This window comes from Gammaproteobacteria bacterium (assembly GCA_036381015.1).
GTDB lineage: Bacteria > Pseudomonadota > Gammaproteobacteria > Steroidobacterales > Rariloculaceae > ZC4RG20.
The window spans coordinates 1-53,755 of record DASVDR010000038.1; the positions used below are offsets into that span (position 1 = coordinate 1).

General features: G+C 68.7%; 53 protein-coding genes, 4 tRNA genes, 2 rRNA genes and 1 riboswitch. Of the genes, 34 read left to right on the forward strand and 25 right to left on the reverse strand.

Features of this window, described 5'->3' with window-relative positions; genetic code table 11:
* From VF329_13385 to VF329_13400, 4 genes are all read right to left on the reverse strand, one after another.
* A partial coding sequence (locus VF329_13385; GenBank protein HEX7082001.1) for a GTP-binding protein occupies positions 1–162 on the reverse strand: 162 nt, incomplete at its 3' end.
* 118 nt (positions 163–280) lie between these two features.
* Positions 281–355 (reverse strand) — tRNA-Thr (locus VF329_13390).
* 63 nt (positions 356–418) lie between these two features.
* Positions 419–492: transfer RNA gene (locus VF329_13395), tRNA-Gly, on the reverse strand.
* Positions 493–540: 48 nt separating this feature from the next.
* Positions 541–626 (reverse strand) — tRNA-Tyr (locus VF329_13400).
* A gap of 408 nt (positions 627–1,034) precedes the next feature.
* On the opposite strand from VF329_13400, the gene VF329_13405 reads away from it, so the two are divergent.
* Positions 1,035–1,343, forward strand: a complete 309-nt coding sequence (locus VF329_13405) for a PilZ domain-containing protein (protein HEX7082002.1) — start codon at positions 1,035–1,037, stop codon at positions 1,341–1,343.
* 24 nt (positions 1,344–1,367) lie between these two features.
* Here VF329_13405 and gloB read toward each other — a convergent pair whose 3' ends face one another.
* Positions 1,368–2,138 (reverse strand): hydroxyacylglutathione hydrolase, encoded by a 771-nt coding sequence (gloB, locus tag VF329_13410; GenBank protein ID HEX7082003.1) that lies wholly within the window; start codon positions 2,136–2,138, stop codon positions 1,368–1,370.
* A gap of 133 nt (positions 2,139–2,271) precedes the next feature.
* On the opposite strand from gloB, the gene thrS reads away from it, so the two are divergent.
* The 4 genes from thrS (at position 2,272) to VF329_13430 (ending at position 7,199) form a co-directional block, all read left to right on the forward strand.
* On the forward strand, positions 2,272–4,185 hold the full coding sequence (gene thrS, locus VF329_13415; protein ID HEX7082004.1) for a threonine--tRNA ligase: 1,914 nt from the start codon (positions 2,272–2,274) through the stop codon (positions 4,183–4,185).
* A 158-nt stretch (positions 4,186–4,343) separates the two neighbouring features.
* Positions 4,344–5,201, forward strand: a complete 858-nt coding sequence (locus VF329_13420; protein HEX7082005.1) for a fumarylacetoacetate hydrolase family protein — start codon at positions 4,344–4,346, stop codon at positions 5,199–5,201.
* A complete protein-coding gene (locus VF329_13425; GenBank protein HEX7082006.1) occupies positions 5,185–5,799 on the forward strand; it encodes an SRPBCC family protein in 615 nt (204 codons plus the stop codon). Before VF329_13420 ends, VF329_13425 begins: the two co-directional genes overlap by 17 nt.
* A gap of 119 nt (positions 5,800–5,918) precedes the next feature.
* Positions 5,919–7,199, forward strand: coding sequence for a protein kinase (locus tag VF329_13430; GenBank protein HEX7082007.1), 1,281 nt, complete (start codon positions 5,919–5,921; stop codon positions 7,197–7,199).
* Here VF329_13430 and ttcA read toward each other — a convergent pair.
* Complete coding sequence (ttcA, locus tag VF329_13435) at positions 7,172–8,122, reverse strand: tRNA 2-thiocytidine(32) synthetase TtcA (GenBank protein HEX7082008.1); 951 nt, start codon at positions 8,120–8,122, stop codon at positions 7,172–7,174. The two genes, VF329_13430 and ttcA, sit on opposite strands and share 28 nt — an antisense overlap.
* Before the next feature lie 369 nt (positions 8,123–8,491).
* On the opposite strand from ttcA, the gene VF329_13440 reads away from it, so the two are divergent.
* From VF329_13440 to VF329_13455, 4 genes are all read left to right on the forward strand, one after another.
* Positions 8,492–10,378, forward strand: coding sequence for an ATP-binding protein (locus tag VF329_13440; protein ID HEX7082009.1), 1,887 nt, complete (start codon positions 8,492–8,494; stop codon positions 10,376–10,378).
* 14 nt (positions 10,379–10,392) lie between these two features.
* Positions 10,393–11,490: a response regulator gene (locus VF329_13445; GenBank protein HEX7082010.1), complete on the forward strand. Its 1,098-nt coding sequence runs from the start codon at positions 10,393–10,395 to the stop codon at positions 11,488–11,490.
* Positions 11,487–12,722 (forward strand): TonB family protein, encoded by a 1,236-nt coding sequence (locus VF329_13450; protein HEX7082011.1) that lies wholly within the window; start codon positions 11,487–11,489, stop codon positions 12,720–12,722. Before VF329_13445 ends, VF329_13450 begins: the two co-directional genes overlap by 4 nt.
* Positions 12,723–13,013: 291 nt before the next feature.
* Entirely contained in the window at positions 13,014–14,120 is a 1,107-nt protein-coding gene (locus VF329_13455; GenBank protein HEX7082012.1) for an energy transducer TonB, read from the forward strand.
* Here the strand turns inward: VF329_13455 and VF329_13460 are convergent.
* Complete coding sequence (locus VF329_13460) at positions 14,114–14,386, reverse strand: hypothetical protein (GenBank protein ID HEX7082013.1); 273 nt, start codon at positions 14,384–14,386, stop codon at positions 14,114–14,116. The genes VF329_13455 and VF329_13460 overlap by 7 nt on opposite strands.
* Positions 14,387–14,481: 95 nt before the next feature.
* Between VF329_13460 and VF329_13465 the strand changes: the two genes are divergently transcribed.
* Positions 14,482–14,742, forward strand: coding sequence for a DUF4404 family protein (locus VF329_13465; protein HEX7082014.1), 261 nt, complete (start codon positions 14,482–14,484; stop codon positions 14,740–14,742).
* A gap of 99 nt (positions 14,743–14,841) precedes the next feature.
* Entirely contained in the window at positions 14,842–15,765 is a 924-nt protein-coding gene (locus tag VF329_13470) for a hydrogen peroxide-inducible genes activator (protein HEX7082015.1), read from the forward strand.
* On the opposite strand, the gene VF329_13475 is transcribed toward VF329_13470, so the two are convergent.
* Positions 15,710–16,552 carry a choice-of-anchor H family protein gene (locus VF329_13475; protein ID HEX7082016.1) on the reverse strand — a complete coding sequence of 281 codons (843 nt, stop codon included), beginning with the start codon at positions 16,550–16,552 and terminating at the stop codon, positions 15,710–15,712. The genes VF329_13470 and VF329_13475 overlap by 56 nt on opposite strands.
* Positions 16,553–16,675: 123 nt before the next feature.
* Here VF329_13475 and VF329_13480 point away from each other — a divergent pair, with 123 nt between their 5' ends.
* Positions 16,676–18,685, forward strand: a complete 2,010-nt coding sequence (locus VF329_13480) for a transglycosylase SLT domain-containing protein (protein HEX7082017.1) — start codon at positions 16,676–16,678, stop codon at positions 18,683–18,685.
* Between the two features lie 3 nt (positions 18,686–18,688).
* On the opposite strand, the gene VF329_13485 is transcribed toward VF329_13480, so the two are convergent.
* Positions 18,689–20,167 (reverse strand): PAS domain S-box protein, encoded by a 1,479-nt coding sequence (locus VF329_13485; protein ID HEX7082018.1) that lies wholly within the window; start codon positions 20,165–20,167, stop codon positions 18,689–18,691.
* Positions 20,157–21,602: an MATE family efflux transporter gene (locus VF329_13490; GenBank protein HEX7082019.1), complete on the reverse strand. Its 1,446-nt coding sequence runs from the start codon at positions 21,600–21,602 to the stop codon at positions 20,157–20,159. The genes VF329_13485 and VF329_13490 overlap by 11 nt, the downstream gene beginning before the upstream one ends.
* A 155-nt stretch (positions 21,603–21,757) precedes the next feature.
* On the opposite strand from VF329_13490, the gene VF329_13495 reads away from it, so the two are divergent.
* The 14 genes from VF329_13495 (at position 21,758) to VF329_13560 (ending at position 33,051) form a co-directional block, all read left to right on the forward strand.
* Positions 21,758–22,915 carry a cobalamin-independent methionine synthase II family protein gene (locus tag VF329_13495; protein HEX7082020.1) on the forward strand — a complete coding sequence of 386 codons (1,158 nt, stop codon included), beginning with the start codon at positions 21,758–21,760 and terminating at the stop codon, positions 22,913–22,915.
* The gene (locus VF329_13500) at positions 22,912–24,345 is read left to right on the forward strand and encodes a M20 family metallopeptidase (protein ID HEX7082021.1); all 1,434 of its coding nucleotides are present in this window, start codon (positions 22,912–22,914) and stop codon (positions 24,343–24,345) included. The genes VF329_13495 and VF329_13500 overlap by 4 nt, the downstream gene beginning before the upstream one ends.
* Positions 24,346–24,616: 271 nt before the next feature.
* Positions 24,617–25,777: a tyrosine-type recombinase/integrase gene (locus tag VF329_13505; protein ID HEX7082022.1), complete on the forward strand. Its 1,161-nt coding sequence runs from the start codon at positions 24,617–24,619 to the stop codon at positions 25,775–25,777.
* Positions 25,774–26,493, forward strand: a complete 720-nt coding sequence (locus tag VF329_13510; GenBank protein HEX7082023.1) for a hypothetical protein — start codon at positions 25,774–25,776, stop codon at positions 26,491–26,493. The genes VF329_13505 and VF329_13510 overlap by 4 nt, the downstream gene beginning before the upstream one ends.
* 68 nt (positions 26,494–26,561) lie before the next feature.
* Positions 26,562–26,774 (forward strand): helix-turn-helix domain-containing protein, encoded by a 213-nt coding sequence (locus VF329_13515; protein ID HEX7082024.1) that lies wholly within the window; start codon positions 26,562–26,564, stop codon positions 26,772–26,774.
* Positions 26,775–27,101: 327 nt separating this feature from the next.
* Positions 27,102–27,548 carry a hypothetical protein gene (locus VF329_13520; protein ID HEX7082025.1) on the forward strand — a complete coding sequence of 149 codons (447 nt, stop codon included), beginning with the start codon at positions 27,102–27,104 and terminating at the stop codon, positions 27,546–27,548.
* Between the two features lie 406 nt (positions 27,549–27,954).
* Positions 27,955–28,266, forward strand: coding sequence for a hypothetical protein (locus tag VF329_13525; GenBank protein ID HEX7082026.1), 312 nt, complete (start codon positions 27,955–27,957; stop codon positions 28,264–28,266).
* A gap of 122 nt (positions 28,267–28,388) precedes the next feature.
* On the forward strand, positions 28,389–28,523 hold the full coding sequence (locus tag VF329_13530; protein ID HEX7082027.1) for a hypothetical protein: 135 nt from the start codon (positions 28,389–28,391) through the stop codon (positions 28,521–28,523).
* A gap of 214 nt (positions 28,524–28,737) precedes the next feature.
* Complete coding sequence (locus VF329_13535; GenBank protein ID HEX7082028.1) at positions 28,738–28,983, forward strand: helix-turn-helix domain-containing protein; 246 nt, start codon at positions 28,738–28,740, stop codon at positions 28,981–28,983.
* Positions 28,984–29,053: 70 nt separating this feature from the next.
* A complete protein-coding gene (locus VF329_13540) occupies positions 29,054–29,407 on the forward strand; it encodes a hypothetical protein (protein ID HEX7082029.1) in 354 nt (117 codons plus the stop codon).
* Positions 29,407–29,928: a hypothetical protein gene (locus tag VF329_13545; GenBank protein ID HEX7082030.1), complete on the forward strand. Its 522-nt coding sequence runs from the start codon at positions 29,407–29,409 to the stop codon at positions 29,926–29,928. Before VF329_13540 ends, VF329_13545 begins: the two co-directional genes overlap by 1 nt.
* 41 nt (positions 29,929–29,969) lie before the next feature.
* Complete coding sequence (locus VF329_13550) at positions 29,970–31,415, forward strand: S49 family peptidase (GenBank protein ID HEX7082031.1); 1,446 nt, start codon at positions 29,970–29,972, stop codon at positions 31,413–31,415.
* Positions 31,416–31,733: 318 nt separating this feature from the next.
* A complete protein-coding gene (locus VF329_13555) occupies positions 31,734–32,180 on the forward strand; it encodes a DUF1441 family protein (protein HEX7082032.1) in 447 nt (148 codons plus the stop codon).
* 481 nt (positions 32,181–32,661) lie between these two features.
* Entirely contained in the window at positions 32,662–33,051 is a 390-nt protein-coding gene (locus VF329_13560; GenBank protein ID HEX7082033.1) for a hypothetical protein, read from the forward strand.
* Between the two features lie 508 nt (positions 33,052–33,559).
* On the opposite strand, the gene VF329_13565 is transcribed toward VF329_13560, so the two are convergent.
* The 12 genes from VF329_13565 to VF329_13620 form a co-directional block, all read right to left on the reverse strand.
* Positions 33,560–33,862: a hypothetical protein gene (locus VF329_13565; GenBank protein HEX7082034.1), complete on the reverse strand. Its 303-nt coding sequence runs from the start codon at positions 33,860–33,862 to the stop codon at positions 33,560–33,562.
* A gap of 167 nt (positions 33,863–34,029) precedes the next feature.
* Positions 34,030–34,512 (reverse strand): hypothetical protein, encoded by a 483-nt coding sequence (locus VF329_13570; GenBank protein HEX7082035.1) that lies wholly within the window; start codon positions 34,510–34,512, stop codon positions 34,030–34,032.
* A 158-nt stretch (positions 34,513–34,670) separates the two neighbouring features.
* Positions 34,671–34,826 (reverse strand): hypothetical protein, encoded by a 156-nt coding sequence (locus VF329_13575; protein ID HEX7082036.1) that lies wholly within the window; start codon positions 34,824–34,826, stop codon positions 34,671–34,673.
* A gap of 1,258 nt (positions 34,827–36,084) precedes the next feature.
* A complete protein-coding gene (locus tag VF329_13580) occupies positions 36,085–36,276 on the reverse strand; it encodes a hypothetical protein (GenBank protein ID HEX7082037.1) in 192 nt (63 codons plus the stop codon).
* Positions 36,277–36,479: 203 nt separating this feature from the next.
* Positions 36,480–36,812, reverse strand: coding sequence for a hypothetical protein (locus tag VF329_13585; GenBank protein HEX7082038.1), 333 nt, complete (start codon positions 36,810–36,812; stop codon positions 36,480–36,482).
* A gap of 121 nt (positions 36,813–36,933) precedes the next feature.
* Positions 36,934–37,009 (reverse strand) — tRNA-Thr (locus VF329_13590).
* A gap of 269 nt (positions 37,010–37,278) precedes the next feature.
* A complete protein-coding gene (locus VF329_13595; GenBank protein HEX7082039.1) occupies positions 37,279–38,037 on the reverse strand; it encodes a hypothetical protein in 759 nt (252 codons plus the stop codon).
* A 172-nt stretch (positions 38,038–38,209) separates the two neighbouring features.
* Positions 38,210–39,121, reverse strand: a complete 912-nt coding sequence (locus VF329_13600; protein ID HEX7082040.1) for a hypothetical protein — start codon at positions 39,119–39,121, stop codon at positions 38,210–38,212.
* A gap of 2 nt (positions 39,122–39,123) precedes the next feature.
* On the reverse strand, positions 39,124–39,933 hold the full coding sequence (locus tag VF329_13605; protein ID HEX7082041.1) for a type III pantothenate kinase: 810 nt from the start codon (positions 39,931–39,933) through the stop codon (positions 39,124–39,126).
* Positions 39,930–40,901 carry a biotin--[acetyl-CoA-carboxylase] ligase gene (locus VF329_13610; GenBank protein ID HEX7082042.1) on the reverse strand — a complete coding sequence of 324 codons (972 nt, stop codon included), beginning with the start codon at positions 40,899–40,901 and terminating at the stop codon, positions 39,930–39,932. The genes VF329_13605 and VF329_13610 overlap by 4 nt, the downstream gene beginning before the upstream one ends.
* 48 nt (positions 40,902–40,949) lie before the next feature.
* Positions 40,950–41,588, reverse strand: coding sequence for a glycerol-3-phosphate 1-O-acyltransferase PlsY (gene plsY / locus VF329_13615; protein HEX7082043.1), 639 nt, complete (start codon positions 41,586–41,588; stop codon positions 40,950–40,952).
* Between the two features lie 73 nt (positions 41,589–41,661).
* Positions 41,662–43,563: a PDZ domain-containing protein gene (locus tag VF329_13620; protein HEX7082044.1), complete on the reverse strand. Its 1,902-nt coding sequence runs from the start codon at positions 43,561–43,563 to the stop codon at positions 41,662–41,664.
* An 83-nt stretch (positions 43,564–43,646) separates the two neighbouring features.
* Positions 43,647–43,834, forward strand: a riboswitch (cobalamin riboswitch).
* A gap of 127 nt (positions 43,835–43,961) precedes the next feature.
* Here VF329_13620 and VF329_13625 point away from each other — a divergent pair.
* From VF329_13625 to VF329_13645, 5 genes are all read left to right on the forward strand, one after another.
* On the forward strand, positions 43,962–44,915 hold the full coding sequence (locus VF329_13625; protein ID HEX7082045.1) for an ABC transporter substrate-binding protein: 954 nt from the start codon (positions 43,962–43,964) through the stop codon (positions 44,913–44,915).
* Positions 44,905–45,966, forward strand: coding sequence for an iron ABC transporter permease (locus tag VF329_13630; GenBank protein HEX7082046.1), 1,062 nt, complete (start codon positions 44,905–44,907; stop codon positions 45,964–45,966). Before VF329_13625 ends, VF329_13630 begins: the two co-directional genes overlap by 11 nt.
* On the forward strand, positions 45,963–46,733 hold the full coding sequence (locus tag VF329_13635) for an ABC transporter ATP-binding protein (GenBank protein ID HEX7082047.1): 771 nt from the start codon (positions 45,963–45,965) through the stop codon (positions 46,731–46,733). Before VF329_13630 ends, VF329_13635 begins: the two co-directional genes overlap by 4 nt.
* A 180-nt stretch (positions 46,734–46,913) precedes the next feature.
* The gene (locus VF329_13640; protein HEX7082048.1) at positions 46,914–47,546 is read left to right on the forward strand and encodes a CDP-alcohol phosphatidyltransferase family protein; all 633 of its coding nucleotides are present in this window, start codon (positions 46,914–46,916) and stop codon (positions 47,544–47,546) included.
* Positions 47,543–48,211 carry an HAD-IB family hydrolase gene (locus VF329_13645; GenBank protein ID HEX7082049.1) on the forward strand — a complete coding sequence of 223 codons (669 nt, stop codon included), beginning with the start codon at positions 47,543–47,545 and terminating at the stop codon, positions 48,209–48,211. The genes VF329_13640 and VF329_13645 overlap by 4 nt, the downstream gene beginning before the upstream one ends.
* Positions 48,212–48,346: 135 nt before the next feature.
* Here the strand turns inward: VF329_13645 and VF329_13650 are convergent, their stop codons facing one another.
* The gene (locus tag VF329_13650) at positions 48,347–48,541 is read right to left on the reverse strand and encodes a hypothetical protein (GenBank protein ID HEX7082050.1); all 195 of its coding nucleotides are present in this window, start codon (positions 48,539–48,541) and stop codon (positions 48,347–48,349) included.
* Positions 48,542–48,684: 143 nt separating this feature from the next.
* Between VF329_13650 and VF329_13655 the strand changes: the two genes are divergently transcribed.
* From VF329_13655 to VF329_13665, 3 genes are read left to right on the forward strand one after another with little or no spacing between them, the layout of a single operon-like run.
* A complete protein-coding gene (locus tag VF329_13655) occupies positions 48,685–49,374 on the forward strand; it encodes an ABC transporter ATP-binding protein (protein ID HEX7082051.1) in 690 nt (229 codons plus the stop codon).
* Positions 49,371–51,854 carry an FtsX-like permease family protein gene (locus VF329_13660; GenBank protein HEX7082052.1) on the forward strand — a complete coding sequence of 828 codons (2,484 nt, stop codon included), beginning with the start codon at positions 49,371–49,373 and terminating at the stop codon, positions 51,852–51,854. The genes VF329_13655 and VF329_13660 overlap by 4 nt, the downstream gene beginning before the upstream one ends.
* A 4-nt stretch (positions 51,855–51,858) precedes the next feature.
* Complete coding sequence (locus VF329_13665) at positions 51,859–53,184, forward strand: lipocalin-like domain-containing protein (GenBank protein HEX7082053.1); 1,326 nt, start codon at positions 51,859–51,861, stop codon at positions 53,182–53,184.
* Positions 53,185–53,235: 51 nt separating this feature from the next.
* Here the strand turns inward: VF329_13665 and rrf are convergent.
* Both rrf and VF329_13675 read right to left on the reverse strand, forming a co-directional pair.
* Positions 53,236–53,350 (reverse strand): 5S ribosomal RNA (gene rrf / locus VF329_13670).
* A gap of 139 nt (positions 53,351–53,489) precedes the next feature.
* Positions 53,490–53,755: ribosomal RNA gene (locus VF329_13675) — 23S ribosomal RNA — on the reverse strand; the annotation flags it as partial.

The following is a 53,755-nucleotide window of genomic DNA, read 5'->3' on the forward strand; positions in this document are numbered from 1 at the left end:
CGGCGCCTTGTCGATCTCGTCGAACTTCTTCACCTCGCCGCCAAACTTCGCCGCCATCACCGTCGTCAACGCCGCCGTCAACGTCGTCTTCCCATGGTCGACGTGACCGATCGTCCCTACGTTCACGTGGGGCTTCTTACGCTCAAACTTTGACTTCGACATCGGAACGCTCCTGCTCAGCCCTTCGCCGGTGCAACGGCCCGCCGCAAGCGAGCCTCGCTAGCATCTATATGGTTAATGAGTGATCGACCACCGCGAAGCCGCGACGCTCCCGCGAGCATGGAGCCCACAACCGGATTTGAACCGGTGACCTCTTCCTTACCAAGGAAGTGCTCTACCACTGAGCTATGTGGGCGGGAAGCGCGTCGCGAGAAACCCCTGCAACTCCGTACCTCAACGCCTGCCCGTTCTTTTCCGGTGGAGCGGGTGATGGGAATCGAACCCACATCATCAGCTTGGAAGGCTGAGGTTCTGCCATTGAACTACACCCGCCTTCTCGCCGCCCGCGCCGCCCGTGACGAGCGGCCGTCCCGCCTCACGTGGTGGAGGGGGTAGGATTCGAACCTACGAAGGCGTAAGCCAGCAGATTTACAGTCTGCCCCCGTTGGCCGCTTGGGTACCCCTCCGCGGACATAAGCGGGGTATTTTCTGGCCTCCCTGGGGGAGTGTCAACCGAGGGTAAACGGCCTCGCCGCGGCCGGCTGGCGCGCGCCGCGTCCCGGCTCGCGAGAGCCGTCTCCTCCTCCGAATCGCGCATAAGGATACCCTTAGAACGGGGGCCTCCGCCATCCGGCCTCGGCCGCGGCGCGCTCGCCTTGCGACATAATCGGGTGCCGTCGCTCCCGGGCCGTGCTCGCGGTCGGCCGCGGGCTACGGCCCGGCGCCCGGCGGGGCGCTCCTCGGGCGGGAAGCCCGTCGCCCCTGCGTCGGATCGGTCGACGGGCGGAGCAAGCCTCCGCGGCCCCGGCTTGATTTTGTCCCTCCGGCCGGCATGCTTGAGCCATCACGCAGGATCAGCGGACGAGGCGCTGCGAATGGAACGTCGTCTACTGGCGAGGAGCAAGGTTTCGACCACGGTCTACCTGACGGCACCGGGCGGCCGCATGCAGCGTTGTCGGGCGAGGAATCTTTCGGCCATGGGAGTGTTTCTCGAGAGCCGGTCGCTTGCCCTGCCGGCGGGGACCGTGGTCAATCTCGTCTTCGCCGTGAAGATCGGCGACGTCATCCGCCTGCATCGCCGCAAGGCCGTCGTCGCGCACGTCAGCGAGTGGGGCGCCGGCTTGATGATGCAATCGCGGGGTAGAGCCCGGCCGGCCGAGACCTCCCGCCGCGCGACCCGCTAGCGCTCCCGCGGCGCCCGCGGTCCGTCAGAAGCGATCCTTCAGCGCGCGGGTCCGCGCGAACACCTCGACGTCGTCGCCGTCCGGCAGGCCGATCGTCTGCCGGAGGTTCCTGCTGTGCGGCCGCAGGAACGGGTTCGTCGCCTTCTCGAGCCCGAGCGTCGTCGGAACCGTGGGCTCGCCGCGGGCGCGCGCCCGGTCCACGTCCCGGGCGCGCGCGGCAAGCGCGTCGTTGGCCGGCTCCACCGAGAGCGCGAAGCGGGCGTTCGCCTGCGTGTACTCGTGCGCACAGTAGATGCGCGTGTCGTCGGGCCACTCGAGAATCTTCCGAAGCGACGACCACATCTGCGACGGGCTGCCTTCGAAGAGGCGCCCGCAGCCCATCGCGAACAGCGTGTCGCCGACGAACGCGATGCCGTCGTCCGGAAATCGATAGACAATGTGCCCCCGCGTGTGGCCGGGCGTCTCGTGAACCACGACCCGGTGCGACCCGAGCCGGAGCTCGTCGCCTTCGCCGACGCCGACGTCGATGCCCGGGATGCGCGCCGCATCGGCTCGCGGGCCGACGATCCGGCACGAGGTCGCGCGCTTCAGCTCGAGATTGCCCCCGGCATGATCGCCGTGATGGTGCGTGTTCAGGATGTGGGTCAACGTCCAGCCGTTTTTCTCGAGCGCGGCAAGAATCGGGCGCACCTCGGGAGTGTCGATCGCGGCCGTGACGCCCGCCTCGCGGTCGTGAACCAGAAAGCCGTAGTTGTCCGTGAGGCACGGGAACATCTGCACTTCGATCTCGCTCATCGTTCGCTCTCCGATTCGCATCGCGGCGGCTTGCGGCTGCTTGGACCCGCCCGCGGGCGGGTCCGCCGCCGTGAGCCTTATCGTACAATGCGCTTCTTTGCCGCCGGCAACCCATTCTTCGACCCGCAACCGCATGCCTCTGATCACACTTCCGGACGGATCCACGAAGCGCTTCGACGCGCCGGTCGACGGTCTCGCCGTCGCGCGCAGCATCGGCGCCCGGCTCGAGAAGGACGCCGTGGCGATGCGTGTCGACGGCGTTCTCAAGGATTTGACGACGGTCATCGACGCCGATGCTCGCGTCGAGATCGTCACGCGCGGCTCCGCGGACGGCCTCGAGCTGCTCCGGCACGACGCCGCGCACGTGATGGCGGAGGCGGTCAAGGAGCTCTACCCCGAGACGCAGGTGACGATCGGGCCGGCCATCGAGGACGGCTTCTACTACGACTTCGCCCGCAGCGAGCCCTTCACGCCCGAGGATCTCGAGCGCATCGAGGCCCGGATGCACGAGATCGTGAAGCGGGACGAGCCGATCGTGCGCGAAGTTTGGGACCGCGAGCGCGCGGTCGAGCTGTTCCGCGGCCTCGGCGAGCACTACAAGGCCGAGATCATCGCGGGGATCCCGGCCGACGAGCCGATCAGCCTCTACCGGCAGGGCGAGTTCATCGACTTGTGCCGCGGGCCGCACCTCCCGTCGACCGGCCGTCTCGGGCATGCGTTCAAGCTGACGAAGCTCGCCGGGGCCTACTGGCGCGGCGACTCGCGCAACGAGATGCTGCAGCGCGTCTACGGCACGGCGTGGTCCGAGCCGAAGGAGCTCGAGGCCTACATCCGGCGGCTCGAGGAAGCCGAGCGCCGAGACCACCGCCGGCTCGGCCGGCAGATGGACCTGTTCCATTTTCAGGACGAGGCGGTCGGCGCCGTCTTCTGGCATCCGAAAGGCTGGACGCTGTTCCAGACGCTGGTCCAGTTCCTGCGCCGGCGGCAGATCGCGGCAGGGTACCGGGAGGTGAACACGCCCGAGCTGATGGACCTCGGGCTCTGGCAGGCTTCCGGGCACTGGGAAGCCTTCGGCGAGAACATGTTCACTAGCCGGATCGAGGACGACCGGATGCTCGCGGTCAAGCCGATGAACTGCCCCGGGCACGTCCAGATCTTCAAGAGCGAGCTGCGCAGCTACCGCGAGCTGCCGCTGAGGCTCGCCGAGTTCGGCAAGGTGCACCGCTACGAGCCGTCCGGCGCACTGCACGGGCTGCTGCGCGTGCGCGCGTTCACGCAGGACGACGCGCACGTGTTCTGCGCGGAGAAGGACATCACGCCGGAGACGGGCGCCGCCTCGAACCTGCTGCTCGGCATCTACCGCGACTTGGGCTTCGACGACGTCGTGATCAAGTTCGCCGACCGGCCCGAGCAGCGCGTCGGCGACGACGCGGTCTGGGACCGCGCGGAGGCGGCCCTGAAGACCGCGATGGCGGAGCTCGGGATCGACTACGTCTACAACAAGGGCGAAGGCGCGTTCTACGGCCCGAAGATCGAGTTCGCGCTGCGCGACGCGATCGGCCGCGAGTGGCAGTGCGGCACGATCCAGGTCGATCTGAACATGCCGCGCCGCCTCGGCGCCGCGTACGTCGGCGACGACGGCGAGAAGCACGTCCCGGTGATGCTGCACCGCGCGATCTTCGGCTCGCTCGAGCGCTTCATCGGCATCCTGCTCGAGCACTACGCGGGCGCGCTGCCGCTGTGGCTCGCGCCGCTTCAGATCGTCGTCGCCACGATCACGTCCGACGGCGACGACTACGCGCGCGCGATCGTCGACCGCATGCGCGCGGCCGGGCTGCGCGCGGAGGCGGATCTGCGCAACGAGAAGATCAACTACAAGGTGCGCGAGCACAGCCTCGCGAAAGTGCCCGTCCTGATCGCCGTCGGCCGCAAGGAGGTCGCGGACGGCACCGTGTCGCTTCGGCGCCTCGGCGAGCAGGGGCAGCGCGTGCTCGGCCTCGACGCCGCACTCGGGCTCCTCGAGCGGGAAGCCGCGCCGCCGCTCTGACGGCGGAGCTCGTTCGCCGGAACGGACGCCGCGCGCCGTCCCGCTCCGCGCGTGCGCGCCGAGCGGTGAGCCGAAGCCGTCCCGTGCACTGCAGCGTCCCGGTTCGTACAATGCGGCAGCGAAGGAACGGCGCTCGATAGGCGCCGAGGGCCGGCCGGATGCGATTGATCAGCTTCGAGATCGAGGGCCGCGAGAGCTTCGGCATCGTCGTCGGCGACGGCGTCGTCGACGCGGGCGCGAGGCTTGCGGGAGAGTTTACCGGGCTCAGGGACGTGCTCGCCGCCGGAGCGTTGAACCTGCTGCGCGGAATGGAAGGTCTCGGCCCCGACCTCGCGCTCGGCGACGTGCGATACCGGCCCGTGATTCCTGACCCGGCGGCGAAGTTCCTGTGCGTCGGCGTGAATTACATGCCGCACATCCGCGAGATGGGCCGCGAGAAGCCCGATTACCCGGTCGTCTTCGTGCGCTTCGCCGACAGCCTCGTCGGTCACCTCGAGCCGATGGTTCGGCCGAGCGTCTCGGCCTGCTACGACTACGAAGGCGAGCTCGCGGTCGTGATCGGCAAGCGCGCGCGCCACGTGCCGCGCGATCGCGCCCTCGAGCACGTCGCCGGTTACGGCTGCTTCAACGACGGCAGCGTGCGCGATTTCCAGCGGCACGGCCTGCAGTGGACGCCGGGCAAGAACTTTCACGCGAGCGGCGCGTTCGGTCCGTGGCTCGTGACCGCCGACGAGCAGGACGACCCGGCGAAGCTGCACCTGACGACACGGTTGAACGGCGAGGTCGTGCAGGACGAGAGCGTCGCCGAGCTCTGCTTCGACGTGGCGCAGCTCATCGAGTATTGCTCCACGTTCGCCCGGCTCGAGCCGGGCGACGTGATCGTGACCGGTACTCCGGGCGGCGTCGGCGCCGGGCGCAAGCCGCCCCTGTGGATGAAGGCCGGGGACACGGTGGAAGTTTCGATCCGGGGAATCGGCACGCTGCGCAACCCGATCGTCGATGAGCGGCAGGACTAGCGGCAGGACCGGCCGCGTCCGCGGACTCGCCGCCTTCGTCGCGCTGCTCGCCGTCGGCCACGCGCGCGCGGCGGAGCCCGATCTCGCCTGGATCGACCGCACCGCGCTCGAGGCCGGCGAGGTCCTCGTGACCGCCGGCAAGGCAGGCGGGTCGGTCACGGTGTCGACGGCCTCGCTGATCGACGCGCCCGCGCAGGCGATCTGGTCGGTGCTTCGGGAATGCGAGGTGGCGCCGGAGTACGTCCCGAACATCGTCAGCTGCGAGCGCCTCGAGGAAGTGGACGGCGGGCGCGCCGAGCTCTTCGTGCAGGAGATCAAGCCGATCTTTTTCGTGCCGCGCTTCGAGCACGTGTTCCGCCTCGACTACTACCCGTACGAGCGCATCGACGTGCGGGAGGTGAGCGGCCCCCTCGAGCGGATGGAAGGCAGCTGGTGGTTTCTGCCCGAGCCGGATGGTCGGATTCTTCTCGTCCATCATCTCGAGGTCGATCCGGGCTTTCCGATCCCGCGTTTCCTGCTTCGGGCGACGCTGCGGCGCAACCTCGTGAGCATCATGGAGGCCGTCCGGGAACGCTCGGAAGCGCGCGCGGCGAGGTAACGCGCGGCGCAGCGCGGAGCGGAACGCGCGACGCGCGGGGGCGGAACGCCGGCCTGCCGCCCGGTGCCTGTGATTCCGGTCACTTCCGGCCGCGGCGGCATCTGCTACCGTGCGCGCGAGTGAACGATCCCGACACCATCTCGCCCCGCATCCTGATTCTCGAGACCGACCGCAAGACCGCCGCGGCCGTGCGCCGCTATGCGGTCAAGGGCTGGGCCGGCGCATCGGTGCAATCGAACAGCGCGACGCTCGCCGACGTCGCGCGCGCCCCCGGCTCGCTGCGGTCCTTCGACGTGGTCCTCGCCGGCTGCGATTTCTCCGAGGACGGCAGCACGGCGAATCCGGTGTTCCGCGCGCTCCGCGCGATCTCGGCCGACCCGGAGAATCCGGCCGTGATCCTGCTGACCCACGGCGGCAGCGAGTACACCGCCGTGCAGGCGATCAAGGCCGGCGCCTTCGATTACATCCCGCGCATGCTGTTCGGCCGGGAGCAGATGATCGCCGCCGTGCAGAATGCCCTCGCGCGGCGCCAGTCCCGCGGCGCGGGCGACGTCACGAGCGTCGTGCAGCTCTTCGGATACGACGTGCGCCGCTGCCTCTCGCGCCGAGACAACGTCTCCGTCCACGTGGCCTACAGCGCCGAGCGCGCCGCCGAGGTCGTGCTGAAGGTGCTGCATCGGGATCGAGGCTCGCTGTCGCGCGACGTGAACTTCGAGCGCTTCGTCGAGGAGTTCAAGCTCCTGTACGACATCGAGGATCCGGGCGTGGCCGAGATTTACGACTTTCGCGTCACGAGCCAGTACTGCTACATCGCGATGGAGTACTTCCGGGCCGGCCACCTCGGCGGGCGGATCGGCCGGGCGCTCGACGTCCGCGACGCGCTTCGGTACGGCCGCGAGATCGCGAAGGCGCTCGCGGTCGTCCACGCGGCCGGAATCGTGCACCGCGACCTGAAGCCCGGCAACGTGATGCTGCGCGACGACGGCTCCGTCGCATTGATCGACTTCGGGATTTCGCAATCCGCGCACCGGCCGGCGGGGCTCGGTCGACAGCCGGCGATCAGCGGCACGCCCTACTACATGAGCCCCGAGCAGGCGCGCGGCGAGCCGACGGACGAGCGGACGGACCTCTACGCGCTCGGCGTCATCCTCTACCAGCTCCTGACCGGCGAGAAGCCGTACGTCGGCGCGTCGGCGGAGGAGATCCTGGAGCGCCACTGCAGCGCTCCGATTCCCCGGCTGCCTCCGGAGCTCGGCCACGTTCAGCCGGTGCTCGACCGGCTGCTCGCGAAGAACGCGGACCAGCGCCTGCCGACGGCGCGCGAGGTGATCGAAGCGATCGAGGCGGCGCGGGAAGCGCCGCCGGCGACGCTCTACGCCGTATCGGCGCGCTCCGCCTGATCCCCGTCGGCGGTAAGACCCTCGAAATCGAACAGCGCGCGGTCGGCGAGGTGCGACGGCGCGACGTTCTGCAGGCTGCGAAACAGACGGGCGGTCCGCCCCGGATCGGCGCGCTCCCACTCGGCGAGCATCTGCTTGATCCTCACGCGCTCGAGATTGGCCTGCGAGCCGCACAGGTTGCACGGGATGATCGGAAACTTGCGCGCCCGGGCGTACCGGGCGATCTCCCGCTCGGCGCAGTAGGCCAGCGGGCGGATGATCACGTGGCGCCCGTCGTCGCTCAGCAGCTTCGGCGGCATCGCCTTCAGCCGCCCGCCGTGGAACATGTTCAAAAACAGCGTCTCGACGATGTCGTCGCGATGATGCCCGAGCGCGATCTTCGTGGCGCCGACCTCGTCGGCAACCCGGTAGAGAATCCCGCGGCGCAACCTCGAGCACAGACCGCACATCGTCTTACCGTTCTCGATCACGCGCTTCACGACGGAGTACGTGTCCTCCTCGACGATGCGGTATTCGACGCCGAGCCCTTCGAGGTAGCTCGGCAGCACGTGCGCCGGGAAGCCGGGCTGCTTCTGGTCGAGGTTCACGGCGATCAGGCCGAACCGGACCGGGGCGCGGCGCGCGAGGCTCATCAGCATGTCGAGGAGCGTGAAGGAGTCCTTGCCGCCGGAGAGGCAGACCATCACGCGGTCGCCGTCCTCGATCATCCGATAGTCGACGATCGCGCGTCCGACTTCGCCGCGCAGCCGCGCCTGAAGCTTCTTGAACCGCCCAGTGCTTCGCGCGGCACCCGCCGGTCCGGTCCGCTCGTCGGCCGGGCGGGGCACGGCGCCTTCGGCCGAACGAGGCACGCCGCCGTCCGCCGGCGCACCCGGGCCTTCCGGCCGGCCGGACATCGAAACGTCGCGCGCCGCGGCGCTCACGCCGACGCCCTCCGCGCTGAATCCACGTCGCTCAAAGCTGCGCCCTCCGAGAAAGCGAAAAGGCCGGCGCTCGCCGGGGACGGGCGGGCGAGCGGGCCGCTCCCGCCTCGCCGGCCGCGCCCGCCGGCGGGGTCGGCCATGATAGCGAATCCGCGGACACACCGGCAGCGCGGCCCCGATTCCGGGCCGGACGCCGCCGGGCGCGCGGGGCCGCTGCGCACCGCCGGTAATGCCGAAAGCCCGTGCCGGCCACGCGACATAAGACCCGTCGCTCGCGACCGACTCCCGGGCTCTGTGAAGCCTATCACTGCAACGAAAGGCGGCATTGCCTAGGGTTGGAGCTCTCTCCGATTACGTCAACCGGGCGAAATGAAGCGAACGGCTATCGCGGTAGTCCTGGCTGTCGCCGCGCTGGCGATGCTGGCGTCGCTCGTGATGCGTTCACGCTCGCTGCCGCTCGAGGTGCACCTGTCGCAGAACACGATCGCGACCGACGTCGAGCGCATCCGCGAGGATTTCGCGACGCTGATCGCGACGCTCGAGTCCGGCTGGCGTGAGACCCAATATCCCGGCGAGGCGGCCGACGCATTGCTCCGGCGCATTGCCGCCAGCCCCGCGCCGATTCAGGCGATGCTCGAGCGGATCCCGGGCAGCACGAGCCAGCGCAACCGGCTCGCGAACACGTTCGCGGGCTTCGCGCAGAGCATCGAGGAATCCCGGAAGCTGACTCTCGAGATCCTCGACGAGCAGAGCACTTACGTCGAGAACGTCGTGTTCGTCAGGGACGAAGGCCCGCGCGTCATCCAGCGCATGCGCGAGCTCGGGCTCGATCGCGAAGCCGCCGACCTGTTCCAGCTCGTCGTCGGCACGCTCGACTTCGTCTCGCCCGACGGGGCCGTTCCAGCCGCCGAGATCACGCGGCTCGCCGCGGCGCTCGACCGCGATCAGCGGGTCGACGCGAACGTGCCGGAAGAGGTCGAGCGGCTGACGCGCGCGATCGGCGCGATCGTGGACGGCAAGGATACGCTCCGAAGCAAGCTCGATCAGCTCGCGGCGAGCCCTCTGCCGCAGAGGACGTCGCTGCTCGCGCTTGCCGCTCGCGACGTTTACCAGAGCGCGGTCGCGAGCGTCGAGCAGGCGCGGCTGATGCTTTCGATCTACTCGGTGGCGCTGCTCGTCGCCGTCGGCTTCGTCGCGTACCGGCTCCAGGGAAGCTATCGGCAGCTGAACCGCACGAACACCGAGCTCGCGGTGCTGAACGAATCGCTCGAGCAGCGCGTGGCCGAGCGGACGGAGGAGCTCGCCGGGACGCTCAGGGACCTGAAGGAATCTCAGGTGCAGCTCGTGCAGGCGGAGAAGATGTCGTCGCTCGGCCAGCTCGTCGCGGGCATCAGCCACGAGATCAATACTCCGCTCCTGTATCTCGCGAACAACGCCGTGCTGATCCAAGAGCGCCTGCAGGTCCTCGAGAAGTTCGTGCGCCGCTGCGGCCGCGCGTTCTCGATCGACGCTTCGCAGTTCGAGGATCGCGCCGAATTTCAGGCGAAGTTCATTCGCGCGCTGAAGGACGTGAAGCAGATGCTCCAGCAAGAGGACCTCTCGGCGAGCATCCAGGAAGCGCAGGATCTCGCGCAGGACAGCATCGAGGGGCTCGAGGACCTGACCGAGATGGCGCAGAGCCTCAAGGATTTCAGCCGCCTCGACCGCGCGCCGGTCGCAAGCTTCGACGTGAACGGCGGGCTCGACAAGACGCTGCTGATCGCGCGCAACGCGATCAAGCACAAGGCCGAGGTGCGCAAGTATTACGGCGACGTGCCCGAGATCGAGTGCTCGCCGTCGCAGATCAACCAGGTGTTCCTGAACCTCATCACGAACGCCGCGCAGGCGATCGAGGACCACGGCGAGATCGTGATCACGACGAAGCGCCACGGGGCGGACCGGGTCGCGATCAGCATCGCGGACAACGGCTGCGGCATCCCGCCGGAGATCATGGACAAGATCCGCGACCCGTTCTTCACGACGAAGGAAGTCGGCACGGGCACCGGCCTCGGGCTTTCGATCGTCGACGAGATCGTCCGCAGCCACGACGGCGAGCTCAAGATCGAGTCGGAGGTCGGGCGCGGCTCGGTCTTCACGGTCATTCTTCCGATCAAGCACGGCCGGTCTGCCGGCGCGAGCGGCGGCGACTTCGACGCGGCGGGTCTCGAAGAGCCCGCCGGTGACCCGGAGACGGATGCCTTCGCGGAAGCGGTCTGAGCGCGAGACGAGCCATGGAGATGCAAGCACATTCCGGTCAGCGCCCCAGGCTGCTGTTCGTCGACGACGAGCAGCGCGTCCTGAATTCGATGCGCATCATGTTCAGGCGGCAGTTCGACCTCTTCCTCGCGTCGCACGGCGCCGAAGCGTTGAACATCGTCAAGGATCAAGACATCGACGTCATCGTCGCGGACCATCGGATGCCGCAGATGACCGGCGTCGAGGTGCTCACGAAGGTCCGCAAGCTCTCGCCGCGCACGGTCCGCATCCTGCTCACGGGCTACGCCGATCTCGATGCCGTCGAGGGCTCGATCAACGACGGCGAGGTCTTCCGTTTTCTGACCAAGCCTTGCGCGCCGAAGCAGCTGCGCGACACCGTCGAGCTCGCGGCGAAGCTCGCGCGCTCCGCGCCCGCGGTGGCGAGCGAGGAAGCCGAGTCGCTCGACGACGAGGACGTGCTCGAGATCATTCTCGAGAACGATACCGCGCGGGAGGTCGACCGCTCGGCCCAGGCGGCGGCGGAGCCGGCCAAGGCGTTCACGTCCACGACCGTGATCGAGCGGCCGAAGCCTTCGCCCCCCGCGCCCACGGCAAATGCGCCCGAGAAGAAGGCGAACATCGCGACGGGCCTCGGCGTGATCGTGTTCTCGAACGACGACGAGATGGTCGATACGGTGCAGAAGGCGGTGCGCGGCCGCCTGCCGGTACATCGGGCCACGAACGTCGTGCAGGTCGTGAAGATCCTGAACGAGCACAAGCCCGGCGTGCTGATCACCGACATCTCCGACGACAAGGCCACGATCCAGGCGATGACGGCGCGGCTGAAGCAGCACTTACCCGAGCTCGTGACGATCGCCGTCTCGCCCCATCGCGACGTGCTCGACATGGTCTGGCTGATCAACCACGGCCAGATCTTCCGCTTCCTGCGCAAGCCTCTGTCGCCCGGCCGCTGCGCGGTCAGCCTTCAGGCCGCCCTCCAGCACCATCGCATGCTGCTGAAGAATCCGGACCTCGTTAAGCGGCACGAGGTCGAAGCGACGCAAGACGGAGGGCTCGTGGACGGAATGCTCGCGAAGCTGAAGAACGTGAAGCGCCTGTGGGCTCAAGCATGAGCGCGACCGGCAGAGCGGACGACTCGACGCGCCAGAGCGACGCGCTCCTCTGGCTCGGCGGCGCGCTCGTCGTCGGGATGGGCGCCGTCTGGCTGCTGCTCGCGAAGCCGTGGGCCGGCGACGCCGCGGCGCCGGTCGAGGAGTCCGCGGCGGACGTCGCGAACCGGACGACGGCCGTGCGCCAGGCGACGGCACCCGCCTCGCAGCCGGGAGCGCGCACCGGTCTCGAAAGCTCGCTGGAGCGCAACCCCCTGCGGATGGCGGAGCTCGCGTTCGACGCGGGGATGCTCGTCGAGCCCGCGGAGTACAGCGCGTGGACGCTGTACCAGCGCGCGCTGCAGGAGGATCCGACGAGCACCGCCGCCCGCGACGGGCTCGAGAAGGTCGCCGAGGAGCTGCTGCGCCGCGCGGGCACGGCCGTCGAGCAGGGCCGCTTCGACGACGCCCGCGCCGCGGTCGAGCGCATTCGCGGCGCCTTTCCGGATCACGCCGGCGCGGCCGAGCTCGCGTCCCGAATCGAGGAGCTCACTCGGCCGGAGCCGGAACGGCCGCCGGTCCAGGCGCGATCCGTCGAATCCGCGCCGGCCGAGCGCCCGAGAGCCGAAGCGCCGGCTCCCGAGCCGGAGCCCGAATCCGATCCCGCCGTCGCGACGCACGACGCGTTCACGGCGGCGCTCGCGGCGAACCGGCTGCTCACGCCCGCGCAGGCGAGCGCCAAGTACTACGTCAACCTGCTCGCGTCGATCGCCCCGGACCACGAGCTGACCCGTCAAGCACGCACGCAGCTCTTCAACGAATTTCTCGCACGCGCGAGCGAAGCGATCGCATCCGCCGACGCCGAAGCCGCGACGACCTGGATCGACGAAGCCGACCTTCTCGCGGTGGATGCGGCCGCGGTCGCGGGAGCCCGGGACCGCCTGCGGACGCGCCTGATCGAGATCGAGTCGGCCCGCCGAGTGCCGGCGTCCGCGCTCGAGGTCGTGAGCTACACGGCGCCCGAGTATCCGGTCCGCGCCCTCGAGCGGGGCCTCGACGGCTGGGTCGACATCGAATTCACCGTCGCAGAAGACGGCACGACGCGCGACATCGTGATCACGGACGCGTCGCACACGAGCTTCTTCCGCCGGGAGGCGGTCGAGGCGGTCGAGCAATGGCGCTTCGCGCCGCGCGTGTTCATGGGAGAAACCATCGAGCAGCGCGCCTACACGCGCATCCGCTTCGACTTCGAATAGCGCGGCGCGAGCGAGCAGCGCTGCTGCTCCCTTTTCCCGCCGACGAAGGACGGGACGGCGCGGCCTCTCTCCAACGGCGCCGCCCTTCGAGCGCGCGAGCGGCGGGGCATTCACCGACGAGGGCCGCCGTCACCGTTTCGACATAATTTCGAGCCGCAACGCCGGCGAACGCGTCGAGCCCGCGTCTGACGGGCCCGAAGGCCGGCCACCGGCGCGTTCCGCTCGAACGATCGTCGCGATGCACACCGCTCTGCTACAGTTGGGAAAACAATACGAACGGAAGCGACCTCGATGAAGGCCCGCCACTCGTCGCCGATTTCCGCCCTGCTCCTGATCGGCTTCGCATCGCCCGCGCTCGCTCAGCCGCCATGCGATTGCACGACCATCGTCGACAGCTGCAGCGCCGAGGTCGCGGTCCGTGACGACACGATCGAGGTCACGAGCGATCGTCCGCAGTGCTCGCGCGTCGACTACTTCATCGACGGCCGACCCTTCGTTTCGCTCGTCGTCGACGGCATCGCGCGCGAGGATCGCGCGTTCGCGAGCGCGGAGCCGCGCGTGCTCGTGCAAAGCTGTCAGGTGTGCCGGGACAACCGTCCGCCGGACTCGATCTCCGCGGCACCGAGCCCCGCGCCGCAGCCGGCAAACGGGCCTCTCGAGCCGCTGATCCAAGTGCAGCCGCAGTACCCGCCCGGCGCGGCAGCGCTCGGGATCGGCGGATACGTCGAGGTCGAGATCACGGTCGGGCCGGAAGGCGTCGTCGAGAACGCTGCGATCGTGGCGAGCGAGCCGTTCGAGACGTTCGACGAGGCCGTGCTTCGCGCCGTCACGCGGTGGCGCTACCCGGCCGAGCCCGGGCGTCCTCCGATCACGCTCACGCAAACCATCGAGTTCCGCCCGTCGCTCGATCGCGCGCCGCCGCCTCCCGCCGTCGAGCCGCGGGCCGAGCGCGCGGCCGCGCTCGGTCCGCGCAACGCCTGCGTCCGCGAAAGCTCGCGCTTCAACTACGGCGAGTACGTGGAGATCGGCCTGATCAACGCGTGCGACACGCCGATCATGGTGTTCGCCTGCGCCGAGGGCTTCGGGCGATGGGCGGGGCAATGGACCTGCACGACGTCCGAGCAGCAGCGCAACCTGCTCGTCGGCCCCGGAGACCCGAGGGCGGGCGAGACGATGACGATCGCCGACGAAGACGGCGAGAAAGTGATGGTGGTCGCGCTGACCGAGAGGTTCTTTCTCTCCCGCGCGCCGAACACCGAGTACTGGTGGCTCGCGTGCCGGTCGACCGACGCCGAGTGCCGCGGCGCCGCCCGGCAGTGGACCCGCTCGCTCGAGGGTCAGCTCGCGGCCGCCGATCCGCGCGGGCGAAGCAGCGCGACGCTCGCCCGCTCCTACTGAGCCTCGGATCGATCGGCCCGATCCGCGCGCTCTTCGCCGCCCGCGGGCTCTTCGACCGGCGCTCGGGCGCGCTCGGCTTCGCTCCCTCGCGGCGCGCGGACGTAAAGGCCGGTGAGCACCACGGTCAGCACCGTGGCGGCGAATGCGAGCAGGAAGCCGATCGCGACCCAGATCGGCGCGCGACGCGGCGCGCGCCCCGCGTCGTTTCGCGTGCGGTCCGATCCGCGCGCACGCGCGGCCGTCGCCGATCGGTCGTCCGCACTCATCGATGCTTTCCCGTCCCCGTGCCGGAGGGTCGTCGCGGATCGATATAGTACGATACGGCCGACGCGGCCCCCCACGGTGCCGCTCGAGGAGTGACGTGGCCAACGACGAGCTCAAGCGGCACCTTGGACGGCTTCACGACGAGCTCGCCGCGGCGAAAACGCTCGACGCCGAGACCCGCGCGCAGCTCGAGGCCGTGGCCGCGGACATCGAGCGCACGCTGGAGGGACGGCACGAGGCGCCCCATTCCGTGCGCGAGCGTATCGAAAGGGTCACGCTTCGTTTCGAGGCCGAGCACCCGCGCCTCGCCGGCGTGCTGAGCGAGGTCACGGACGCGCTCGCGAAGATCGGCGTCTGACCCGACGCCGTTTCTCCGTCTCTCGCCGCTCCTCCGCGATCCATCTCCGTTTTCTTCGATAAACTGCATCGCTCTGCGATTTTCGATACACTCGATCGAATGGAAAACGCGCCAGGCCACCTGCCGACGGTCAAGCAGCTGCGCTACTTCGTCGCCCTCGCGGAGCACCGGCACTTCGGGCGCGCCGCCGCCGAATGCCACGTCTCGCAGTCAGCGTTCAGCGTCGCGATCCGCGAGCTCGAGACGCTGCTCCGCGCCAACCTCGTCGACCGGACGAACCGCAAGGTCACGATCACGGCCACCGGCAAGGAGGTCGCCGCGCTGGCAAAGCGCTGTCTCACGGACCTGCACGCGCTCGCCGAGGTCGCGCGGCGCGAGAACCGGCCGCTCGAGGGCCCGCTGCAGCTCGGCGTCATTCCGACGATCGCGCCGTTCCTGCTGCCGCGCGTGCTGCCGGCCGTGCGCGAGGCGTTTCCGAAGCTCAGACTTTTCCTGCACGAGGACATGACGCAGCGGCTGCACGAGCAGCTGATGGACGGCGTGCTCGACCTCGTTCTGCTCGCGCTGCCCTACGACCTTCCCGGCGTCGAGCGAATGGTCCTGTTCCGTGACCGCTTCCGCCTGGCCGCCAGAAAGGGGACGGCGCTGGTCGATCCCGCCCGCTATCGGCCCGACCGGCTCACGGACGGCAGCGTGCTGCTGCTGCGGGAAGGCCACTGCCTGCGGGAGCATGCGATCGACGCGTGCCGCATCCGCGGCACCGAGAAGATGAGCGCGTTCTCCGCGTCGAGCCTGCTGACGTTGATCGAGATGGTCGACGCGGACCTCGGCGTGACGTTCCTTCCCGAGATGGCCGAAGGATCGGCATTGCTGCAAAACACGATGGTGCGGACCTACCCGCTCGGCGAGGACAACTACCGGAACGTCGGCCTCGTGTGGCGGCGCGGCAGCGCGCGACGCGGCGAATTCAAGCTCCTCGGCGACTTCCTCGCCGAGCAGCACCGGAAACGGTACGCGGCCTGAACGGCGCGGTCACGTCATCGCGGGACCGCCGCGCCACCGCGGGCGCGCGACCGCCGCCATGCCGCAGGCGCACGGCCGCGGCCGCGAGGGCCAGCACGGCGAGCAGCGGCCACGACACGCTGCCGCCGCCTCCCTCGTGCGTGACGACGACCGGCGGCGGATCCACGTCGAAGGAACGGTCCTCGAGCGGCAGCAGCGCGAGCGCGGAGCTCTGCGCAGGCCCGAGCTCGTCCGTGAAGACGCCGGTGTCGGCATCGTAGATCTCGATCAGGAGGTCGTACTGGCCCGGCGGGTAGCTCGCGACCAGCTCCGTCTCCACCTCGTACTCGTCGCCGGGACGCGCACCGTCGACGCGGAAATCCTCCGTCTCGTGATAGAGCTCCCACGTCTCGCCGTCCGCGCTGAGATAGAGCCTCGCGAACACCCATGCGGGGTCGAAGTAGCTGTCGACGTCGAAGGTCACGCGCAGATAGCGGTAATAGCCGTCGCCGTCGGCATCGAAGAAGATTTCGATCCCCGCGTCGTAGATCCAGTGGTCGCCCGCGAAGTCCGTCGGAGAGAGCGCGGCGTCACCCTTCGCGCGCGTGACGCGCTCGTCGGGCGCGATGCGCACTTCCTCGAGCTCGCCGAGCTCGCGCAGCGTGCCGGGTTCGCGCTCCGCGGCGTAGCCCGAAGCCGAGCGCAGCACTTGTGCCGGCTCGTCGGATTGCATGTCGCTCGTCGCGGCGAACGCCGTGCTCGAGGCGAGCAGCCCATGGAAGAAGGGCGCGAAAGCTTTGCGATTCATCGTCGGCCCCGTGCTCCCACCGTCCCGACTCCATTTGGCGCCTCCGAAGCTGAACCGAGGCTGAGCGGCGCCGAGCGCTGCTACACTGACGGCGACCGGCGAAAACGAATCGGGGAGGAGCGGGTGACGACGACGCAGGTACGAGCGAAGCGGGCCGCCCGGCTCTGCGCAGCCGCGCTGCTGCTCGTCGCCGCCGCGCCGCAAGCGGACGACCGCGCGCGCGGCGAGACGGTCTCCGGCGCGGATCCGTTCGCCGAAGGGCGGGCCCTGTTTCTCGATGCGCTTTCCCGGCTCGAGTCCGGCGCGGCCGAGACCGCCGACCCCGACGCGCTCCGAAGCTACCCGCTTTACCCGTATCTCGAGGCCGCCCGGATCGAGAAAGCGGCCGCAACCGCCTCCGGCGCGGACGCCGCGGTCGACGCGGCCGCCCGGGCCTTCCTCGCGGAGCACGCCGGCGAGCCTGTCGCGAGCGGCGTGCGGCGTGCATGGCTCGAGAGCCTCGTGCGGCGCGAGCAATGGCGCGAGTTTCTCGACGAGGTGGATGTCGACACGGCCGGCGACGTTCAGCGCTGCCGGGCGCTACGCGCCCGCATCGCGCTCGACGACCTCCGCGGCCTCGCGCCCGAGATCGTCGCCGTGTGGCTGACCGGACGGCGCCTGCCGAGCGAATGCGAGCCGGTGTTTCAGTGGCTCCGCGCCGAGGGTCCGCTGACCGACGAGCTGATCGAGCAGCGGGTACGGCTGCTTCTCGAGAACGGCCACGCGGCCTTCGCGCGCGTGATCGCGGCCCGCCTGCCGAGCGAGCGCGCGGCGCCGCTTTTGCTCTGGGCCGACCTGCTCGAGCGGCCCGTCGCCACGCTCGACGCGCTGCTCGACGCGCCCGCCCCCCTGCCCGAAGGCGCGCTCTACGCGGGATGGCAGCGCCTCGCACGCGATCGTCCGGCGGAGGCGCTCGAGCGCTACGGTTCCGTGCTCGAGGCCTTCGACCTCGATTCCGCCGAGGCGAGCCGTTTCACCCTCGCGCTCGCGCTCGGCCTCGCCTGGGATCGGCGCCCGGAAGCGCTCGATTTTTTCGCACGCGTGGCGCCGCCCGACATCGACGATTATGCGCTCGGGTGGCGCGCACGCGCGTCGATGTGGGCGGGCGAGTGGAGCCTCGCGGCCGATGCGATCGCGTCGATGTCCCCCGAAACGCGCAACGAGACCCGCTGGGTCTACTGGGCGGCGCGAGCCGCCGAGCGGCTCCGGGACGCGGGACGGGCGCGTGAGCTCTACCGGTCGATCCTCGGCCGGGACAACTACTACTCGGCGATGGCGGCGGCGCGCCTCGGCCGAGCCGCGAAGCCGGATCAGAGAACGCTCGACGCCGACCGCTCGCGCATCCGCGCCCTCGCGGCGCAGCCGGCCTTCGTCCGCGCGCGCGAGCTGCTCCGAGTCCGCATGCCGACCGAGGCGACGGCGGAGTGGCGCTTCGGCCTCGCCGCGATCGAGCCCGCCGACCGCAAGCAGGCGATTCATCTCGCCGCGAGCTGGGGCTGGCACGACGTCGCGATCGCGACCGCGACGTCACAAGGGGTGTTTTACGACTACTCGCTCCTCTACCCGAGGCCGTACGACGAGGCCGTGGCGGCGGCCGCGGCGCTGACGAAGCTCGAGCCGCCGCTGATCTACGGCGTGATTCGGCAGGAGAGCCTCTACCGGCGCGATGCGGCGTCAGCCGCCGGTGCGATCGGCCTCGCGCAGCTGCGCCCGGAGACCGCACGCCGCGCCGCCCGGCAGTGGAACCGGCCCGTGCCGAGCTACGCCGATTTGCTGGTCCCGAAGGTCAACGTCACGCTCGGCGCCGCGGAGCTCCGCACGCTGCTCGACGAATTCGACGACCAGTTGCCCGTGGCCCTTGCCGGCTACAACGCCGGGCCGGAAGCTGCACGGCGCTGGCTGCCTTCGGAGCCGCTCGACGCGGACGTGTGGATCGAGAACATCCCTTACAACGAGACGCGCGACTACGTGCAGCGCGTGCTGTGGCACAGCCTCGTGTTCGCGTGGCTGCAAAGCGGCGAGGCGCGGGACACGGGGCCGTGGCTCACCCAGGTCCGGCCGAGCGCGGAGCCGGAGCTGCACGCCGAGCGGTGAAGGTCAGGCGGGGCCCGGTCCGCGCGGCGTCGCAGCGCGTCCCGCGGCGGCCTCGTTCGCGGCCTCCGCACGAGGGAACGGGCAGAAGCAGGAGATGATCGCGCCGCGGCCGGGACGATTCTCGGCCTTCAGCTCTCCGCCGACGGCGCGCGCCCGATAGCGCATGATGTGCATGCCCATCCCGCCCGCCGGGGACTTGGTCCCGTGGAAGCCCGTGCCGTTGTCCTCGATCGTCATCGTCACGCCGCCGGGCTCCAGCCGGCAGCTCAGATCGACCTCGCTGGCCCGCCCGTGCCGCACGGCATTCGTGACCGCCTCCTGGGCGATCCGGTAGAGGTTGTTCGCACACTCCTCGCTCAATCGATCCGTGCGCGCGGCGGCCCGGACTCGGCAGGTGATGCCGAAGTAGGCCTCGGAGCGCTTCGCGAGCTGCTGGAGCACCTGATCCAGCGTCAGCCCCGGCTCGCGATGCACGGGGCTCAGCCCGCGGGCGAGCTCGGAGGTTTGCGCAATGGCCTGATTGATGAGCTCCACCGCGTGGTGAAGCGTTTTGCCTTCGGCGCTCGCGTCCGCCGGCAGCTTCTTGCGGAGCGGCTCGAGCATCAGCTTCACGCCGGTCAGCAGCTGACCGAGGCCGTCATGCAGATCGTGGCCGATGTGATTGCGCTCGCGCTCCACGCTGCTCACGATCTCGCGCTCGAGGTGAAGCCGGTCCGTGACGTCGGTGATCGTGATCATCACCTCGTCCTCGCCGCTGCGTACGAACCGTGCCTCCACGTCCCGCCGCTGGCCGTCCACGGTCCGCGTGAATTCCCAGGTGTGCACGCCCTCCGTCTCGAGCGCCTTGAGGCGGTAACGCTCGTGCATCCGCGCGAACTCGCGATCGAAGATCTCGTCGACGCGCTTGCCGATGAAGTGCTCGGCTCGAAAGCCGAGAAGGCGCGTGACCTTCTCGGGCACGTGGGCGTCGAGATAGACGCCGTCGCGGGTGACGCGTACGAGCATGTCCGGATGGGCCTGCATCAGCGCGCGAAAACGCGCCTCGGACGTGCGCAGCGCCTGCTCCGCGTAATGCCGCTCGGTGATGTCCTGCGTGTGATGCACGACGTGGTCCGGACCGATCGGCATCACCGTCATGTTGAGCCTGCGCACGACTCCGGAGCGATAGCGATACTCGAACTCGCCGTGCTCGACCCTGCCGTTCTGCACGCAGCGGTGCAGGAAGCCGACGAAATCGTACTGGTCGCCTTGCAGCGCGGCGGCGCTGCACCCGATCGCGAATTCGTGCGCGATGGTGCGCACGCGCTCCGTGGCCGCGCGGTTGCAGGCAATGAGCCGAAAGTCGCTGCCGACGCGACGCCAGATGTAGGCCGGACCGGGGAGGTTCTCGAAATGCGCGCGGAACAGGCTTTCGTCCGGACCTCCGGCGAGCAGCCCTTCGATGTCGCCCCGCGGCGCCGGATCTATCCGTTCAGCGCCCACGTTTCACCGTTCGCGATGCATCCGTTGGAAGCTTACCGGACACGGGAGCGGAAATCGATCGGCCGGCAGCGCTTGCCGGCGGCTCCATCGTCGCCGCGGGCGCCGCTCGAGCCGGCACGGAGCGCACGAGCCGCGGGTAGTAAAACAGCAGCGAGCCGAAGCGCGCGACATAGTGCACGTAAAACGCGGCCCAGAGGCCGTGATTACCGTAGGGACGAAGCAGCCACCAGGCCGCGAAAAATATAGAGAGCGAAACCAGCATTGCGTTGCGCATGTCGGCGGTGCGTGTCGCGCCGATGAAAATCCCGTCGAGCTGAAAGGCCCACACGCCGAGGAGGGGCGCGGCCGCGGCCCAGGCCATGTGTGCGCGTGCGGCGGCACGCGCCTCGGGGTCGACGGTCAGCAGGTCGATGATGCCCGGACCCGAGATCGCAAGGGCCAGCGAGGCGCACACCGCGACTCCGGCGGCCCAAAGCGTCGTCATCCGCGCGGCGGCAACCAGGCCGGCCCGATGCGCGGCGCCGACGGCGCGTCCGACCAACGCTTCAGCGGCGAACGCGAGGCCGTCGAGAAAGAAGGCCGCGCCGGAGACGAAATGCAGCAGCACGGCGTTGGCGGCGAGAATCACGTCGCCCTGCTTCGCGCCCTGCGCGTTGAACCAGACGAACACGACGAGGAGCGCGAGGGTGCGGATCATGATGTCGGCATTGACGGCGAACGCCCGCTTCAAGGCGGCCGGGCGCAGCATCCGCTCGAACGACCAGCGGCCGCCGAGCGTCTTGGCGAATCGCCACGCGATCGCCCCGCCGACCGCGGCGGCCGTGATCTCGGCAAGCACCGTGCCGAGCGCGACGCCGCGCACGTCCCATCCGAAACCGAGCACGAACAACGCGTCGAGCGCGATGTTCGCGAGGTTCAGCACGAGCTGCAGCACGAGCCCCACGTCGGTGCGGCCGAGCCCGATGAACCAGCCGAGGAGCGCATAGTTCGCGAGCGTCGCCGGCGCCGCCCAGATGCGAATGTCGAAGTAGGCGCGGGCGAGCGACTCCACATGCGCGCTGCCCTCGAGGAACGCGAAGGCGATCTCGCGGATCGGCCATTGGAGCGCGACGAGCGCGGCCCCGAGCGCGACGGCCGCGGCGAGCGCGCGCCCGAGACCCGCGCGGATCTCGTTCTCGTCGCGCGCGCCGAGCGCCTGGGCGGTCATCCCGGTCGTGCCCATCCTGAGGAAGCTGAACGCCCAGAACACGAAGTCGAACACGAGCGCACCGATCGCGACCGCGCCGATGTAGGCGGGATCGGGAATGCGCCCGACGACGGCGGTGTCGACCACGCCGATCAGCGGCGTGGACACGTTGGAGAGCATGACCGGCAGCGCGATCGCGAGGATCGCGCGGTGAGTCAGCGGGGTGCGCCGCGCTTCGTCGGATGGCATCGGCCGATCGCTTCGGGTGAGCGCCTCGGTGCCGCTCCTTCGAGCCGGAAGCGAGGCGAGCGGCAAGTGTACCGGATCGGCCTGCGGCGGTCCGGCGCCCGCCGGCGGGCAACGCGAGTCGCGAACACCGCACGCCGCAGCTACTCTATCGAAGCATGGAGCGCAGCACCGATCGCATTCTCACGACACACGTCGGCAGCCTGCCGCGGGATGCCGCATTGCTGGAGCTCTTGCTACGAAAGGAGCAAGGCGAGCCGTACGACGCCGAAGCGCTCGAAGCGGCCGTGGCGCGCGCGGTCGACGACGTCGTGAGGCGACAGGTCGAGATCGGCATCGACGTCGTGAGCGACGGCGAAGCCGGCAAGATCGGCTACGCGACCTACGTGAAGGACAGGCTTTCCGGATTCGAAGGCCACCACCCCCGCCCGCCGCACCTCGACCTCGCGCCGCACCCGCGGTTCCGCGAGGCGATGGCACGGATGATCGGGCCGCAGAAGTTCAAGCGCTCGGCCTGCGTGGGGCCGATCGAGGTCGTCGACCGGGAAGCGCTTCGGCGCGACCTCGCGAACCTCCGCGCCGCGGCGAACCGTCACGGCGCGCGCGAAGCCTTCATGAACGCCGCTTCGCCGGGCGTGATCTCGGCGTTCCAGCAGAACCGCTACTACCCGAGCCACGAGGCGTACGTCGAGGCCATCGCCGCCGCGATGCGCGAGGAGTACGAGACGATCGTCGCCGCCGGATTCGTGCTTCAGCTCGATTGCCCGGATATCGCGATGGCCCGGCACACGGGCTTTCAGGAGCTCACGGAAGCCGAGTTCCTGAAGCGCGCGGAGCACCAGGTCGAGGCGCTGAACTGGGCGGTCGCGGGCATTCCGGCGGAGTCGATGCGAATGCACATCTGCTGGGGCAACTACGAAGGCCCGCACGATCACGACATTCCGCTCGAGAGAATCCTCGGGATCGTCCTGAAGGCGAAGCCCGCCGCCATCCTCTTCGAGGCCGCGAATCCTCGCCACCGGCACGAATGGACCGTGTGGCGCGACGCCCGCATCCCGGAGGACAAAGTGCTGATCCCGGGCTGCATCATGTCGACGACGAACTACGTCGAGCACCCGAAGCTCGTCGCGCAGCAACTCGTGCAGTACGCGGGGATCGTCGGCCGCGACCGCGTGATCGCCGGCACGGACTGCGGCTTCGGCACGTTCGCGGGCACTTCGCGCGTGGATCCCGACATCGCGTTCAAGAAGCTGCGGTCCCTGGTCGAAGGCGCCGACCTCGCGTCGCGGGAGCTCTGGCGTACACTGGCGTCATGAGCGAGCCACGCCAGATCCATGCCGACGATGCCGAGGCGCTCGTCGACAACCTGTTCGCGAGCTCCGCCGTCCCGACCCTCGTCGAGTACGTGAAGATCCCGTGCAAGTCGCCGGCCTTCGATGCGGACTGGGAGCGCAACGGCCACCTGGACGACGCGATGAGCCTCATCGTCGAGTGGTGCCGGTCGCAGGCGCTGCCCGGCATGCACCTCGAGGTGATCCGCCTTCCCGGGCGCACTCCGGTGCTGCTGATCGAGGTGCCCGGCGCCGTCGACGACACGGTCCTGCTCTACGGCCACATGGACAAGCAGCCGGAGATGACGGGCTGGAGCGACGGGCTCGGGCCGTGGCAGCCGGTGCTCCGAGGCGATCGGCTCTACGGCCGCGGCGGCGCCGACGACGGCTATGCGGTCTTCGCGTCGCTCGCCGCGCTGCGCATTCTCGCCGAGCAGGGCGTCCCGCACGCGCGCTGCGTCGTGCTGATCGAGGCCTGCGAGGAAAGCGGCAGCTTCGATCTCCCTCACTACATCGAGCATCTGCGCGACCGCATCGGCACGCCGACGCTCGTGGTTTGCCTCGATTCGGGCGCGGGCGACTACGAGCGCCTGTGGTGCACGACGTCGCTGCGCGGGCTCGTGAACGGCAACCTGCACGTCGAGATCCTGCGGGACGGCGTGCATTCCGGCGCCGCGAGCGGCATCGTGCCTTCGACGTTCCGCGTGCAGCGCCGGCTGCTCGCCCGCCTCGAGGACGAGGAGACGGGCCGGATACGGCCGGACTGGCTATACGCCGACATCCCGGCACAGCGGCGCGAGCAAGCCCGCGAGATGGCGGCCGTCGTCGGCGACGGCGTCTTCGACCATTTTCCGTGGGTCGCCGGCGCGCGTCCGGTCACGGACGATCCGGTCGAGCTGCTGCTGAATCACACGTGGCGGCCGCAGCTCGAGATCACCGGCGCCGAAGGCCTGCCGGATCTCGCGAGCGCCGGGAACGTGCTCCGGGCGAGCACGGCGCTGCGTTTGAGCGTGCGGCTGCCGCCCGGCGTGAACGCGGTCGAGGCGCGAGAGCGGCTCCGCGCGCTTTTGACGGAGGACCCGCCTTACGGAGCCGCGGTCCGGTTCGAGTCGAAAGAGGCGAACGACGGCTGGAACGCCCCGCCGGTGGCGCCGTGGCTCGAAGCGGCGCTGGCGGAGGCGTCGCGCACCTACTTCGGCAAGCCCGCGGTCTACATGGGCGAGGGTGGGACGATCCCGTTCATGGCGATGCTCGGCGAGCGTTTTCCCGACGCGCAGTTCATGATCACCGGGGTTCTCGGCCCGGGCTCGAACGCGCACGGGCCCAACGAGTTCCTGCATTTGCCGACCGCGAGGAAGCTCGCGTGCTGCGTCGCCGAGACGCTCCGGCGGCACGCGCTTCGGGACCGCTCGTGACGCGGCGCCCCGGAGCAGGTGTAGACCATGTCTCCGGAATAAACTGTTAGCTAAGTCCGTGGAATGGACCCGGCGGGCGTTGGTGCTGGCGGACGGATTCGAACCGCCGACCGGCTGATTACAAATCGTTCAAGGCGTCCCGTACCTAACCCGACCAACCCATTTATACCTGCCAAGTGCTCGCCATTATAGCGTTTTTTGTCTGACTTAGCCATACCTACCCGTATGTAGTAAGCTCCGTTTGTCTGACTCATGCCGGACTCAAACGGACATGCCTCGAACGACCAAACTGACGAAGGGCCGCATTCAGCGGTTGACCTACGACCCGAACGGGCCTTCGAAGCAGATCGCAGGCGACGGACAGCTTCCCGGCTTCGGGGTCCGCGTCTATCGCACCGGCCGGAAGTCCTACGTGCTTCGCTACGGCCCGCGCGGCAAAGAACGGCTGATGGTGCTCGGGCCAGCGACGACCGGCGAGGACGTGGACGCGATGCGCGAGCACGCACAAGCGCTGCTCCGCAAGATGCGCACGGAGGGCGCGGACCCGCTTACGGAGAAGAGGAAGGCTGACTCCGGGACCGTCGCCGCAATCGTGACCGAGTACATCAACGCGAAGGGCGGCGACTGGTCGGAGAAGGAAGTGAAGCACGCCAAGCGCCGGCGCGACGTGAACATGCGGCCGATCGCGACGACCCGGCTCGAAAACCTCCGCCGACGCGACGTGCGCAAGATGCATCAGGCCATCGCCGCGAAGTACGAGGCGAATCGAACCCTGGCACTGCTCCGGGCCGCAATCAATCACGCGCTCTCTGATGGCGGCTGGCGGGCGTCCGAGCTTGCCGAGGGCGAGAATCCGGCTACCCGGATCGAGATGCACCCGGAGAAGCACCGGCGCGAGTGGATACGGCCAGACGAGCTCCCGAGGCTGCTCGAGGCCATCGACGCCGAGGACGATCCGTGGATGCGCGCATTCTTCCGGATGCTGCTCTACACCGGCGCTCGCAAGTCAGAGCTTGCGAACCTCGAATGGTCGAACGTCGACTTGAAGGGCGGGACGATCACGTTCCGCGACACGAAGAACGACGAGGATCACGTCGTCCCGCTTCCGCCCGAGGCCGTGAAGCTGCTCAAAGCAACGCCCCGCACGATCGGCAACCCCTACGTCTTCTGCGGACACGTGAAGGGCCGGCCGATCGTGAATCCCTACAAGCCCTGGAAGCGCATTCTCGCGCGGGCCGGCATCGAGCGCCGGATCACCATCCACGACGTCCGCCGCACGGTAGGCAGCCTCCTCGCGACGCAGGGGTACTCGACGCAGCAAATCGGCAAGCTGCTCAATCACAAGTCCGCGATCACGGCGAAGGTGTACGCCGAGATTGCGGACCGCGCGAAGCGTGACATGGTGGACGCCATGGCGAGGCTGCTCGGGTGAAGGTCCGGCGCCGTCCGTATGGCCTGTTCGTGCTCGAACGCCGGACTTACGAGACGGCGGACGAAATCGCGGAGTTTATGCGTGGGCTGTCTGGTCGGATCGAGGCGTATATCGCCGAGGCGGAGCACGTCGCACGCGAAATTCTGGCCAGGGCCGGCATAAACCCGGATGCACTCTATGACTACGTCGAAGCGCGGCAGGATGGGGCGCTGTCGCTCGAGCAGGTCATGGCGCTACCGAAGGTCACGCGGACATTGGAAGAGGCGCTTGCGGTCGCGAAGGATGGCCGACCATATCGGGCCGGCGTGCGCTATACGATGATCGACCGCGCCGCCTTGCCCGCCGAAATCGACGAAGCTCTGCATATCGTGCTCGACGTTCCGACAATGCGCGCGTACCTCGCCGACGCGAAGACCTATGCTGCCGTCAAGGACGCGATCGTGTTCGCGACGCGTGTCGAACACTTCAACGCGAACCTGGCGTGGGAGAAGCCGGTACGGACCGGCGCGAAGATTCGTAACGCCGCGGCCAACGGGAACCGACAGCGCGGCGCCGCAACACAGAAGCTCGCCGCCGAGGTCTGGCAACCGCGCTGCAACGAGCTCGCCGCGAAGAATCCGCGAATGACATGGACCGCGATCGCTCAGAAGGTCGCGGCCGAGAACGGCGTCAATCGGTCGACCATCCAACGGCACTGCGCGAACCCGAAAAAATAGTCGTGCATTCGCGGCGATTGCGCCGCCGCCCTCGTGGTGTGATCCCCGTCACTGAGACGGAGGTAGCCATGCACGACATCCCCGACATCACCCAAACCGATCCTCTGCTGCGTCAGGAGGCCGTCGCCGAGTACATCGACGTCTCGATGGCGACGCTCGAGAAGTGGCGTAAGACCGGTCGCGGTCCCGCTCATATCCGCGTCGGGCGGCTCGTCCGCTACCGGCAGTCGGACCTCGATCGCTGGCTGAGACAACAGACGGTGGGCGGCGAGGCGGCGTGATGAGCGACCCGAGACTTCGCCCCGGCTCCCGGGCCTGCCGCTGTAGCGTCTGCGGCGAGTATTTCGGCGGTGAACGGGCCTTCGACGAGCACAGGGTAGGCCCCATGTCCGATCGCCGCTCTCGACTCGTCGGGCTACTGGCGGCGACGCGGGCCAGCCTCGGAGGCCGCCTGATGAAGCGCGCGGGCCAGAAAGCGCAAAGCCGGCGTGGCGGCCGGCTTCGCGATGGGACAAAGGATGCTGTCGGGCAACAGCGCGGACATTCTACCAGCTTCGCGCTCAGCTCGACCAGCTACGGCCGCATCCTCGCGGCCGGAGGCGAGCGCGATGCGGGCCACCCACGATAACGTCGTCGCTCTCCCGCGGCGCCTCCCGCGATATGGCGAGGCGAGAGTCGAGCCCGGCGAATATGTCGCGAGGCTCGCGGGTTGCGAGACGTGGGCGCGCTGTCACGGATGGACGCCGCGCTGCGTCCTCGTTTGGACGATCACCGACGCCGAGGCCTTCGGCGTTCACGTTCCCGGCTATTACCGCGTGGTGAAGTTGCAAGGCGGTCCGCGCCGCAACGGCCGGTTTGTGATCGGCTCGAGATCGCGGCTGTATCGCGATCTCGCGCGGATGCTGAACCGCCGGCCGCCGACCGACCGCATCCCGCTCGAGGAGGTCACCGGCCTGTACTCGATCGTGGTGCGTGACGTGACGACCGACCGCGATTCGCATCCGATCGGAGCCGCCGCCTATTCCGTCGTGGATTGGGTGAGGGGACCGGCATGAAGTCTCCCCAGTCCCGTTCCCGTACCCCTACCCGGTTCTCATCCGCTGAAGGCCGCATGGACAAAGGCTTTCAGGGCGGGCGGTGCCGGAAAAGTGCACGCCGATTTCACGAGTCTGGGCGATGGTGCCGCCCTGACATTCCAACCGACCGCACCAACGTGCCCCGGGGCCTGGCCGCCCCGGGGTCACTCAGACTACCGACCTCGTCCCTTCATCCGGGCAACGTAGACGAGGACGCCGACGAAGTACACGAGTGCAAGGGTTGTAGCGATCGGATGGGCCGCTGCGTGTGCCGCGAGGACATCGGGCAGCATGCTGATCCACTCCCCCGGCGTTGGTACTTGATCGGGCTCCACTCGCGAATATTAGTCGAGCGGCGGCCGGTTGAGAAAACGAGGACAACATCGTGAGCCGCGGTCTCGGCAGGCTCCAGCGCCGGCTGCTCACCGAGCTCGAGCACGGGCATGCGTCGGTACTCGATCTATGCGAGCGCATCCACGGCTGGCCGGTCCCGGATTCGATCTACTCGTCGGCCCGGCGGGCGATTCGTGGGCTTGTCCGCCGCGGGCTCGTGATAGAGCTACCGATCCGGTATCGCGTGGAGTGGATCGACGCTCCACCTAGCGCACAAAAGCACTTCGCGCTCGCGAACGACGAGGGCGCGGCGCAGGTCAAGCGTGATGTTGATCGGCTCTGCGCGATTATCGCGGCGCGCTAAGCGTTGCAAACGGGCATGAGTGTTGGATTGCAACGCTTAACGCCGAATCGTCCAACGCGTTGGACGGTTTTTCGTCGCTGCCAGCACCTGCCGCCGCAACGACTGACAGGAGGACCACGACGATGACCAGCAACGTGATCGAGTTCCGCTGGCCGGCCGACCCGACTGATTGCCCGAGGTGCCTGCTCCGCCTCGCCGCCGTCGCCGAACTCGCGGCGCCGATGCTGCTGACCCTGGCCGCGGTGGTGCTGTCGTGAGCGCCGACACGTACACCGTGGTCGACGAGTACACGGTCGACGGCGAGCCACCCGAGCGCCTTGAGCGCCGCGTACGCCAGTGCTCGGCCGTAACCGAGGACGGGACGCGCTGCAAAACGCTGACCTTGCACTCCAAGTGCTGGAGACATCGCCAGCATGACGGCAATTCACTTCCGCGCGTTTAAACGCACTTCTACGTGTTGCGAGCATGAGCGTGAACCAGCGAAGCGAAACCGAGGAGCTCGAAGTTCGGTTGCGAGCGGCCGGTCACGTCGTGACCGTCTCGGGGCTCACGGACGTCGACGGCGCCGCCGCGGCCCTCGGCGTGACGGCGCGCACGTTGCGCCGCTGGCGAACGAGCGGGACCGGGCCGCCGCACGTCGAAATCGGCGCCCGCATTTGGTACCCGGTCGAAAGCCTGTCGCGGTGGCTCGATCGCAGCGGACATTGGCGGTCATGAGCGGACATTCGCGGACCCGCGGCGTCGTCGATCCTGGCAGCATCCGTCCCGTGCAAACCTGGGAGTTGCGATGGAATTGACGGCGAATCAAAAGCGGCGTATCCGGAAGCTCGTCGAGCTCTGGCATCAACAAAATTTGCTGCGCCGCGACGAGTCCGAGCGGATTCGGAGCTACAACGAGCGACGCATGCGGCTGGAGCAGCAACTTCGCAATGCGCGCCTCGCCACCAACCGGAACGAGGCGCTTGAGGCTCAACTCGAGGGGGAGATCGAGCGCCTCAAGCGGATCGCACTCGAGCAGCACGAGGCCTCCGATCGCGCAGCCGAAGCGGCCGCTCCGATCCGTCGCTTGCTCGATCGAATCTTCGAACACGTCGAGGGCCAAGCGCTCCCCATCGACGACATGCTGGAGCGGGTGCTGTGATGGCCGCGAAGAAAGTTCCGACCACGCTCGGCGAGATTCGCGCGCGCATCGAGGAGGTGAAGGACCGAATCGAGGAGCTCGCCGAGGCACACCTCACGCGCGACGAGCTTCGTGCCCGCATCGAGCATCGGGTGGACACCGAGCTTGCCGCGAGGCCTGCCGTCGACCCGTACCGGCATTTGCTCGAGAGGCACCCGCCCCGGCACAAGGGGCTCCGCGAGCGGGTCTACGTGAGCGGATCGTCATCCTCGGCGTACCTGGAGCGCGGGGTCGAGTTCCGGGACCTCGTGCTCTTCCTCGGCCGTAGTGCGCTCGTCGATCGACTCGTGGACGCTCTCGCCGACGGCTGCGGCGAGCTGACAGCCGAAGCGCTTGCCGCCGAAACGCGGCGCCTCGAGAAGGAGCTCGCCGAGCTCGAACTCGCGGATGCCAAGCTCTGCGTGCAGCTTTTCGATTCAGGGCAGCCGGTCCCGTGGCGAGAAGATTGTGATATCGCGCAGCTGCTGGAGGCCTTCAAATGACAGACGCGGCGACCGTTTTCTCGCCCGACTCGTTGTGGGCGATGATGCCTGCCACGCTCGACGCGCTCGCGCGCGGCGACCGTCTCGCCGAGCCGCCGGCGCCGCTTACGGCGTTCATGACACGCCGCGGCATCGTTCATCACGTCGGGTCTCAGCTTGCTGGGGTCATCGACGGTGTCGGTGTTTTACCAGTCTTCGGCCCCGTGCTTTTCCGGCAGAGGTGGCAGGCGATCGCCGCCGACTTCGGCGCGCTACTCGACGACGACGCCATCAAGGCGATCATCCTGGACGTCGACAGCCCGGGCGGGTTGCTCACGGGCACGCAGGAGTTCGCCGACCTCGTGCATGGCGCCCGCGGCCGAAAACCGATCATCGCGTTCGCCGGAGGCTGGGCGGCGAGCGCCGCGTACTGGGTCGCGAGCGCTGCGGATCAGGTCGTGATCGCGGAGACGGGCGAGGCTGGATCAATCGGCGTGGCCGCGCTGTATGTGGACTTCAAGCGAGCACTCGAAGGCGCTGGCATTCGCACCGTCGAAGTCATCAGTTCGCAATCGCCGAAGAAGCGTGTCGACCCGACGACCGAAGAAGGACGCGCGCTGCTACAACGGCGTGTCGACGATCAGGCGGCCGTGTTCGTCTCGCGTGTTGCTCGCTTCCGCGGTGTCGATGAAACCACCGTCCTCGAGCGGTTCGGCCAAGGGGACATGCTCGTGGGCCGCAATGCCGTACGCGCGGGCCTCGCCGATCGGATCGGTTCGTTCGAGTCGTTGCTGACCGAGCTCGGCGCGACAGCGAGATCCTCGCGACGCGCTCCGGCGCCGGCATCGTCACCCCAGCCGTCGCGCACGACGCGCGCCTCCGTCGACGCTCCGGCCACCGATCAGCCGGAGGAGCCGAGGACCGCCCGGGAGCTCGGGCAAGCGGACGAGCGCAGGCGCATCGTCGAACTGCTCGACTTGGCGCCGAAGGGATCGATTGGCGATCCAGTCGTCTCCCCCGAGCTGCAGCGCGCGATCGCCGAGGGCTCAGCTCCGGGCGCGTTCGCCCTAGCGGCGCTACAGGCAATCAAGGGTAGCGCGCCCGCAGATAACTCCGCGCCGGCCGTCGAGCCCTCGCAGCAGCCGCCGAGCGCCGAGGCGATGCCGCCCGCCCTGGCGCAAGCGCACAGGGAATACGAGCAGGGTGTATCGGTCGAGCGCGCCCGGGTTCTCGCTTTGCTCGCCGCTGATCTGCCCGCGGGCTTCGAGGCCGCGCGCCAGGCGGCGATCCGCTGGGGGCGCAGCGTGAATCAACTCGCGGCGGAGATCGTCGCGACGATACGCGACCGTGGCGTGACGCTCGAACAGCTGCGCGCTAGCGCGCCGCCCCCGGTCCCCCACGCCGTGCCGCCGACCCAACAGCCGGCGTCGTCGTCATGGAAGCGCGTCGCGGAGAACGTCTATCGTGAACGGGCAAAACCGAGCGGCAAGGGCGGCGATGGAAACTAGCCACGCCCAAGGGCGGGCGTGGCCGGCGGACCTCGGCAACCGTCGAACCACAGCCGAGGGCGCGGGGCGGCTTCCTCCGAGTCGCGCGACGCGCACAAAGGACGCCCCGCGGCGGGGAGCGACCTCCCTCCCCGCCGCGGGCGTCGATTCGCTGAAGACGGGAGTCAAGGCGATCCTGGCCTCTCCGCCCACGTCGCAGCTGCCAGCCGCCCCGATAGGTTCTTTCAGGGCCGCCGCCCCCCAGACCACGGGTGCGCGGCCGCGGGATTCCACAAATTTCGGCGCCTCTGGGGTCACGCCACGTAGAAGTTGATTCACATGGTACTGCTTTCGATTTCGCAGGCCGCAACGGAGTTCGGGGTCTCGCGCGACACGATGCGGCGAACGCTATCCGAAGCCGGTGTTTCGCCGGCCGGTACCGGTCGGCGCGGTCATGCGACCTATCGGCTTCGCGACATCGTGCGGTCGTTCAACGGCCGTCGAGGCCTGGACGACATGAATCCGCATTTGAGGCTCGCGCAGGCGCGCGCGATCGAGACCGAAGACCGAATCAGGCTGCGCCGCGGCGAGCTGGTCGAGGCACATGACGTCGAGCGGACATACGGCATGCTCGCGCAGTTCGTGGCCCGGGCGTTCGAGACGGCGCCGGACGTTGTGGAGCGCGACGTTGGCCTGACGCCGCAGCAGGCCGCTCGCCTCGAGAAGCACTTCGACGAGATGCGCGCGGCGCTCCATCGCCAATGGACGGAGCTCTCGGATGACTGACGGCGCCGACATGCGGCGGCGCGCGCTCGATTCACTCGAACACCGGCCGCGCGAAGGAGCGGAATCCCCGCGGAGCTGCGGCCAGCGGAGTCTCAAGTGCTTGTCGTGCATCCGTTCATCGACAACCGAGGCAGTTTCGCGGGACGCATGCGCATCGAACCGGATGGCAACGTTCTCGTTCTTGCTGTTGCGGGTGTCGGGTAGCCCCGTGACCGGCGACCGTGTGTTCACCGCGAGCGGCTCGAAAGGGATCGGTCGTCGGGCTGCAAGTCACGTACGCGGTATCGCCGAGCGTCTTGTGATCGATCACCTCGCAGACGCAAGCCGCTCATCGGCAACCGGCGTGGCTAATCGCTTAACCGAACGCGACCCCGATGATTGCAGTGATGATCGCTAGGATGGAGCCTATAACGATCTCGCGACCGTAGTCGTCATAAACGCGCTCATACCAGCGTCTGGCGTCATGTACAGGATACTTCACATGAAGCTCAAGACACTGGTTCGCGCTCACCTCGGCGACGTTGTTGATCGTTGCCGTGAAGATGTTCCCTGCGAAGTTGCCTTGTGCGTCGGTCTGGCAACCGTGAAGGCCATTCTCGACGCCATGCCCTGCTTTGTGGAGAAGGCGGTACCATCGATACGTCGGGTCTCGTTCGGCCAGCAGCTCTTTCCCGAGCGCACTGGACGGATCGAGCGAGTGCTCGAGCAACCGGCCGCCGACGCCACAAAGGACTTCAAACTGGCGTATTGCGGTCGGGGCCGCACCTGGTCCGACGACTCTCCAATACTCGCCAGCGGCACCCCACTGAATGTCCAAACGAACGAATTTCAGCGGCTCGATGAGCGCGCGAAATCGAGCTTCGAGATCTAGCCAGGTCCGCATCGTGGAAGTCTGCCATAAACAAAAACTTCGGCACGACTCCAGGGCGTGAAGTGTCAACGATCGGACGGTTCTACTGCTCGTGCTCAGGCTCCGCAGCAGCGGATGTTGCAGGAGTGACGACCCGGCATTTCGAAAAAGAACCCCGCCGAAGCGGAGCTAAAGGGTGACCGCCAACGGGCCGGTGAGTCGCGCTCAGGCTCCAGCTTGCCGCGGCTCCGCCAAGCGCCGATCCTGCTCTTCGGTGGTCATGACCCCCGGGGCGGCCCTCTGCGACGCCGCCCACCGCGGCGACCGCGAACATCGTCTCCTCGGTCAGGGGCGCGCTCGCCAGAACCGCGATTTCAACCGCGTACTCCATCAGAACCCTTCTTCAAACGCGACGAGAGCCGTTAAGGCCTAGACCTCGATGCTCGATACGAGCGTTGTCCTGCGTTGCTTCTATAACGGCCGTGACCCACTGTCTCCACGGGTTGACCTCATCGCGTGTAGCTCGTTTTCATTCGCTAGGCGGCAGCGAATCAGTCGGAGCGGCACGACCTTTGAGACGAAGTTTGAGCAGCATCACGAGCCAGACGATGATGGCGGCAATGCCATGCGATAGAGCGGATTCAGCGAAAGCTGGCGGACCGCCATCTGCCATGCCGTAGGCGCCCAACACGGATGCAATGACCCAAGCGACTCCGACGGATATGAGGTGCTTCTGTGGCGCTTGGAGGCGGCGCAGGAGCACGCCCGAGACGGCCGCCGACAGCACGACGATCACGATGACGGCTCCAAGCAAGAATCCAACTGTGGCCATTGGTGCTGCTCTCCTTTCCGACCAAATGAGGATCGGTTGGGCGCGATGAATAAAGGAGACGCCGAAGGTGCGTTTTCAGTCAACACGCGGACAGAAAGTGATGCGCTGAGAAGCCGCAGGGGACACGATTGGCACTCCGACGGGCTCACCTCTTAACTGGCAGCCGGTCACTTGCCGGCGAGCTCACTCAGCACGCGAAGCGCTTCCTTCCGCGTATCTGCATAGGCATCATTGAAGCGTCGAGTGAATGCCTCGAAAGATTTCTGCACCTCCGTAGTGATCTCACCCTCGCGGCATTTGCGGACCTCGGCCCATTCATCGCAGGCATTCTTCAAACGGGTTGCCGCCGCGGTGAGCGCAGTGCTGCCCCCATAAACTTCGCATAGCCAAAGGATATGGTCAGCCGGATGAGAGGCCTTCTCTTCTTGCCGCGACGCGACGGCCCAGTCGTGCACCTCGATCAAGCGCTCCATTACGTGCTGCATTTTGATGCGGCGCAGGTCGTCGTTTCTGGCGCGCGATAGCAGCGAGTGCCGAATCGCCCAGCCGATGCCGCCCAAAATCGCGACGAGGACCGAGCCCGCGACGGCGATCGATCCGCCGATTATCGCGCCTTGAAGCTGGGGATCGAGGGCGGCGAATGCTTGCATCGCTGGCGAAGTCTGCCACAAAAAAAGACCGCGGCGCGACGCCAGGGCTGTGAAGTGTCAACGATCGGACGGACCCTACTGTTCGTTGCTCAGGCTCGGCGCCGGCGGCTGGTGGCACATTGCGTCGCCGATGATTCCCGGCGATAGGGCCGGCGGAGCTAGTGCACGCTCCGCAACTCCGTAACCGCCTCGCCGACGTCGATCTCCCAGCGCTCCAGCCGATCCAGCGCGCGCCGCGCTTCTTCCTGGTCGTCGAGCTTCAAGAGCAGCTCGGCGAGTTCGAGAAGGTCGGAGAGCCAGGGCGGTGAATCCATGTCCCGCAGCGTAGCGCGCCGCGACGTCGGGGAGTCAGCCGAGAATCTGGCGAAAGTGCCGAGAAAGGCGCGCGCGTACACTACACGCTCGAACGAATCAGCTAGTACCGCTTCGACGTGAACTGTTCGAAAAATGCTCGCTCTGAATCTGCTAGCCGCTGCGGCCAATCGTCGCCGCATGGTGGTCGCACCCCCAGGTCAGCTATAAGGAATCGAATCACTTCCTCTATGGTGACCCATCCTGTTGGAAGGTGTAGATGGTCAAGGTCCAACGGCCCTCTGGGGTGATCGAGCGTTGCTTGCATCTGCACATGGTGCCGGCAGTAATTTGGAGAGGTGGACGCGAGCTGCGAGTCATACTCCCAGCGCAGGAACGCTCGCTGCTGTCCGGGAAGGTACTGCAACCTGTACCAGTATTGCAGAGTTTTTAATCGGTACCTTCGCGGGCCGAGACGCGCGGCGTGGAGCGATTGGCCAAGGTAGAAGTAGATCGTGCCGTGCTTAGTCTGAAGCGGCGCGGTGTTGATACCGCCTTTGCGAAAGGAGAGGGTGGCAGTGTCGCCGCTTACCTCACAGTGGAAGTGATCCGTCAACGTAAGCGTCGCAGCTATAAGCTGAGCGACATGGTCCCTGAAACGGTCGAAGCAATCCCTCGGGCGCCGACCCTCAATCGGCATTGGTGGGCGAGGCTAAGCGGCCATGCTGTGGGGGTCGCGCGGACCCTCCTTGAGAAAGCGCAGCATGCGTAGTTCTACTTCTAGTGGAGTGCCGTCAAGTTCTCCGGAGTCTAGGAGGCTGTACGCCTCCTCAACGCTACGGATCCCCGCTTGCTCAACGAGTTTGCGCGCCCGCTCATAGATTTCGTCATCGGACAGCACAGCTTCGTGCCTCCGTACCGGCACTCGCCGTAGCAGAATATCTAAGACGGCTTCAGCGCACCGGCGTACGGCGTCGCTCAGAGCATGGGCGTCTATAGCTGATCTCTGTCTCATTGTCGGTCCCCTTTTGCTCCTCGGCCCCCCAAAGAGAATCGACCGGTTGTTGTTGTTCTTCCGTGATCAGCGGCACGGATTGTAGATGGGCCAATCCGGATCCGAATAGACAAGCAAAATTCATGCCAGTTCATCGGTTCTAGCTTTCTCCCGACGCCGCCCTCCACCCGCCTCCGCCTCTCCGGCTGCTCCCGGACCGCACGCACCCGTGGCAAAAGAAAGAGGGCGGCCGAGCCGCCCCGAAAGGAACCTGATGTTGTGCAGGTTCAAGCGCCGCGCTTCTCCGCAAGTTGCCGCCGCGCGTGGAGGTTGCCGACGACCTCTTCGAGCTTCAACGCGCACTCGACCGCTTCCTGATCCGCGTCGAGCCCATCGTCGATCATCCGCTGCACGGTCGCGACGATTTCGCGCAGATCGCGGTCGCGGTTCTCGGTCTCGGGTACATTGGTCGAAGGCATGGTCGTTAACTCCTTGCGTAACGGTTGTGCTTGGGCTCGCGCCAGTGCTCGAACCACCGGGGCGGGCCGCCTACCGCCGGATACCGGCGGATTCAGGCGCCACTCGAATCGCTCGTCCGAGCGGCGAAACAAGATGCTGAGCACGTGCAGGTGATGACGCGCGTCGGGCGTGCAGCCGAAGCGGCAGGCGCGGCGGCTGGCGCTCATCGGTGGAAATCCCCGGCCAGGCAATGCAGCAACTCATGCCCGAGCATCGCCGTCGCGTCGTCGTCGACGCGCTCCGGCCGGTGGACGTTCAGCCGGCACACAAGCTCGCCGTCGACGCGCAGGAGAACGGCGAAGCCATCCTCGGGGCCTCGGTGCAGGATCGAGTGCTCGAAGCTCTCCGCGCCGTACAGGCGCCGCGCCTCGGCGAGCTCGCGGTGGCTCGTGATCCACGTCACCTCGAGGCGGAAGGCGGTCTCGTCGAGCGTGGGCCGCACCGGCTGCGCGAGCGCGGGGGCGGCGGCGAACAAGGCGAGGGCGAGGGATCGCATGTCAGCCTCCTGTCGGTATGGGCCGGCAGGTAGGCCGAGATCGGGCGCCGTTTGTCTGACTTATGCCGGACTCATGGCTTGGGAAGGAAGGGACAATCTGCGCCTAACGTTTTGTATTTCTTGGTGCTGGCGGACGGATTCGAACCGCCGACCGGCTGATTACAAATCAGCTGCTCTACCAGCTGAGCTACGCCAGCCCCCACCGGCATTATAGCGGGCCGATCCGGCGCATTTTGCCCGCGCCGCCCGCCGGCCGCATCGTTCGCCTCACCGCCGCGGGCGGTCCGAATCGGGGTCAGGTGACGGAGGAGCGCGCAGAATCGAAAAAAGAGGCGCCTCTGACGGGCGCCTCTTCTCAGGCTTCTTCTTGGCTCGTTCGAGTTGGTTTTCGACCGGCCCCTGTCGGCGGGCTTCTTGTTAGGGAATCAAAGTAACACTTTTCGCGCCGCGATTCAGCTCCCGGCGATCATTCCGGTTTTCGAGCCAGGAACAGGAACTTGTCGGTGTGCCCCCGGACCGACGGATCGCGCACGCCGACGGTGTGAGGATCGTCCGGATTCTCGAGGAGGTCCGACTCGGCCTCGACCGTGAAGCCGACTTCCTCGAGCGCTTCCTTCGCGGCTTCCGGCTGCACGCGATGAAACTCGGCGTTGTCCTGGCCCTCGATTCCGACGTGGTCGATCAGGCCGAGGACGCCGCCCGGCTTCAGCGCGTCGTAAATGCCCTGCAGGAAGGCGGCGCCGGCCTCGAGACCGCCGCGGTTGTACTGATCGTGAAAATTCATTGACGTGATCGCGACATCCACCTGCCCCGCGATCTCCGCCTCGGCGAGATCGCCGTGCACCGGCTCGACGTTGCCGAGCCGATCGACCATCGCCTGCTCGCGCTGCATGAACTCATCGCCGCCGCGGTTCACCATGAACGCCGGGTTGTGCATGTAGACCTTGCCGGAAGGTCCGACCGCCGCCGACAGCACCTCCGCCCAGTAGCCGCTGGCGGAGATCACGTCGAGCGCCGTCATTCCGTCCTCGACGCCGAGAAATTCCATGACCTCGATCGGCATGTCGGTCTCGTCGCGCTGCTTGGCCTCGTCCGAGCGCTCCGGCGCTTGAAGCGCCTCCCGGAGGCGCTCCTCCTGATCCTGGGCCTGAGCCTGCGCAGCCGCGCCGATGCCGCAAACGGCGAGCGCCGCAAGCGGCAGGCCGATTCGCTTGATCCGTATCATGTCAGCTCCTTGTTACCTCTTTTGCTTGTGCGATCCTTTGGTCGGCGCCGCCCGCTCCCCTGGCTCTCCGGCGGCCCGCGCACTTCGGAGTGCGTCTCGTTGTCGGACCGGTGCACGATAGCTCAACTCGTGCGCGGGATGGAATCGCCGTATCCGGGAACGGACGCGGCATTCAGCCGGGCGGCGTGTCGCACCCGCGAAGCTCGAGCCGCACGATCCTTCCGGGCGGCTGCAGCGCCTCGAGGTCGAGATCCTCGCCCGGCTCGAGGTCCACGTCGATCCAGTAGACGGTCCCCGTCTCCGTGCGGTCGGCGATCAGCGGCTCGAACCCGATGCGGCGCACCTGCTCGCGGAGCCGGCCGGCGCGGGCGGTGTCCGTGAACACGCCGAGCGAGATGATGTCGCCGTCCTCCTCGCCGGGGATCAGATAAGCCTCGGGGACGCCGCCTTCGTGCAGCCGCTCGAGCATTTCGTTGGCCTCGTCGCGGGTCGGAATACCGGCGAGATGGACCCAATAGCCTGCGGGCACCGGACCTTCGGCGGCCCTCTCGGCGGGCGTGTAACCCGCCGCGCGCAGAATTTCCGCGGCCGCATCGGCTTCGCCGGAATCGACGAACGGCCCGATCCCGACGCAGCGCGCGGCCGCCGAATCTGCCGGGTCACCGCTCGGGGCCGGGGCCGCCGGAGGCGCCCCCTCGCCCGCGGCGGGGACCGCCGCAGCATTCTCGCCTGAGGCGGTCTCGGCGCCCGGTGTCGTGCCGGCCTGTGGACCCGACGGGCCATTTGGGTCGGAGGGGATATTTGCGTCCCCGGGAGCACCCGATCCGGCCGACGCACCCACATCGGAGGCGATGGCGCCCGACCCGCCGCCCGCTTCGATCGCGGGCGTCCCGCCCTCGGATGCCGCCGCCGGCGCTCCGGCGTCGGACGTCGACCCGGCGCCGCCGGCTTCGACCTCGCTGACCAGACGGATCCGACCGGCGCCCCGGTCGCGCTGCAGCACCGGGTCGGACGGCGCGAACCAGGCGTGCCACGCAGCGAACGCGAGATTGGCGAGAACGAGCGCGAAGAAGAGATTGCGCATGCCTAGCGAGCCGTTCGACCGACGGCGCCGCGCTCCGTGGGCGTCGTCTCGGCCGCGATGAGTGCAAGCCCCTTGAGCACCAAGTCTGCCTCGACTCGAACGTCGGTTTCCAGCCACGGCCGCAGCAGCGGTGCCTCGCCGCCGGCGAGCAGCACGATCGGCGTCTCGCCGAGCTCGCGCGCGATCACGCCCACGGCACGGTCGAACGCCGCGGCCGGCCCGAGCAGCACGCCGCGCCCGACCGCTTCGTCGGTGCTTCGTCCGAGCATTTCGAGCCCCCCGGGACGCTCCGCAGCCGGGACGGTCGGCCCGATCCGCTCCGTATTTCGCGCGAGGGCGTCCGCCGCGATGCGGGGGCCGGGGAGGATCAAGCCGCCGAGGTGCAGTCCGGCCGCGTCGACCGCGTCGAACGTCATCGCCGTGCCGGCGCCGATCACGCAAGCCGGACGCGGCCCCTTCTCGCTCGCGATCCGGTGCGCCGCGATCACGGCGACCCAACGGTCGACGCCAAGCCGGCTCGGATCACGGTAGCCGCAGCGCACGCCGAGCATCTCGCGCTGCGTCGCGACGAGCTCGGGCGCGGCGCCGAAGCGGCGTTCCGTCAGCGCCGCGAGCGCCGCGACGACGTCGTCCCCCGCGACGTTCGCGACGACCACGCGCTCGACGCCCGGAGGCAGCGCCGCGTCGAGCGCGGCCATCGCGTCGTCGACGCGGCCAGTGTGCAGCGCGTCCCCGGTCGCGCCGATCCTCCCGCGATCGGCGAGCGCCCACTTGACGCGCGCGTTGCCGATGTCGACGACGAGCGCCGTCACGAGCGCCGCCTCACGGTCACGTCGCCGGAGATCACGCGCCGGGCGCGGCCGTCATCGTCGACGACGAGGAGCGCGCCCGACGCGTCGATGCCGCGCGCCGTCCCGCTCCAGGTCTCCGCCACGTCCGCGACGACGACGCGCTCCCCGCAGAGACAATCCGCCGCCGCGAGCTCGTCCCGGTAAGGCGCGAAGCCGCTCGCCGGATACGAGGCGAACGCGTCGGCCAGCGCTTCGATCAGCGCGGCCGCGAGCCGCAGGCGCCGCGGCGGTGCGCCTCCGGTCGCATGCGCGAGGTCCGCGGCACCCCGCGGCCAATCGCTGACCACCGCGAGCTGCGCGTCGGGCATCGCGACGTTGATTCCGATTCCGGCGACGGCGTGCAAGCCTCCCTGTCCGTCCGCGACGCTCTCGACGAGAATGCCGCCGAGCTTGCGGCCGTCCCAGACGAGGTCGTTCGGCCATTTGAGCTCGACGGCGATGCCGCAAAGCCGCGCGATCACTCGCCTCACGACGACGCCGACGGCGAGCGGGAATGCGCCGAGCTCGGACGGCGTTCGAGCGAATCGCCAACCCGCCGACAGGCAGAGCCCGGCCGCGATCGGCACGTACCAGCGCCGGCCGCGCCGCCCGCGGCCGCCATGCTGAAACTCCGCGATACATACCGTCATCGCGCCGGGCCCGGGCAACGCGGTTTCGAGGAGGTAGCGGTTCGTGGAGTCGAGCTCGGTGAAGATCTCGAGCCGCTCGACGCGGCGGGCGGCACGCGGAGCGACGGCGGCGCAGAGCGCTTCGGCATCGAGGAGATCGAGCGGGCCGCCAAGGCGAAGCCCTCCGCCCGGCACGGTATCGACCTCGAGCCCCCAGCGCTCGAGCGTCGCCACATGCTCGCGCACGGCCGCGGGCGTCACGCCGAAACGCGCCGCCAGCGCTTCGCCGGAATGGCAGCGGCCGTCGGCGAGCTGTCTCATCAAGGCTTCCGGAGTCATAAATCGGCGCGGCGCGCCGGCCTCACCGCGTCATTTGCTGCTCTGCGCGCGTCCGAAACGCGGCTCGGTCCGGTCGACCATGCGGCGAATGTTGCCGCGGTGCGTGTACACGATCAGCGCGGCAACGAGCACGGCGAACCAGAAGAAACCGGGCTCCTCCGACAGGCGCGTGAAGCCGATGAGCGCGGCCGCGGCGACCGCCGAGCTCATCGTCGCGAGACCGACGAATCCGGTGAGCAGGATCACGCCGATCCAGCACGCAATGACGAAAGCGCCGAGAGCGGGATCCAAGTAGACGAGAAGACCGGCGGCCGTGGCGCCCCCCTTTCCGCCTCGGAAACCGAACCAGACGGGGAACACGTGCCCGACGATCGCCGCGAGCGCGGTGCCGTACAGCACGAGCTCGCGCGGCACGGCCGAATCGATGCCGATGCCCGGAATCGCGAGCCCCGGTATCCACGCGGCGGCGAGGATGCCCTTGCCGACGTCGATGACCAGCACCCAGAACGCGAACGCCTTTCCTTGAGTGCGCAGCGCGTTCGTGCCGCCCGCGTTCCCGCTGCCGAGCTTGCGAATGTCGACGCCGCCCTTCACGTAGCCGACGACGAGGCTGCCGAGCACCGAGCCGATCAGGTACGCCAGCGTGACTTTGAGGCCGAGCTCGATCATGGCTGACGCAATGTTACGCGGTTACGGAGCGGCTGGAAGGGCGGAGGAAGCGCGAACGGGCGTCCGGGCGCGATCACTCCCCGAGCCACGCTCGACGACGCTCGACCGCGGCCGAGTCGGCGTCGTCGAGCTGGCGCAGCCAGCACGTATCCGGCGGCGCGGCGCGGAGCGTGAGGCCGAACTCGAGCAACTCGTCGCCGCGGAAGACGCTCGCCGTCACGCGCTCGCCGGGCTCGAACCGTGCGAGGCGCCGCTTCAGGTTGCGGTCCGTGACCTTGAGGCGATCGAGCGCGATCAGCACGTCCCCGGGCTCGAGCCCGGCGCGCTGCGCCGGCCCGTCGTCGAGGACGGCGGTCAGCTCGAGGCCGTTCTCGCTCGCCCGGTACGCGGCGCCGATCGCCATCGGCACGGGTGCGCCTGCGCGCGGCGGCGTGCCGCCTTTGTCCTCAGGGCCCGTCTGCGGGCGCAGCTCGAGAGCGATGCCGACGCCGGCGAGCAGCTCCGCGAGCGGCGGATCTTCGGTGCGGCGGACGGCGCACTCGAAGAAGTCCGCGAGATCGACGCCCGAGACTTCGGCCGCGATCCGCTCGAAGCCGTCCTCCGGCAGGCCCTTGCCGACCGAGCCGAACCGCCGCCAGAGCTCGCGCATCACGTCGTCGAGAGTTTTCGCCGAGGACGTCCGCAGCAGCAGGTCGAGCGCGAGCGCGACGAGCGCGCCTTTCGCGTAATAGCTGATGCTCGCGTTCGGCGCGTTCGCCTCGGGCTTGTAGAGAATGTCCCAGGCGTTGAAGCTCGAGTCGGCGAGCGTTTGCCGGAAGCGCCCGGGCGTGCGGTACACGCGGGTCAACGCCTCGCCGAGGCGCCTCAAGTAGGCTTTCGGGGCGATCAGCCCGCTCGTCAGCAGAAAGCGCTCCTGGTAGTAGCTCGTGATGCCCTCGAAGACCCACAGCAGCCGAGTGTGGTTGCGCCGATCGAGGCGGTACGGCATGAACGCGGCCGGTTTCGTGCGCTTGACGTGCCATGCATGGAAATACTCGTGGCTCACGAGCGCGAGAAAGCGCTGATACTCCGCGGGCACGCCGACCTCGCCGGGCTTCGGCAGATCGTCGCGGTTGAACACCAAGCTCGACGAGGCGCGATGCTCGAGGCCGCCGTAGCCGTCGCCGACCGCGAGCCCGAGAAACGTGTAGCGGTCGAACGGCGCCGGCCGGCCGAAGAAGTCGATCTGTGTTTCGCAGAGCTGCGTCAGGTCGGCCGCGACCCGGGCGAGATCCGAGTCGAAGCGGCCCGCGACGACGAGCCGATGCGGGACGCCCGCGGCTTCGAACTCGACGCTCTCGAACGCGGAGATCTCGAAAGGATGGTCGACGAGCTCGTCGTAGCTCTCGGCCGCGTAGCGCCCGAAGCCGCGGGCGTCGACCTCGGCGGCCCGCATCGCCGTGGCCACGCGCCAGTCGGCGCAGCGCTGGTCGGACGGCGCCTCGAGGTATAGCTCGATCGTGTCGTCGTCGCGGCCTTCGGGAAGCAGAAACAAGCAGGTGCCGTTGAAGAAGCCGCGGCGCGGATCGAGCCACGCGCCGCGCACCGACGCGTCGAGCGCGTACACCTGGACGGTGACGGTGAGCTCGCGCTCGGCGCCGCGGCAGCACCACGTGCTCTTGTCGAGCTGCTCGGCGCGCAACGCGCGCCCGCCGCTCTCCGCGCGAATCCCGACGACGTGACGGGCGAACTCGCGCAGCAGATAGCTGCCCGGAATCCACGACGGCATCTGAAAACGTTGCGAAGGCTGCGGATCGTGAATGCTGCATTCGACCTCGAACAAATGACGGTTCAGGTCGTGCAGCCGCACGCGATAGCGGATCAGGGGCTCTCTCCTCGACTCTTCCCACGGCGCCGGCCGAGCGGCCGTAAGAGCGCTCGAGCCTGCCGGCGGCAACGGCAGCTTCCATGCCTTCGGCGCGGCGCTCGCTCTCACCCGAAGGAGGCGCATATTGTCGCACAGCCGCCGAGCGCGCGGCCCCGGGCGTTCGCGAATGTTGCAAACGGCGCGGCCCGCTCCTATCGTTGCGCGAAGGCGGTGCTCTTCGGAGTCAAAAGGGAACGCAGTGCCGAAGCTGCGGCTGTCCCCGCAACTGTAGACGGCGAGGTTTCGCGTCCGACGGCCACTGGAGCGCGAGCTCTGGGAAGGCCTGCCGAAACCGCTCGAGCCGTGAGCCAGGAAACCTGCCGCCACGTCGTCCTTCCGCGTGCCGGGGAAGCATGCGGTGCGGCCCATTCGTCGCGGTGACGACTCTTCGAAGATTAACGCGGGCTGGAGTCGCCGTGCCGTAGGAATGTTTTCCGCGCGCTCCGCCCATCGACGGGAGTGGCAGCATGGGGAGCCCCCGACGCCGCGCGATCGTCGTGATCGGCCGCATCTGCGCAACGCTGGTGGTCGGGACCTTTGCGCTGCTCGGTTTGCCGGCGGACGCAGCGGATCGGCCCTCGGTCGCGTCCATCAACTTGTGCGCGGATCAGCTCGTGCTCGGCGTCGCGGATCCGGAGCAAATCCTGACGTTGAGCTGGCTGTCCGCCGACCCCGACGAGTCGATGCTCGCCGCACGAGCGGCGCGCTTTCCGTTGAATTACGGTTCGGCCGAGGAAATTCTCCGGTACGACCCCGACGTCGTGATCGGCGGCGCGTTCACGAATTCCTTCACGCGCGCACTGCTCCGCGACGTCGGCTACGACGTCGTCGCGATCGAGCCGCCGTCGACGTTCGAGGAGATCGAGAGGAACGTGCGCCGCGTCGCGCAGGCGATCGGCCGAGCCGAGCGCGGGGAGACGGTGATCGCGGAGATGCGCGCGCAGCTCGCACGGCTTCGGCGCACGCTCCCGGCGCGAACCGTCGACGCGGTCGTCGTGCGGCCGGGAGGCTTCACGGTCGCAGCGGGAACGCTCGCGGAGGAGATGATGACGCTCGCCGGTCTGCGCAACGTCTCGGCCGAGCGCGGGCTCGACCGGTGGGGGAGCCTGTCGATGGAAACGCTTCTGAACGCGGATCCGGAGCTCCTGATCTTCACGAACTACCGCCTCGGCCAGCCCTCGCTCGCGAACGCCGTGCTCGCGCATCCGGCGCTCGACGCGCTGCGCGCGCGGGTGACGACAGCGACCGTCCCCGCGTCCCAATGGAGCTGCGGATTGCCCCAGATCCTCGACGCCGTCGAGACGATGCGCCGAGCGGCGACAGCCGCCGCGGCCCGCAGCGAGCGGGAGAACGGAAAGGCCTTCCGCGGACGGGCGATCTCGTTCGCCGACGGCCTCGCGGAGCAGTCGCGTGCGGAATGAAGCCGCGGCGCAGGCGGAGCTCCGGGCGCGGCAGCCGGAACGCGAGTCGCCGCTCGCGCCGCCGCGCGCAGCGCCCGGCGATCGGGTCGTGCTCGGCGTCCTCGCCGCGCTTCTCGCCGTCGCCCTGCCGCTTTCGCTCGCGATCGGCCGCACGAGCGGCGGCCCCGATCTCGGCTTCGGCGATCCCGCGATCGCGCGGACCGTGCTCGTCGAGATCCGTCTGCCGCGGGCCCTCCTCGGGCTCCTGATCGGCGGCACGCTCGGACTGTGCGGCGCAGCGCTTCAAGGCCTGCTGCGCAACCCGCTCGCGGAGCCCGGGCTGCTCGGCGCGTCGAGCGGCGCCGCGTTCGGCGCGGTGCTCGTCTTCTACTTCGGCCTGGCGGCCGCCGATTCGCTGCTGCTTCCGGCCGGCGCCGTGGCGGGCGCGTTGACCGCGCTCGGGGCGCTGTACGCGCTCGCCGGGCGGCGCGGCGAGCTCGTCACGATCATCCTCGCCGGCATCGCGATCAACGCGTTCGCTGCGGCACTGACGTCGCTCGCGCTGAACTTCGCGCCGAGCCCTTACGCCGCGCTCGAGATCCTGTTCTGGATGCTCGGCTCGCTGGCCGATCGCAGCCTTGCGCACGTGTGGCTCGCGCTGCCGCTGATGGTGCCCGGCTGGCTCCTGATCGGCGCGGCCGCGCGCGGGCTCGACGCGCTGACGCTCGGCGAGGAGACGGCCCAAAGCCTCGGATTCGATCCGCGCCGGACACAATGGCTCGTGATCGGCGGGACCGCGCTCGCGGTCGGCGCGGCGGTCGCCGCGGCCGGCGTCGTCGGCTTCGTGGGCCTCGTCGTGCCGCACGTCCTGCGGCCCCGCGTCGGCCATCATCCCCGCCGGCTGCTGCTGCCGTGCTTTCTCGGCGGCGCCGTGCTGACGCTCGCCGCCGACGTCGCGATCCGGCTGATGCCGCCGGGCCCGGAGCTCAAGCTCGGCGTCGTGACCGCGCTCGTCGGCGCGCCGTTCTTCCTGCATCTCGTGCTGAGACCGCGCGGCGGGAGCCCCGCATGACGCTCGTGCTCGATCGCGTCGCGGTCCGCTACGGCGCTCGGGTCGCGCTGCGCCCGACGACGCTCGAGCTGCCGCCGGGGCTCGTCGGCCTCGTCGGCCCGAACGGTGCCGGCAAGAGCTCGCTGCTGAAAGCCGTGGCGGGCCTCCTCCGCCATGACGGCGCGGTGTCGTTGAACGGCACGTCGATCGATTCGCTGCGGGCGCGGGAGCGGGCACGCACGATCGCGTACCTGCCGCAGTCCCCGGCCGCGCACTGGCCGATGCGCGGCGCCGACCTCGTCGCGCTCGGACGGATGCCGCACCTCGGCTTCGGCGAACGCCTCCGGCACGAGGACGTCGCAGCCATCGAGTGGGCGCTCGATCAATGCGACGCGGCACCGTTCGCGGAGCGTGCGGTCGACCGGCTTTCCGGCGGAGAGCGCGCCCGCGTGCTGCTCGCTCGCGCGCTCGCGGTCCGGGCTCCGGTCCTGCTCGCGGACGAGCCGATTCAATCGCTCGACCCTTACCATCAGCTGAAAATCATGCACGTCCTGCGCGACTACGCGGCGGCGGGCCGCACGGTCGTCGCGGTGCTGCACGACGTCGCGCTCGCCGCGCGTTTCTGCAGCCGGGTCGTCCTGCTCGATCGAGGCGGCGTCGCGTGCGAAGGCGCGCCCGAGGAGGTGCTGACGACCGGACCGCTCGGGCGCCACTACAGGATCGAGCCTTACCTCGCCCGCCACCGCGGCGCCCCGGTGGTCGTGCCATGGCGGCAGCTCGACTCGTGACCCCCGGAATGGTGTCAGACACCTTTTTCGCGGAAGGTGTCCGACGCCATTTTTTCTTTTTCGTGCGTCAAGCGATCGCACGCGACGTGAGCGCTCTCTCCTAGACGCGTCTCCATCCACCACGTCGCACCGTTGCCGCGGCCGTCGGGGCCCTTACGGGCGGATGCGTATAATTTCCCCATGGCCAATCTCGTCACGCTGAGCCGGCTGGTCCTTCTGATCCTCGTCGTCTGGCTGGCTTATCAGCCGATGAGCGCATGGCACTTCGCGAGCTTCTTCTTGATCATTCTGATCTTCGTCTCCGACGGGCTGGACGGCTACATCGCCCGTAAGCGCAACGAGACGAGCCTCTTCGGTGCGCTGTTCGACATCGCCGGCGACCGCGTCGTCGAGCTCACGCTATGGGTGGTCGCGGCCGACATCGATCTGATCCCGATCTGGGTGCCGCTCGTGTTCATCATCCGCGGCGTCGTCGTCGACACGATTCGATCCAGCAACTCCGTTTCGCGCGGGGTGGCGCCGTTTGCGCTGATGCAATCGCCTGCCGGCAAATTCCTGGTATCGGGAAAGTTCATGCGGGCCTTTTACGCGGTGGTGAAGGCGTGTGCGTTCTGCGGCCTCGCGCTGCTCTTGCCGTTTCCGGCGGTGCTGCCCGAGATCTGGGACCGAATCGACTGGCTGATCAGCGGCTTGACGTACCTTTTCGTCTACCTGGCAGTGCTCCTCTGCATCGTCCGAGGCCTCCCCGTGATCATCGAGTTTGTGCTCTCCCAGAAAGAGGATATCCTGGGAACGACGGGGCAGAAGCGATGAAGCTCGCGATCTTCGACATCGACGGGACGCTCGTGCGGGGCGGGTCGGAGCGGTTGTTCTGGTGGTACCTGCTCCTGCGCGGCAAGCAGGGTATCCGTCAGCTCGTCGCCTTCGTGCTGTTCATGCTCCGGTACCTTCCGACCGGCGGCATCCACACGCCGCGAAAGAACAAGGCGTATCTCAGCGGGTTACGGGTCGAGGAGGTGGAGGCGCTCGCGCGCGAGTTCGTGGCGGAAAAGCTGATGCACCGGCTGTACGAGCCGGCCGTGCAACGGCTGAAGCAGCACTTGAACCGGGGCGACGTCGTCGTCCTGATGTCCGGCACGCTGTACCCGATCGCCCGCGCGCTCGCGGACCAGCTCAACGTCAGCTACGTGTGTGCGACGCTGACGAGCCAGCGCAACGGCGCGTTTCTCGCAAACCCGCCCGAGTTGCACCCCTACGACGCGGCGAAGCTGAATCTAGTCACGCGGCTCGCCGGCGAGCTCGGATTCGACCTGCGCCAGGTCGCGGCGTACGGCGACTCGAAACGCGATCTCTTTCTCCTCCGCGCGGTCGGCGAGCCCGTGGCCGTGCGGCCGGACGCCGAGCTGCTGCGGGTCGCGCTCGAGCACGATTGGGAGATCATCACGGATTCGGCCGCGGAATCGGCCCTGCTCCGTTAGCGCTTCGTTCGGGCCGCTGTAACGACCTCGGTCCGGTGCGGAGGGCCGGCGCGAACCGCGTCGTTCTCGCCGGGGGGCGCGATTCGCCCCGTCCGTGCCAAGGCGTGCCGGAAGACGGGCGCTCACGCGCCGCGTTCAATGCCTGCGATGTTCCTCGAGCAGCCGAGCAAGGTGGCTCAGCGCCCCCTTGACTTGCATCAGATCCGACTCGAGTGCCCCGGTGAGCTGCTCGAGGGCATCGAGCAGACGCTCGAGCTCGAGCTCCTGGTCGCCCTTCTCGAGCGCCTTGCGACAACGACCCAAGGAATCGCGAACTTCGTCATAGGACATCCGGTCTCAGCCTCACCGTGATTCTTCTCCCGAACGGCCCGCCCCGGCAGGGTGATGTTCGACGCGCTCGGCGGTCCTGTAACCTGAAAGCCGGAGCACGGGAGCGTGGGCGAAAGCCGCCTGAGCACGTAGGATCGGTCGCCATGGACGACGAAGCAGCTGTGGAGAGTCAGGTGAGGCTTTCGCAAGTCTCGAAAGCCTACGGCAATCTGACCGTTCTCGACAACATCCATTTTTCGGCAAAACGCGGAGAATTTCTCGTTGTCGTCGGGCGCAGCGGCTCCGGGAAGTCGACATTGCTGCGGCTCATCGGCGGCCTTGAGGCGCCCGATTCCGGCAGCGTCGCCTTCGCGGGGCGGCGTCTGGACCGGATGCGGGAGCCGGAGCGGGCTGCGTTCCGCCGCCGCGAGATCGGCTTCGTGTTTCAGTTCTTCAATCTGATCCCGACGCTGACCGTTGCCGAGAACATCGAGCTGCCGCTCGCCCTGAACGCCCTTTCGAAGACGGAGACGCAAGCGCGGGTCGCAGCGCTTCTCGACGAGCTCGGCCTCGCGGGCAGCGAGTCGCGCTTTCCGGAGGAGCTCTCCGGCGGAGAGCAGCAGCGCGTCGCGATCGCGCGCGCAGTCGCGCACGAGCCCGCGCTCGTGCTCGCGGACGAGCCGACGGGAAACCTCGATCTCGAGACCGCCGAGCGGGTGCTCGGATTGCTGAACGAGACGTGCCGGCGGCGGCACGCGACGTTGATCATGGCGACCCACAGCCCCGAGGTCATCGGCCTCGCGGACCGCGTGCTCACGATCCGCCACGGCCGTCTCGAGGACACGGCGCCGTGACCCGGCTTCTGCTGCGCGCGTCGCGCCGGTTCTTCCTGCGCCATCCGTGGCAGCTCGCGCTCGCGATCGCCGGAGTTGCGCTCGGCGTGGCGGTGTATGTCGGCGTCACGCTCGCGAACGACAGCGCACGCCGCGCGTTCGAGCTGTCGTCGCAGGCGGTGCTCGGCCGCACGACGCACCGGCTGTTGCCCGTCGGCCGCGGGCTGCCCGAGGAAGTCTTCGCGGAGCTCGTCCGAAGCGGCGTGACGCACGCGGCGCCGGTCGTCGAGACCGACTTCGCGCTGCGGGACGCCCCCGGGCGCCGGTTCCGGATGCTCGGCGTCGATCCGATCGAGGAGCCGAACGTGCGCGGCCTCGTCGGTCTCGTGCCCGGCGCTTCCGGCGCCGCGGCGCGGCTGATCGCGGAGCCCGGAACCGTTCTGCTGCCGGAGTCGCTCGCGGAGCGGCTCGGCGCCGCGCCCGACACCGAGCTCGAGATCCTCGTCGGCGGCCGCCCCCGTACGATCGTCGTGGCCGGCACGCTGCGCGAAACGGGCGGCGACGCGGAGCCGCCGGTCGTCGCGGACATCGCCACGGTGCAGGCGCTCACCGGAACGTACGGCGTCATCGACCGGATCGACCTGCGGCTCTCGGAGGAGGAGGCGCGCCGCCTCGCCGCGGAGCCGCCGGCCGGCACGACCCTGGTCGCGGCCGGCACGAACGAAGGGTTCGATCAGCTCGCGCGCGCCTTCCGTACGAATCTCGCGGCGCTCGGGCTGCTCGCGCTCGTCGTCGGGATGTTCCTGATCTACTCCACGATGTCGTTCGCGATCGTGCAGCGGCGCGCCGTCTACGGCGCGTTGCTCGCGATCGGGCTCGACCGCCGGCGGCTCCTCGGCAACGTGCTCGCCGAGGCCGCGGCGATCGGCGCGATCGCCACCGGGGCCGGCCTGCTGCTCGGCCACTGGCTCGCGCGGGGTCTCGTCGACCTCGTTCTCGCGACGATCGGCGATTTCTATTTCTCCGCGGCCGTGTCGGACGCGGCACCGTCGCCGTGGATCTACGCGCGCGGAGCCGCGCTCGGCGTCGCCGCGACGCTCGTGTCGGCGCTCGGTCCGGCCGTCGACGCGTCGCGCGTGTCGCCGGACGCCGCGATGCGGCGGGCCGCGCTCGAGCGGCGCAGCCGGCAACGTGCTCGCCGGGCCGCCGGTCTCGCGATACCCGCGCTCGCGCTCGCCGGGGCCGCGCTGTCCGTGGACTCGCGATCGCTCTACCTCGCGTTCGCCGCTCTGTTCTTCGTGCTCCTCGCGGGCGCGCTGGTCACGCCGGCGGCGACTTCGATGCTGATGCGCGCCGTCGAGCCCGCGGCGGCGCGCGTTTTCGGGCTGCCCGGACGTCTCGCGGTTCGCGGCGTCACGGCGTCGCTGAGCCGCACCGGCGTCGCCGCCGCGGCGCTGGCCGTCGCCGTCGCCACGGTCGTCGGCATCGGGCTCATGATCGGGAGCTTTCGGGCGAGCCTGGTGGACTGGCTCGGCGAGACCCTGACCGCGGACCTGTACGTCTCGCTCGGCGCCGCGTCGCTCGACGCGGACGGCGTGAACGCGATCCGAGCGCTGCCGGGCGTAACGGGGGTCAGCGTCGCGCAGTTTGCGCTGTTGCCGACGCCGCAAGGCCCCGTGTCGCTTCGGGCCGCCTCCCCGGGGCCCGAAGGCTGGGGGCTCGATATCGTCGCGGGGGACGACGAAGCTCTGCTCGAGGCGCGGCCGTCGGTCGCGGTCTCCGAGCCGTTCGCGTTCCGTCATGGTCTCGGCGTCGGGGATCGGCTCACGCTGCCGACGCCGCACGGCCCGCGGGCTTTCGAGATCGTGGCCGTCTACCGGGATTACAACGCGGGCGGCAGCGGGGCGATGATGTCGATCGGGCACTACCGGGAGATATGGGAGGATGACGAGATCGCGACGCTTGGCGTGCACATCGCCGACGACGCCGACGCCGGGCGCGTGCGCGACGAGGTCGCCGCGCTCTTGCCCGACGGCGCCGCGCGCATGCGGTCGACCGCCGGTCTCGTCGAGATCTCGCTCGAGATCTTCGACAGGACGTTTCGGATCACGGAAGTGCTGCGCATCCTTGCGGCGGTGGTTGCGTTTCTCGGCGTGCTGAGCGCGCTGTTGTCGATCCAGCTCGAGAAGGCCCGGGAACATGCCGTGCTGCGCGCCGTCGGCTTCGCGCCCCGTCAGCTCGGCACGCTGATGCTCACGCAGACGACGCTGCTCGGGGTCTCCGCGGGCCTGGCGGCGCTGCCGATCGGCGCGGCCCTCGCGGCGCTGCTGGTCCATGTCATCAACCGGCGCTCGTTCGGTTGGACGATGGATCTCGTCGTGCTGCCGGAGCCGCTCCTCGCAGGCCTCGCGCTCGCGGTCGGCGCGGCCTTCCTCGCGGGCGTCTACCCCGCTTTGCGCATGCGCCGGGCCGATCTCGCCGCAGCGCTGCGGGAGGAGTAGCCAGATGCATGGGTCGTTTCGCCGGCTCGCCGCGTCGATGCTCGCGGCCGTTCTGGTTTGCGGTTGCGGGGAGCGGGCGCCGGACAGCGCGGCTTCCAGCACGGAAGGCACTCCCGCGCGAGATGGGACGGAGGGCGTCGGCGCGCGAGACGGTATCGAAAGCGCCGCTGCCCCGGCCGACGGCGCGGACCGCGTGCCGGGCGACAGCCCGGGTGGCACGACCGCGGAGCCGCGCGACCCGATCGGCGACGGCCCGTCGCCGCCGACCGGGATCCGGTTGCTGTCGTCGTCAGAGGGGGCCGACGCCGACTTTGCCCGCGCGCTCGCGCCGCGCGCATTCGACTTTCCGCGGGATCACGCAGCCCATCCCCGGTTCCGAGCGGAATGGTGGTACTTCACGGGGAATCTCCGGAGCGGCGAGCGCCACTACGGGTTCGAGCTCACGTTCTTCCGCTTCGCGCTGCGACCAGATGCACCCAAGAGCCCGTCGGCGTGGGCCGCGAATCAGGTCTGGATGGCGCATCTCGCCGTGACGGACACCGCAAACGGTCGCCTCGTCGCCGAGGAGCGGCTGACGCGCGGCGCGCTCGGCCTCGCCGGCACACGCGTCGAGCCGTTTCGCGTCTGGGTCGAGGACTGGACGGCCGGCACGCCGCCGGGCGGGAGCCCTCACAGCTTCATGCTCGAGGCCCGAGGCGAGCGCATCGGCATCCGGCTGGCGCTCGATGCCGTGAAGCCCCCAACGCTGCACGGCGAGCGCGGGCTCGACCGCAAGGGGCCCGAGGCCGGGAACGCGTCGTACTACTACTCGCTCACGCGGATGACCGCGCGCGGCTCGGTCGAGGTCGACGGAAGCGAGCACGAGGTGCAGGGCTCCGCGTGGATGGACCGCGAATGGTCGACCAGTGCGCTCAGCCCCGGCATCGAAGGTTGGGACTGGTTTGCGCTGCAGCTTTCCGACGGCACGGACGTGATGCTGTATCGCCTGCGGCGGGAGGACGGCAGCGCGAGCCGCTTCAGCGGCGGCTCGCTCGTCGATCCCGAAGGCCGCCGCACGCCGCTCGCCGAAGACGACATGCGCCTCGAGCCGCTCGACTGGTGGGAAAGCGGGCGGAGCGGGATCCGGTATCCGACGGCATGGAAGGTCGAGGTGCCGTCCGCCGCGCTCGATCTCGAAGTCCGCCCGTACGTCGACGATCAGGAGATCGACCTCACGGTGCGCTACTGGGAAGGCGCAGTACGGATCGAAGGCACGTCGAAGGACGGGCCGATCGAGGGCAACGGCTATCTCGAGCTCGCGGGGTATCGTCGGGCACGGCCGACGCGCTGAAAAAGCAAGACCCCCGGCGCCTCTCGGCACCGGGGGTCTCGCGAATTGAAAGCCTGGCGGTGACCTACTCTCGCGTGGGCAAGCCCACACTACCATCGGCGCTGGACGTTTTCACTTCCGAGTTCGGGATGGGATCGGGTGGTTCCCGTCCGCTATGACCGCCAGGCAAACCGGTGAGCGCGACGGGCGGGAAACGCCGCACGCCGCGCACAATTTGGAATGATCCGTCCGGACGGTGGAGGACCGCCGGCGCCGCATGCATCTCGAAGCTCGCCACCTTCGGGTCAGACGCCCTTGGGTGTTATATGGTCAAGCCTCACGGGCAATTAGTACTGGTTAGCTTCACCCATTACTGAGCTTCCACACCCAGCCTATCAACCTCGTAGTCTTCGAGGGCCCTTCAGGGGGATCGAGTCCCCGGGGAAATCTCATCTTGGGGTGGGCTTCCCGCTTAGATGCTTTCAGCGGTTATCCCTTCCGTACATAGCTACCCGGCAGTGCCACTGGCGTGACAACCGGAACACCAGAGGTACGTCCACTCCGGTCCTCTCGTACTAGGAGCAGCTCCCCT

Coding starts and splice junctions, on each gene's coding strand:
- VF329_13405 (HEX7082002.1), top strand. CDS start 1,035: ATGGAACGTCGTCTACTGGCGAGGAGCAAGGTTTCGACCACGGTCTAC.
- gloB (HEX7082003.1), bottom strand. CDS start 2,138: ATGAGCGAGATCGAAGTGCAGATGTTCCCGTGCCTCACGGACAACTAC.
- thrS (HEX7082004.1), top strand. CDS start 2,272: ATGCCTCTGATCACACTTCCGGACGGATCCACGAAGCGCTTCGACGCG.
- VF329_13420 (HEX7082005.1), top strand. CDS start 4,344: ATGCGATTGATCAGCTTCGAGATCGAGGGCCGCGAGAGCTTCGGCATC.
- VF329_13425 (HEX7082006.1), top strand. CDS start 5,185: ATGAGCGGCAGGACTAGCGGCAGGACCGGCCGCGTCCGCGGACTCGCC.
- VF329_13440 (HEX7082009.1), top strand. CDS start 8,492: ATGAAGCGAACGGCTATCGCGGTAGTCCTGGCTGTCGCCGCGCTGGCG.
- VF329_13445 (HEX7082010.1), top strand. CDS start 10,393: ATGGAGATGCAAGCACATTCCGGTCAGCGCCCCAGGCTGCTGTTCGTC.
- VF329_13450 (HEX7082011.1), top strand. CDS start 11,487: ATGAGCGCGACCGGCAGAGCGGACGACTCGACGCGCCAGAGCGACGCG.
- VF329_13455 (HEX7082012.1), top strand. CDS start 13,014: ATGAAGGCCCGCCACTCGTCGCCGATTTCCGCCCTGCTCCTGATCGGC.
- VF329_13460 (HEX7082013.1), bottom strand. CDS start 14,386: ATGAGTGCGGACGACCGATCGGCGACGGCCGCGCGTGCGCGCGGATCG.
- VF329_13470 (HEX7082015.1), top strand. CDS start 14,842: ATGGAAAACGCGCCAGGCCACCTGCCGACGGTCAAGCAGCTGCGCTAC.
- VF329_13475 (HEX7082016.1), bottom strand. CDS start 16,552: ATGAATCGCAAAGCTTTCGCGCCCTTCTTCCATGGGCTGCTCGCCTCG.
- VF329_13490 (HEX7082019.1), bottom strand. CDS start 21,602: ATGCCATCCGACGAAGCGCGGCGCACCCCGCTGACTCACCGCGCGATC.
- VF329_13495 (HEX7082020.1), top strand. CDS start 21,758: ATGGAGCGCAGCACCGATCGCATTCTCACGACACACGTCGGCAGCCTG.
- VF329_13500 (HEX7082021.1), top strand. CDS start 22,912: ATGAGCGAGCCACGCCAGATCCATGCCGACGATGCCGAGGCGCTCGTC.
- VF329_13505 (HEX7082022.1), top strand. CDS start 24,617: ATGCCTCGAACGACCAAACTGACGAAGGGCCGCATTCAGCGGTTGACC.
- VF329_13515 (HEX7082024.1), top strand. CDS start 26,562: ATGCACGACATCCCCGACATCACCCAAACCGATCCTCTGCTGCGTCAG.
- VF329_13520 (HEX7082025.1), top strand. CDS start 27,102: ATGCGGGCCACCCACGATAACGTCGTCGCTCTCCCGCGGCGCCTCCCG.
- VF329_13530 (HEX7082027.1), top strand. CDS start 28,389: ATGACCAGCAACGTGATCGAGTTCCGCTGGCCGGCCGACCCGACTGAT.
- VF329_13540 (HEX7082029.1), top strand. CDS start 29,054: ATGGAATTGACGGCGAATCAAAAGCGGCGTATCCGGAAGCTCGTCGAG.
- VF329_13545 (HEX7082030.1), top strand. CDS start 29,407: ATGGCCGCGAAGAAAGTTCCGACCACGCTCGGCGAGATTCGCGCGCGC.
- VF329_13550 (HEX7082031.1), top strand. CDS start 29,970: ATGATGCCTGCCACGCTCGACGCGCTCGCGCGCGGCGACCGTCTCGCC.
- VF329_13555 (HEX7082032.1), top strand. CDS start 31,734: ATGGTACTGCTTTCGATTTCGCAGGCCGCAACGGAGTTCGGGGTCTCG.
- VF329_13560 (HEX7082033.1), top strand. CDS start 32,662: ATGAAGCTCAAGACACTGGTTCGCGCTCACCTCGGCGACGTTGTTGAT.
- VF329_13565 (HEX7082034.1), bottom strand. CDS start 33,862: ATGGCCACAGTTGGATTCTTGCTTGGAGCCGTCATCGTGATCGTCGTG.
- VF329_13570 (HEX7082035.1), bottom strand. CDS start 34,512: ATGCAAGCATTCGCCGCCCTCGATCCCCAGCTTCAAGGCGCGATAATC.
- VF329_13575 (HEX7082036.1), bottom strand. CDS start 34,826: ATGGATTCACCGCCCTGGCTCTCCGACCTTCTCGAACTCGCCGAGCTG.
- VF329_13580 (HEX7082037.1), bottom strand. CDS start 36,276: ATGCCTTCGACCAATGTACCCGAGACCGAGAACCGCGACCGCGATCTG.
- VF329_13585 (HEX7082038.1), bottom strand. CDS start 36,812: ATGCGATCCCTCGCCCTCGCCTTGTTCGCCGCCGCCCCCGCGCTCGCG.
- VF329_13595 (HEX7082039.1), bottom strand. CDS start 38,037: ATGATACGGATCAAGCGAATCGGCCTGCCGCTTGCGGCGCTCGCCGTT.
- VF329_13600 (HEX7082040.1), bottom strand. CDS start 39,121: ATGCGCAATCTCTTCTTCGCGCTCGTTCTCGCCAATCTCGCGTTCGCT.
- VF329_13610 (HEX7082042.1), bottom strand. CDS start 40,901: ATGAGACAGCTCGCCGACGGCCGCTGCCATTCCGGCGAAGCGCTGGCG.
- plsY (HEX7082043.1), bottom strand. CDS start 41,588: ATGATCGAGCTCGGCCTCAAAGTCACGCTGGCGTACCTGATCGGCTCG.
- VF329_13625 (HEX7082045.1), top strand. CDS start 43,962: ATGGGGAGCCCCCGACGCCGCGCGATCGTCGTGATCGGCCGCATCTGC.
- VF329_13635 (HEX7082047.1), top strand. CDS start 45,963: ATGACGCTCGTGCTCGATCGCGTCGCGGTCCGCTACGGCGCTCGGGTC.
- VF329_13640 (HEX7082048.1), top strand. CDS start 46,914: ATGGCCAATCTCGTCACGCTGAGCCGGCTGGTCCTTCTGATCCTCGTC.
- VF329_13645 (HEX7082049.1), top strand. CDS start 47,543: ATGAAGCTCGCGATCTTCGACATCGACGGGACGCTCGTGCGGGGCGGG.
- VF329_13650 (HEX7082050.1), bottom strand. CDS start 48,541: ATGTCCTATGACGAAGTTCGCGATTCCTTGGGTCGTTGTCGCAAGGCG.
- VF329_13655 (HEX7082051.1), top strand. CDS start 48,685: ATGGACGACGAAGCAGCTGTGGAGAGTCAGGTGAGGCTTTCGCAAGTC.
- VF329_13665 (HEX7082053.1), top strand. CDS start 51,859: ATGCATGGGTCGTTTCGCCGGCTCGCCGCGTCGATGCTCGCGGCCGTT.